The sequence below is a fragment of the Christiangramia forsetii KT0803 genome (assembly GCF_000060345.1).
GTDB classification, from domain to species: domain Bacteria; phylum Bacteroidota; class Bacteroidia; order Flavobacteriales; family Flavobacteriaceae; genus Christiangramia; species Christiangramia forsetii.
The window spans coordinates 1,095,756-1,153,426 of record NC_008571.1 but is presented as its reverse complement, the minus strand read 5'-3'; the positions used below and the strand labels follow the sequence as shown (position 1 = coordinate 1,153,426).

Genomic DNA, 57,671 nt, shown 5'->3' with positions numbered 1-57,671 from the left:
CTACTACGCACCTGGATCTTTATCACAAAGCTTATGTTTTAAAGTTACTTAAGCAACTAAGTAAGGAAACTAATAAGGCTATTTTATTTGCTTCCCACGAAATAAATCTGGCATTGCAACTGTGTGATAAACTATTGATACTGAAAGAAAATAAAGCTTTATTCGGAACTCCGGAAGAACTTATTAGATCTAATGCTTTGAATGATCTGTTTCCCGAACACCTAATTCGGTTCGACAAAGGATCTTCCAGCTTTAAAATAAAATAGAAAAGCCCCTGAATTTTTCTCTTACTCTCTTCTCTAAAATTCTTAAATAAGTATCTTTGAGAAAACCACGAATTTCATGAATGAATATCTTCTTATCTCTCTTATATTTTTAGTTGCTTTAGGAGTTGGAGTATATATAGGAAAGCTGATTTCAGGCTTAAGATCGAAATCTGAAACAGGAATACTGGAAGAAAAAAATAATCAACTTTCCTTTCAGATTGACGAACTTAAAAATCAATTAAACAGTAATTTAGAAAAAAATAAAGAAGATATTCGGCAGTTAAAAAATGAAGCTCATACTGATATTGAAAAGATTGAAAATGAGCGGGAAGAAATTAGACGGGAAAAGGAAAATATCAGTTTACAATTGACTCGGAAAATTTCTGAATTTGATAATCTTCAGGAGAGAAATGAAGAACAAAAAGCTGAAGTGGAAAAACTTCAGGAAAAATTTACCAAAGAATTTGAGAATCTCGCCAATAAGATTTTAGATCAGAAATCAGAAAAATTTACCAGTTTAAACAAACAGAATATTGAGAATATTCTAGATCCACTTCAAAAGAAAATCAAGGACTTTGAAGAAAAAGTAACCAGAAGTGATTCAGAATCTATAAAAAGACACGCTGAGTTAGGAGAAAAATTAAAATTCCTAAACGAGCAGAGTTTGAAAATTAGCGAGGATGCCACCAATCTTACCAAAGCCTTGAAAGGGGACACCAAAATGCAGGGTAACTGGGGTGAGATGGTTCTGGAAAGAGTTCTGGAACGAAGCGGACTCCAGAAAGACAGCGAGTATTTTGTTCAGCAAAGTTTTAATACCGAAGAAGGTAAAAGAGTAATGCCAGATGTGATCATTCATCTTCCTGGCGATAAAAAAATGGTGGTAGATTCAAAGGTTTCATTAAACGCCTACGAACGCTACATCAACGAACCTGAGGAAGATCAAAAGATAACACACCTTAAAAATCACTTGATTTCAGTTAGAAACAGGGTTAATGAGCTTGGAAATAAAAATTACCATTCGCTCTATCAAATGGAAAGTCCAGATTTTGTATTGCTTTTCATTCCTATTGAAGCTGCATTTGCCATAGCTTCGAATGAATATCCAAGTCTTTACAGTGACGCTTTTGAAAAGAATATTATCATAGTTACACCAACTACGTTACTCGCGGTTTTAAAAACTATAGACAGTATGTGGCAGAATGAAAAGCAAAAGCAGAATGCAATCCAGATCGCTACTCAGGCTGGTGCTTTATACGATTCTTTTACTAACCTCACAGATGAGTTACTTAAGATTGGCAGGCAGATAGGAACCGTTCAAAATTCTTATGAAGGTGCCATGAAAAAACTTACCGGTAAAGGAAACCTTATAAGGAGAGTTGAAAAATTGAAGAAATTAGGTGCAAAAGCCAGTAAACAATTGGATCAAAAACTAATAAATCGCGCAGAGAATGATGACGAAGACGAAATGGAAGAATCTGAAAACGAAACCCTAAACCTGAAATGAAAAAAACCAGACTATTAACCACATTTATCCTCCTATTTTTTTTCTTCCAGCTTAGCGCACAGGAATTTTATTTTCCCGAAGCAGGAGAATGGCAGGAAAAACCAGCTTCGGAATATAATTTAAATTTTTCCGCAGCTGTCGAATTTGCAAAATCCAATGAATATTCAGAATCACGTGATCTTAGACAGGCGATCTTAAAGGGTTTTCAAAACGAGCCATATCACGAAATTTCAGGTCCCACTAAAAGACGTGGAGGTCCAGCCGGAATCATCTTGAAAAATGGATATTTGGTGGCTAAATGGGGAGATACAAAACGTGTAGATATGACCTTTAGCGTTACCAAAAGTTTTTTATCTACTACTGCGCTCGTCGCCAGAGATAAAAATTTGATTACCGATTTTGAAGAAGCCGTCAGCGACTATGTGTGGGACGATACTTTTGAGGGAGATCACAATTCCAAAATAACCTGGAAACATCTACTTCAGCAAAATTCAGATTGGAGCGGGCAGCTTTGGGGTGGTTTCGATTGGGCTGACAGGCCATCACAAGAACAAACTATCGACGAGTGGAGATCAAGAGAGCTAAACGAGCCAGGCACACATTTTAAATATAATGATGTTCGGGTAAACGTATTGGCTTATTCCTTGTTAAATGTTTTCAGAAAACCATTACCAAAAGTTCTAAAAGAGAATGTTATGGATCCTATTAGCGCTTCTCAATCCTGGCGTTGGTTTGGGTATGAAAATTCATGGACTACTATAGACGGGCTTAAAATGCAATCTGTTAGTGGTGGTGGTCACTCTGGCGGCGGAATGTTCATTAATACAGAGGACATGGCCAGATTCGGACTTCTGTTTATGAATAACGGAAAATGGAATGACAAAGAATTAATTTCAGAAGAATTGATCGCTGAAGCCATGGAAGCTTCCAAACCAAACCCAAATTATGGATATATGTGGTGGCTAAATTCAGAAGGTAGTCGTAATATTGAAAATATCGATAAAGATATTTTTTATGCCGCAGGTTTTGGTGGAAATTTTATCGTCGTAGATCAAAAAAATAATATGGTAATTGTGACCCGATGGCTGGAGCCTTCAAAACTTGAAGAGTTTCTAAATCTTATTTATAAAAATATTTAGAATGAAAAAGACCTTATTATACATCATTGGCGGCATATTTATTCTGTGGCTACTTTACTATGCTTTCATCTATTTTGTCCCTTATAGTGAGGGAACCCGAACTGGTGAATTGATCAAATTCAGCCACAAAGGGGTGGTTATTAAAACATGGGAAGGTGAAATTAGCCAGGGAATTAGTGGTGCACAAATCTTTCAGTTTTCGGTTTTAGACAGGGATGCCGAAGTCATTACACAGTTAAAGGAAAATGAAGGTAACTACGTCAAACTTACCTATATTGAACGTTTTTCGACTTTCTTTTTTTGGGGAGACACGCAATATTTTATTACCGAAGTAGAGAAATCTGAAAGTCCGCATTTTAGAAAATAAGTATGCAGAAAGAATTTAAGAATATAGAAGAAAGTCAGGTGGTAATTTCAGAATTAATGCTTCCCTCCCATTCCAATTTTAATGGAAAGATTCACGGAGGCTATATTCTATCCCTGTTAGACCAGATCGCTTTTGCCTGTGCTTCCAAACATTCCCGGGCTTATTGCGTTACCGCGAGTGTAGATACGGTAGACTTTCTAAAACCAATTGAAATTGGAGAACTGGTAACCATGAAAGCTTCGGTTAACTATGTAGGACGCAGTTCCATGGTCATCGGGATTCGTGTAGAAGCTGAAAATATCCAGACTGGGATCACCAAACACTGCAACTCTTCTTACTTCACCATGGTGGCAAAGAATGACAAAGGGGATTCTGTAGCTGTGCCCGGGCTTATTCTAAAAAGCGACGATCAGATAAGACGCTTTGCCAAGAGCATAAAAAGAAAAAGTATGAAGAAAAACAGAATTCAGGAATTTCATGAAACCGATTTTTCTTCTGAAAAATATCTTCATATTCTTGAAGATCATAAAGCTAAAATTGAGCTGAATCCTTGAAGTCCTTCGGATTTATATTTGCCATTTTTATTGCCATAGGAATTGCCTATCTGTTTCCTCAGGGAATAGAATTACTTCCTTTGAAAACAATTACTGATATTGGTATCGGGCTTATATTCTTTTTTTACGGACTTAAACTATCACCTGTCGAATTTAAAGCCGGTTTGCTCAACTACAAGGTGCATATAGTTATTCACCTAACTACTTTTATAATATTCCCTCTTTTATGTCTGCTCTGCCTGCCGCTTTTTGAAGAAGGCTTAAAATCTGACCTTTGGATTGCTTTATTTTTTCTGGGAACGCTACCCTCTACCGTATCCTCGTCTGTAGTTATGGTAGCTCTGGCTAAAGGAAATTTGCCAACTGCGATCTTCAATGCAAGCCTCTCGGGACTTATAGGGATTTTTGCCACCCCTTTATGGATAGGTTTTATTCTCGAAAAAACGACAGATTTTGATTTTTTAATAGTGCTTCAAAAATTATGTTTACAGATAATTGTTCCATTGGCCATAGGTCTTTTTCTGCAAAGATATTTTGGTCATCTTGCGAGAAAATACGGGAGTCAACTAAGTCTTTTTGATAAGACTACCATCGTTCTCATCATTTATTCCAGTTTTAGCAACTCATTTAGTTCGAACCTTATCAAATCCATAGCAACCGATGAATTATTAAAAATGGCGGGGATTGTAATGATACTTTTCTTCACTGTTTTCTTCGGACTGGCTTATTTTTCTAAACTTTTAGGTTTTAATACTGAAGATAAAATCGCTGCCCAGTTCTGCGGAACAAAAAAATCACTGGTTCATGGTTCAGTAATGGTACGTGTGATCTTCGGAAGTTCTGCCAATTCAGGACTTTTATTATTACCCATAATGCTTTACCACTCTACTCAACTCATTCTTGTTGCCTGGTTTGCTGAAAAATACCGTAAAAGAGAAATAAAGTAGTATTTTACTCTAATTTTAGATTCAAAATTATGAAAATCAAATTTCAAGGGCTTGTTTTAATCAGCATACTAACTATTTCATGTAATAATGGAAATAAACAAAAAGTAGATACGGCTAAAACAGCTGAGACCATTGAAACTGAAAAAATTTCTAAAAGTACCAGATGCTACGGTTATTCAAAAAATAATGATACAATTTACTTGAAAGTAACCAATCTCGCTGATTCTTTAGTTGAAGGAAACCTGACATATAATTTATTTGAAAAAGACCGAAATCAGGGGAGTTTTAAAGGGAGATGGAAAGGTGATAGTCTATTCGCCGATTATGAATTCAGCTCTGAAGGCTCTATTTCAACAAGAGAAATATTTTTTTTTAAAACTGATTCTGGATTTATTGAAGGCTACGGCCCGGTAAAGGATACTTTGAATAAAGTTAAATTTCAGGAACACAGTACATTGGTTCTTAACGAGAATATACTTTTAAAACCTTTAGATTGCTACTAAGGTTGGAGATACAGGGCAATTTCAGCAAGATTTATGGTGAACAGGATCCAGCCAACAACTAGCAGTAATCCTCCAATCGGAGTAATTGGCCCCAGAATTTTTATCTTTTTTCCGTTAGCCGAGCTCCAGGTGAGCCCATAGATACTAAAAGAAAAAAGAAATATTCCAATAATAAAGCACCAGGCCATCACATTTTGAAGTCCGGAAAGAAAAGGAAAAGTGATCCCCGTAATAATCAAAACCAGGGCATGATACATTTGATATTTCACCCCGGTTTCAAAGCTTTTCAATTGATCTTCTGTAAACTTCTTTTTTAAGGCGTGTGCACCAAATGCTCCAAGAATTACGGAAAGCGTACCGAATATTCCACCAAATATTAAAACAAGTTCTTTCATATTAATTATTAAAAGTAAAAAGCCATTTCAATTGAATTGAGAACCAGGTAATTTACAGATTTCTCCTTTCAGCCGAAATGACTTTTATAAAATATTCAGTTATTCTACTTACTCAAATACATTTTTCGTCTGGAATATAGATCATAGAAATCATCATCTTTTAAACTATCGATAAATAGAATACTTTCGCCGGTACTCTTCATTTCAGGCCCAAGTTGTTTATTAACATTATAAAATTTATCAAATGAGAAGACGGGCTTTTTGATCGCATAACCATCCAACTTAGGATTGAATTTGAAATCTTTTACCTTTTTCTCTCCAAGCATCACCTTAGTTGCGTAATTCACATAAGGCTCTTTATAAGCCTTTGCAATGAATGGCACTGTTCTGGAAGCTCTCGGATTTGCTTCAATGATAAATACTTTATCATCTTTGATCGCAAACTGAATGTTGATTAATCCAACTGTATTTAATGCTAAGGCAATTTTTTTAGTGTGATCCCTAATCTGCTCCATCACGAGATCTCCAAGATTAAATGGTGGAAGCAATGCATGTGAATCCCCTGAATGTATTCCGCAGGGTTCAATATGCTCCATAATTCCAATAATATAAACATCTTCTCCGTCACAGATAGCATCTGCTTCGGCTTCTATCGCTCCATCAAGATAATGGTCCAGCAGCAATTTATTATTAGGGATCTTCCTTAAAAGATCTACTACATGCTCCTCAAGTTCATCCTTATTTATCACAATCTTCATCCCTTGTCCGCCAAGAACATAAGATGGTCTTACAAGAATAGGAAAATCAAGCTCATCAGCTAGTGCAAGTGCTTCGTCTGCATTCTCTGCTACACCAAAATCTGGATAAGGAATATCATTCTCCTGAAGTAATTTTGAAAAACTACCACGGTCTTCAGCAAGATCCAGTGATTCATAACTGGTTCCCATGATCTTGATACCATATCTATCAAGCTTTTCGGCTAATTTAAGAGCGGTTTGACCACCAAGTTGCACAATTACACCTTCAGGCTTTTCGTGTCTAATTATATCATATATATGCTCCCAGAATACCGGTTCAAAATACAGCTTATCTGCAATATCAAAATCTGTAGAAACCGTTTCAGGGTTACAGTTAATCATGATTGTTTCATAATCACATTCTGAAGCTGCAAGAACTCCATGAACACAACTATAATCAAATTCTATCCCCTGACCTATTCTATTTGGCCCGGAGCCAAGAACAATAATCTTTTTTCGATCGGAAACTTTACTTTCATTTGAAGTATAGAATTCTCCGTCCTTTGAAAGTATTCCTTCTTCAAAAGTGGAATAATAATAAGGGGTTTCTGCTTTAAATTCGGCAGCACAGGTATCAACTAGTTTATAAACCCGATTTACACCAAGCTCGTCTCGCTTATTATATACATCACTTTCAAAACAATCCAGCATATGTGCAATTTGCCTGTCTGCAAAGCCTTTTTGCTTAGCTTCTAAAAGAAGATCTTTTGGAAGTGTATCGATTTCAAATTTAGAAATCTCAGTATCCAATGCGAGTAGCTCTTCATATTGCTTTAAAAACCACATATCTATTTTAGTGATCTCATGAATTCTACTCAAAGGAATTCCCATCTGGATCGCATCATAGATCACAAATACCCTATCCCAGCTCGGATTGGTTAATTTATCGATGATTTGATCATAATCTTTATATCCTTTCCCGTCAGCTCCAAGTCCATTTCGTTTAATCTCTAAAGACTGCGTTGCTTTATGAAGCGCCTCCTGAAAAGATCTACCAATTCCCATTACTTCCCCTACAGATTTCATCTGAAGACCAAGAGTCCGGTCTGATCCTTCAAATTTGTCAAAATTCCATCGAGGTATTTTCACGATCACATAATCCAGTGATGGCTCAAATAAAGCTGAAGTAGATTGCGTAATTTGATTATCCAGTTCATCCAGGTTATAACCAAGTGCTAATTTTGTCGCAATTTTAGCGATAGGATATCCAGTCGCTTTTGACGCTAATGCAGAAGACCTGGATACTCTTGGATTGATCTCAATAGCCACGATATCTTCCTTTTCATCTGGACTTACCGCAAACTGAACATTACATCCACCGGCAAAATCTCCAATACTACGCATCATCTTGATAGCAAGATCACGCATTCTTTGGTAGGTCTTATCACTAAGTGTCATGGCTGGAGCCACGGTAATAGAGTCACCGGTATGGATTCCCATAGGATCCATATTTTCGATAGCACAAATAATCACCACGTTATCGTTACGATCACGTAATAATTCCAATTCATACTCTTTCCAGCCCAATAAGGCTTTATCTATAAGTACTTCGTGAATTGGAGAAGCCTCCAGACCACGAGTTAGCATTTCATCAAAATCTTCGGCACGGTGAACAAAACCGGCACCGCCGCCCCCTAAGGTAAAAGATGCGCGAATCACCAGAGGAAAACCAAATTCCTGAGCCACCTCTTTCCCTTGAAGGTAAGAAGTTACTGTTTTAGCCGGAGCAACAGGCACATTGATGCGGCCCATCAATTGCTTAAATTTCTCCCTGTCTTCACAAATATTGATCGCGTCAATATCTACTCCAATAAGTTTTACATTGAAATCATTCCAGATACCTTTTTCATCTGCTTCAATACACAGATTTAAGGCAGTTTGACCTCCCATTGTAGGCAAAACAGCATCAATTTCTGGATGCTCCTTTAAAATTCCTACAATAGATTTAGTAGTTAAGGGTTTCAAATACACATGATCAGCCATCGAAGGGTCTGTCATGATAGTTGCTGGATTAGAATTAATAAGGATCGTTTTTATCCCGTCTTCCCTCAGTGAACGAAGAGACTGAGTTCCGGAATAATCGAATTCACAGGCCTGCCCAATAATAATTGGACCTGAACCTATAATTAAAACGCACTTGATGTCTTTGTTTTTAGGCATGATGATGTGTTGTATTCGCTTAAAATTGTGTTCGCAGTAAAATTAAGAAGCGTTTGGGTATAAAAAAAGGCGTTACTCAAAAAGTAACACCTTTAATATTTTAATTAATGAAAATCATTAATGTTTATGTCTGTTTTCAGAAGATACAGATAATTTCTTTCTGCCCTTTGCTCTTCTTCGAGCAAGGACTTTTCTTCCGTTTGCACTTGCCATACGCTCCCTAAAGCCGTGCTTATTTTTTCTTTTCCTCTTAGATGGTTGAAACGTTCTTTTCATTGTGAATATCTTTTATCTTCTGTAAATTCGTTTTGTCTGTCTTTAAAACTGCGTGCAAATATACAAAGCTTTTTAAGTACTGCAAACACTAAATTAAAATAATTTCTAATTGTTTTTATTACCTTTGCCGCCTGGAAAAATGAAGATAAAAAATGTTCAATAAAAATATCAAATTAGTTTTAGCCGGTTTAATCATTGCTGCAGCAATCTGGCAGTTTATAGAAGGTAATATTGGAAATGGAATATCTCTTATTCTACTTTCCGGAATTTTTATATTTCTCTATTTTAAAAATGAAATGATCCTTCTGGCTTTTCTAAGACTTAGAAAACAGGATTTTCCCGGAGCAAAAAAATGGTTAGACAAAATTAAAAATCCTGAAGAAGCACTAATTCAGAAACAACAAGGCTATTACTGGTATCTTCATGGACTCATGGTTTCTCAAACCAATATTACAAAAGCTGAAAAATTCTTTAAGCGTGCCCTTAAATTAGGTCTTTCTATGGATCATGATCTGGCGATGGCAAAATTAAACCTTGCCGGGATCGCTATGACCAAAAGAAGAAAACGGGAGGCTACTACTCTGCTTAATGAGGCTAAGAAACTTGATAAGCATGGAATGATGAATGACCAAATTCGTATGATGAAAGAGCAAATGAAGAAAATATAGTCTTTGAGTCATTAACACTTTAAGAACAATATTTCTTTTAACTAATTTTCGGGTACTTTAACGATAATTTTTCTCCGTAAGCCTCTCCTGGTATACTTTTGTGGCAAACAAGCCCAAAATTTGCATGAAAAAACTATTACTGGTTTTTCTATTTATCGGACCCCTCGTATTTTCCCAGCAAAAAGGAATGCAGGAAAAAAGCTTTTTCTCTGAAAAACTCTACATGCATCTTTCAGATTATAACCGAAAGGCAGACCTAGCATACAGATTTAATGACTACGAAAAAGGAAAAGAACTTTTTGAGAACTTTATAGGTGATCATCTGGAGGGCTCTTATATGGATGATTTTAAATTTCGAAGTCTTAAAAATAAAGAGGTAAACCTTTATGATTATACGAAACCTGTTTTTTTAATCACCTACGCCTCCTGGTGTATACCGAGTAAAGGAGAAATTCCTGCTATTAATAAGTTAGCTTCAGAATATAAGGGCAAAATTGATTTTGTCATTCTTTTCTGGGATAAAAAAGATAAAGTTAAAGAACTTAGTAAAAAATTCTCTTCAGATATTTCTGTCGTTTATGTAGATGAATCTAAAAATCAGGGAGCCTATGTTGTAAAGCAACTAAAACACTCTTTAGGTTTGCCTACCTGTTTCCTTCTGAACGAGAATAAGCAGATTATGGATATTAGAAGAAGTGTGTTTCCAGCTTTCCAAACTGAGGATGAAAAAGCATACCGAGAAAATTATATTGCTCTTGAAGCTTCTATATCAAAAAACCTCATCAAAGAATATGACGAGGTTTATGCTGAAAATTTTCAAGTAGAATAAATTACTTCACTTCCGGATAATGTCCTTCTTCCGGTATATCAATATAATATTGCTTTCTTGAAGCATTTTTAAGGTGATCGTCCCTTAACCAGGGATTATGCACTTTCAAAATTTTATAGTTGATCCCAAATTTTTCAGCAAAATCAGGGAAATCTTTTACTACGGTGTCTACTGCAACTTTTTTCACCGGGATGTGCTTATAAAGATCTTTCTCTGTAAAACTGAAACCATATTTTTCAGGCTCTTTCATGATTTCTTTCAAAGCCAAAATTCTAAAAACGTATCTACCTGTCTCTTCTCCAAGCAAAAGATCATAATAATCTGCTACCTTTTGTCTATCCAATTGCTTATCTACACCATATTGACCTGCATTATAAGAAGCTGCGGCTAAAGTCCATGATCCAAAACGTGCGTGCGCTTTCTTTAAATAATCTGCTGCTACACGGGTTGACTTTTCAATATGATAGCGTTCATCTACATTATCATTAATTTCCAGACCATATTCCTTACCTGTACTTTCTAAAATCTGCCAGAAACCAACTGCTTTGGCAGGAGACACAGCCTGAGTCAGTCCGCTTTCTATTACCGCCAAATATTTAAAGTCATCAGGAATCCCTTCTTCTTTCAGGATAGGCTCAATAACCGGGAAATACTTATTAGCCCGCTTCATAAGCAATAATGCGTTAGACTGCCAATACGTGTTTACCAATAACTCCCTATCCATCCTTTCATAAACATCAGGATCATTCAAGGGAACTTCTTCACCAGCAAATTCCAGGTTTTCTGGCATTGGCAGTGCTTCAATACTATAAGAATCTGCAACACTTTTGTTTAAATTTCTATTCTCTATTTTATTATTATTTTCTGCAGGATCGGGTTGCTCTTGCTGTACAGCATTTATACTTACTGCACAAACAGTAAATAATCCTACAATCAACAATGCATTCTTTAATATCTTCATAGCTCTTTAATTAACTTTTTCGTTTTTCGTTTTATTCTCCATCTTTCCAGAAGTGATTAATTCAGGTAAATTCTCATTAAACCAACGAAACCTATTAATGATCATTATATGGGTTCCTCCTTCAACAACAATAGCATTTTGAATATTTTTAATAGGGAAAACTTCATCCTTATCTCCGTGAACATGTATCACCTTTTCGTCAGGTTTATCACATTTCCAATTCACCATATTCTTTATAGCCCAATCCAGATAAACTTTATCTGTAATAGAAATATACTGTTTATACAACTTTGCTCTTTTCTTCAAAAAGTCACCAAAGGCAAACTTTTCAAAATGATCTACATATGTAGCAAGCCCCGTTGGGATCATTTTAAACAATCCTGTCTTTGAAGCAAATTTCATTCTTGGAGGTAATTCTTCCGTGCATTTTACACTGGAAATGATAATTAACCTTTTTAGATCAAGAAACTTAGCCATTTCCTGCACAATTACCCCGCCAAAAGAAACCCCAATCAAAGCAATTTCTTCATGACGAACATGCTTTACCATTCTTTTTGCGTAGTTCTTCAAGCTTTCATCTGGTTCCGGGATCTCCCATTCCAACAAATGAACTTCAAATTTTTTTTCAGAAAGAAGAACATTCTCAAAAATAGCTGAATCTGCCGCCATTCCGGGCATCAAATATACGTGAGTAAGACTTTCTTCCTGCTTCATTTTAACAAGGGTATAACAAAGAATCCTAGCTTTAAGTTGTAAATTTAACAATCAAAATTACTGCATAATACTTGACTTTCAAATTTACGAACCCACAAAAAATGGAGAAAGTAATACATCCCGCAAATTCGAGGGGTACGGCAAATTACGGATGGCTTAACGCCAATTATTCTTTCAGTTTTGCAAATTTTTTCAATCCGGATAAAGTCCAATTTGGACTTTTGAGGGTATTGAATGATGACTATGTGAAAGCCGGTATGGGCTTTGGCACGCATCCGCACGAGAATATGGAGATAATATCTATTCCTCTAAAAGGTGAGATAAAACATAAAGATTCCATGGACCATACTGCAATTATTGAAGCGGGGGAAGTTCAGGTAATGAGCGCCGGAACAGGGGTTGAACATAGTGAATTCAACTCTTCAAAGGAAGAATTGAATATGCTCCAAATATGGATATTACCTGAGAAAAACGGTCTTGAACCCAGATATGATCAAAAAGATTTTAGTGCGCTGATGCAATCTAATGAGTTGATCAATGTAGTGGCGCCCAAAGCTGATCAGTCGGAAAATTCGTTATATATAAATCAACAAGCCTATTTGTATCTTGGTGATTTTCAGGCTGGCAAGAAAATTGATCATACCCTGAAGAGCGAGAATAATGGAGTCTATGTTTTTTTGATTGAAGGAAATGCAGATGTTGAAGGAACTACACTTAAAAAACGAGACGCTGCAGGGATTTGGAATACTTCCAAAATATCTCTGGAGTTTAAAATCCCATCAAAGGTACTACTTATTGAAGTGCCTATGAACTAAATCAACTAGACATGAGCGATGAAGAAATGATTATTACAGACAATGAGTTTCTAAGACAATTTGAAACCCGGATAAATAATGAGCTGGCAGTTATTGAATATTCTCAACAGGAAAGAAAGATATTTTTAACCAAATTAAGAATGCCGGAAAATAGTGAAGACAAACAAGAAGATTTTATTATGGCAGTTCTTTCAGAGATTAAAGAACGAAATACGCGAGTAGTACCTACCAGTCCTGAAATTGCAGGTTATATGAGAAAAAACCGTCGCAAGTATAAAGATTTACTACCAGTAGGTATTAATATTTAAACCGCCACTGGTTCTGGTATTTCCTCAAACCGTACCAGACCATCTTCATCAATCTCAGTCAATTTAATTTTCTGAAGGGTATTTACTTTATTCGGATTCCAGGGAGCTTTTACTTTTACGTAATTCTCAGTAAACCCATGAATATATCCTTCTTTATTTTCGCCTTCAAACAGTACCGTTCCTGTATTCCCTAACTGACTTTCATAAAAAGCGCGCCTTTTCTTTGCAGACAAGCCTCTTAACATTTTACTTCTTTTTTTACGAACTTTTACTGGCACAACTTCTTCCATTGTTGCAGCCGGTGTATTATCCCTTTCAGAATAGGTAAATACATGCAAATAAGAAATATCCAATTCATTCAGAAAATTATAAGTCTCAAGAAAATGTTCTTCTGTTTCACCGGGAAATCCAACAATTACATCTACTCCTATACATGCATCTGGCATTACCGCCCTAATTCTCCCAACTCTATTTACGTAAAGATCGCTCAAATACCTGCGACGCATCAGTTTTAAAATTTCATCGCTCCCACTCTGCAGCGGAATATGAAAGTGAGGTACAAAAGTGCGACTATCAGCCACAAAATCGATCGTTTCATTTTTAAGCAAATTAGGTTCTATAGATGAAATTCGAAGTCTTTCAATTCCTTCAACTTTATCCAGTGCCTTTACCAAATCAAGAAATGTGTGTTCGTGTTTCTTGTTTCCAAATTCACCTTTGCCATAATCACCAATATTAACACCGGTTAATACTATCTCTTTAATTCCCTGCTCTGAAATTTCAGCAGCATTATTAAGTACATTTTGTAATTCATCACTTCGCGAAATACCTCTTGCCAAAGGAATAGTACAATAAGTACACTTATAATCACAACCATCCTGAACTTTTAAAAATGCTCTGGTGCGATCTCCAATAGAATAAGAACCAACGTAAAAATCGGCTTCATTGATTTCACAGGAATGCACTTCACCAATCCCTCGACTGCGCTCGGGATGACTTAGAAGGTCATTTAAATAATCTGTAATCTTAAATTTTTCGGTAGCTCCTAAAACCAAATCCACACCGTTAACTTCTGCAAGTTCTTCAGGTTTTAACTGAGCGTAGCACCCAACTGCAATCATAAATGCATTCTCATTGGACTTCTGTGCTTGTTTCACGATAGTTTTAAAACGTTTATCAGCATTCTCAGTAACCGAACAGGTATTAATTACATAGATATCTGCCTTTTCTGAAAAATCTACCCGATCAAAACCTTCATTTTCAAAAGAGCGAGCAATAGTTGAAGTCTCTGAAAAATTCAGTTTACAACCTAGTGTATAAAATGCTACTTTCTTTGCTTCCATAAACCATCATTTAAATCCGAATCTTTAAATCGGGCTGCAAAGATACCAACTAAAAATGTTTCTATAAAATGATCTGGACATTGTAATTACCAGAGGCAGTGAAAGTTGTTTTAACCTTGCTGATTTTTTTGTATATTTCTGAACTTATACTAACATGATAATCATGAGTTTTCGTGATGTTGATAGTGCCACAATCAACCGTGATAATGATCGGCAGATAAGCACATCCCTTAATATTGAAAATCAGGATTCAGAGAATGGCTTTCGAAAAATTCTGCAAAAAGGAAGATTAACTGAAGATGATCTTGAAAACTTCAGGCAAAATATTTTAAAAGCCCATAAAAAAAAGCACTACAGAACTCTTTTGATCACTGCAGTACTTTTAATTTTTATTGGAATATTATTATACTTTCTAACTATCTAGTCCCTTCTCCATTTTGAAGAGTAATCAAAGACATACTGAAGAATCTTCCTGTCCTCGCCTGTTAACTCGACACCTTTTCTTTGCATCACTAATTGAGCCGTCTCAAGTACTTTTTCAAGTTTATAAGTAGAGGTTCCTCCACTTCCACCCCAGCTGAATCCAGGAATAAAATTTCGTGGAAATCCGCTGCCAAAAATATTTGCGCTTACCCCTACAACTGTTCCGGTGTTGAACATCGTATTAATACCACATTTACTATGATCTCCCATAATTAAGCCACAAAACTGCAATCCCGTTTTAGCGAAATTTTCAGTATTATAATTCCATAAACGAACATCGGCATAATTATTTTTCAAATTCGAGTTATTTGAATCTGCACCAATATTACACCACTCCCCCAGCACAGAATTGCCAAGGAAACCATCATGGCCTTTGTTAGAATTTTGAAAAAGAACCGAATTATTAATCTCTCCGCCCGCTTTACAATTAGGTCCAATTGTAGTGGGACCATATATTTTTGCTCCCAGTTTCACCATAGCACCTTCACATAAAGCAAAAGGACCACGAATTAAAGAACCTTCCATAATAGTTGCACCCTTACCTATATAGATAGGACCTTCAGAGGCATTTAACGAAGCATTTTCTACGAAAGCTCCTTCTTCTATAAATATATTTTCTTCAGATTTTATAAAATTTGAAGAATCTATTGGTTGAGAATCTCTGCCAGCGGTAAGCAACTCGAAATCTAACTCGATTGCTTTTCCATTTTTTGAAAATATATCCCAGGTATTTGCAACCCTCAAAGGTTCCTCGTTCAAATGAATCTCCTTTAATTCGGATAAATCTACATCAGAAGTTCCTTTCTGAAAATAGGCAACAACATTATCTCCATAAACAAGCTTCTCGTTTGTCTTTATAGTCTTAAGCTTTTCAGCAATTCCTTTGGTTGCAACTATGGATGAATTTATAAATATATTCTCATTTTCAAGGATTAGTGGCCACTTACCGCTTAAATATTCCTCGGTCTTTGTAGATGTTTTAGTTTTGAGCAGTTTCTCCCACTTTTCACGCAATGTCAAAATACCAATTCTTATATCTGCAACGGGACGAGTAAATGTAAATGGTAAAAGATTATCTCTGGAAGGACCGTCAAAAAGAATATAGTTCATCGTATTGATTTTTTTTTCAAAATTAATAGTTCCTGAAGAAAACAAAAGGCTTTCTTTAAAAATCATCAAAATAAAAAAGCCGCTAAATAGCGGCTTCTATATATTCTGAAAAACAGAAAAAAATTACTTTTTCTTGAATTTCGAGTATTTGTTCTTGAATTTATCAATTCTACCAGCACTATCCACAAGCTTAGTTTGCCCTGTGTAGTATGGGTGAGAAGTTCTGGATATCTCCAGTTTTACCAACGGGTATTCAGTTCCGTCAACTTCAATGCTTTCTTTTGTTTTTGCAGTAGACTTTGTAAGAAATACGTCTTCATTAGACATATCTTTAAATGCTACTAATCTATAATTTTCCGGATGGATTCCCTGCTTCATCGCTTTGATCTTTTTATTTTCGAGGTGCAAATTTAACTAATAAGTCCTGAATTACAAACAAAAATGAAAAAAGTTTTTATTGATTTCAGATTGTAACGTTTTGCTATATTTGTTAACTAACTGCTAAATTAATCAAACTTCAACTAACTAATGGAACAAACTACTAAAAAACTAGCTACAAGTTATGGTCTTTATTTAGGCTTAGCCCTTATTTTAATCGCTGTATTGGTCTATGCTTTTGACATTTCGCTAATGATAGAATGGTATTATACTCCTATCATTTATTTAATCATTCTCGCAATTAGCATTATGGCTGTGAGCAAGACTAAAAAATATTACACAGGTATTTTTAGTTTTAAAGAAGCATTTTCAGCTTATTTTTTAACGGTATTAATAGGTCTGGTTTTATCCACCATTTTTAGCCTGATACTTTTTAACGTCATAGACCCAGAAGCTGCAGGTACCATACAGGAGCTAACCATGGAGAAGCAAGCTGAAATGTTTGAGAAATTTGGCATGACCGAGGCTCAGATTAATGAAACTATGCTTAAGATGCAAGAAGAGAATTTCTTTTCTTTGAAAAATGTCTTGATTAGCGTAGCCGTGCAATTAGTAATATTTTCTATAATTGGATTAATAGTTGCCTTAATTTTCAGAGAAAAAGACACTACAAACGTATAGTTAATGCAGATATCGGTTGTAATACCACTTCTAAACGAAGAACAATCTTTAATAGAATTATATAATTGGATCGTAAAAACTTTACGATCCAATTCCTTTTCTTATGAGATCATATTTATTGATGATGGCAGTACCGATGGTTCCTGGCGAACAATCGAATCCCTCTCGGAAAATGATGATCGGGTTAAGGGGATTCGGTTTAATCGTAACTACGGAAAATCGCAAGCATTGCACGCTGGCTTTATAGAAGCTCAGGGGGACGTGGTGATTACAATGGACGCTGACCTGCAGGATAATCCGGAAGAAATTCCTGAATTATATGATATGATCGTTAAAGAAAACAACGATCTGGTTTCAGGCTGGAAGAAGAAGCGATATGACAATGTGATCACAAAGAATCTCCCTTCTAAGGTTTTCAATGCTGCTGCACGAAAAACCTCCGGGGTAAAACTGCACGATTTTAATTGTGGATTAAAAGCTTATCGCAACGAAGTGATTAAGAATATTGATGTTTACGGAGAAATGCATCGTTATATCCCTGTTTTGGCAAAAAACGCAGGTTTTTACAAGATCACCGAGAAAGAAGTACAACATCAGGCAAGAAAATACGGAAAAACAAAATTCGGGATGAGCCGTTTTATCTATGGCTTCCTTGATTTGATAAGTATTTGGTTCTTATCAAAATTTGGCCGCAGACCCATGCACCTTTTCGGGGCTTTAGGAGTATTAATGTTTATTATTGGGTTTATCTCTGCCGGCTGGATAGGACTTTCTAAACTTTATAAATTATATCATGGAATGCCCAATATCCTGGTGGTCCAAAATCCGTGGTTTTATATTTCACTTGCAGTAATGATCATAGGTACTCAGTTTTTTCTTGCAGGATTCTTAGGCGAATTAATTCTTAGATCCAAGAGGGATAAAGATCGATATCTTATAAAAAAAACCACTTCCAATATTTAATTCCTTTCAAGGATTAATCCTTATTTTTGCTAAGTAAAACAATCTAAATATGGCTACTAATAAACCTGAAATTCTTCAGAAAGCCGAAGCATGGCTAACCGATATTTTTGATAATGACACCAGGTCTGAAGTAAACAGGCTTATTGACGAGAATCCTAAGGAACTTGAAGAGAGCTTCTATAAGAATGCCGAATTTGGTACTGGCGGGATGCGTGGAATGATGGGTGTAGGCACCAACCGCATCAATAAATATACGCTGGGAAAAAATACACAAGGCCTTTCAGATTATCTTAAAAAATCATTTCCGGATAAGGAAATTAAAGTAGCTATAGCATACGATTGTAGAAATAACAGTCAGAAACTAGCAAAGGTTGTTGCAAATGTTTTTTCAGCAAATGGGATCAAAGTCTTTTTATTTTCAGAGTTAAGACCTACTCCAGAACTTTCCTACGCAGTAAAAAAATTAGATTGCCAATGCGGAATTGTTCTTACAGCAAGTCATAATCCGCCGGAGTATAATGGCTATAAAGTATATTGGAAAGATGGCGGCCAGTTAGTGCCACCACACGATTCTGAAGTAGTTAATATGATTAATGCTTTGGAATATTCAGCTATAAATTTCAAAGCCAATGAAGAACTAATCCAGGAAATAGATACAGAGGTTGATCAAGATTTTGCTGATGCTTCAGTTAAAAATGGAAGTTTTGATAATTCGGCTTCGGCAAGAGAAAATTTAAATGTCGTTTTCACCTCTCTACACGGAACCTCCATCACTATAGTTCCAGAAGTATTAGAAAAAGCAGGTTTTACAAATGTTCATATTGTAGAAGAACAAAGAGAACCAAATGGGAACTTTCCAACCGTGAAATCCCCAAATCCTGAAGAACCAGAAGCTCTTAAAATGGCTTTGAATCTTGCAGAGAGAAAAAACGCTGATATTGTAATTGGAACAGATCCCGATTGTGACCGCCTTGGAGTTGCTGTAAGAGATTTGAAAGGCGAAATGATTCTATTAAACGGAAACCAGACCATGCTTGTAATGACCTGGTTCCTTTTAGAAGAATGGAAAAGACAAGGCAGAATTAAAGGGAACGAATTCGTTGCCTCCACCATTGTTTCTACCCCTATGCTGAAAAACCTTACAGAAGCTTACGGAGTAAAATATATGGAAGTTCTTACCGGTTTTAAATGGATCGCCAAGTTAATCAAAGATCATCCTGAAATGGATTTTATTGGCGGTGGAGAAGAAAGTTTTGGATATATGGTGGGTGATTTTGTACGGGATAAAGATGCGGTAACCGCTACCCTACTCGCTTGTGAAATCGCTGCCAAAATGAAAGATGAAGGGAAATCTTTTTATGAAAAATTGCTTGAGCTCTATACAGAACACGGGCTATACAGGGAAGAACTTATTTCTTTAGTTAAAAAAGGAATTGAAGGCGAACAGGAAATAAAACAAATGCTCATTGATCTTAGAGAAAATCCATGGGAAGAAATTGATGGGGAAAAAGTTGTTTTAGTAGAAGATTATAAAACATCTATAGCGAAAAACACCCAAAATCATACTGAAGAAAGCATTGATATTCCAAAATCTAATGTCCTCATTTATTATACTGAAAACGGAACTAAGATCGCGGCAAGACCCAGCGGTACCGAGCCTAAGATAAAATTCTACATCAGTGTAAATAAAGATTTAGATACTGTTGAAAATTACGCTGCTGAAGATCAAAAGCTGAGTGATAAAATTGCCCGAATTAAAGAAGAATTAAAACTGGGCTAACTTATTTTAAATGACCTATTTCAGGAAAATACTCCAATTCGCAAAACCCTACAAAAAGTTTGCAATACTCAATATTATTTGCAATATTTTTTATGCAATCTTTAGCACACTCTCTTTTATTGCATTAATTCCGGTAATTCAAGTCCTTTTCGATAAGACTAAAAGAGTGTCTAAAGAACCGGTTTGGGACGGGTTCACAGGAATCAAAGATTATGTAACAGATTATTTTAATTATGAAGTTACTCAAAGAGTTAATGAAGATGAAGTAGCTGCGCTTGTATTTATTTGCGGAATTGTAGTTGTGCTCTTCTTTCTGAAAAATCTGGCAGGTTATTTAAGTTCCTTCTTTCTTACATTTTTAAGAAATGGTGTACTTAGAGATGTTCGGGATGCTATGTACAAGAAAATTCTTGAGCTGCCTGTTTCTTATTTTTCGGAAAAGAAAAAAGGAGACACCATTTCAAGAATAACCGCAGATGTAAATGAAGTGCAAACCTCCTTCCTTTCGATTTTAGAATTGATTGTTAGGGAACCGCTTACCATCCTTTTTACCATTATTGCAATGCTTGTGATGAGTGCAGAACTCACTCTTTTTGTATTTATATTCCTCCCTATTGCAGGCTTTGTAATTTCTGTTATCGGGAAACAACTTAAAAGACAATCTAATCTGGCACAAGAGGAGAATGGCCATTTTCTAAGTATTGTAGAAGAAACACTTTCCAGTCTTAAAATCGTTAAAGGATTTAATGCTGAACAAAAATTTTACGCACGTTTTCAGGAATCTACAAACCGACTGCATAACATCTTAAACCAACTTATAAATAGACAGAATCTTGCGTCACCCACAAGCGAATTTCTGGGAATCTTTGTAATTGTAATTATTCTGTGGTTTGGTGGAAATATGGTATTGGTCGAAGGCAGTCTGGATGCCGCAACATTTATTGCGTTTCTGGGTCTGGCTTATAATATTCTTACACCGGCAAAGCAAATCTCGAAGGCATCCTACAGCGTTAAAAAAGGAAATGCAGCTGCAGAGCGTATTCTAACAGTACTTGAAACTCCATCGAGTATTACCGATGCTCCAGATGCGATTGATAAGAAGGATTTCAATAACGAAATAAGTATAGAAAACATCAATTTTAGTTACGAGGAAGAAAAAGTACTGAAGAATTTTAGCGTGACTGTTCCTAAAGGGCAAACCGTTGCGCTTGTGGGTCAATCTGGTTCGGGAAAATCTACCATTGCCAACCTAATTACCCGCTTTTATGATGTAAACGATGGAAGCGTTAAAGTAGATGGAACAGACATACGAAATATAAAAAAGAAATCTCTTCGTAATTTAATGGGATTGGTAACGCAAGACTCCATTTTATTTAATGACACGATAAGAAACAATGTGGCTCTCGGAAAAGAAGATGCGACAGATGAAGAGATTATTGATGCATTGAAAATTGCCAATGCCTGGGAGTTCGTAAAAGAACTCCCTGCCGTGCTTGATACAAATATTGGCGACAGCGGAAATAAATTGAGTGGTGGGCAAAAGCAACGTTTATCTATTGCCAGAGCTGTATTAAAAAATCCTCCGGTAATGATCCTGGATGAAGCTACTTCGGCTTTAGATACTGAAAGTGAAAAACTTGTTCAGAAAGCACTGGAAAATATGATGAAGAACAGAACCTCTGTGGTGATCGCTCATCGTCTCTCAACTATTCAAAATGCCGATAAAATTATTGTAATGCAAAGAGGAGAGATTGTAGAGCAAGGAAAACATCAGGAACTAATTGCAGCAAATGGGACTTACAGGAAGCTCGTAGAAATGCAATCTTTTGAGTAATAAGAATTGGAATTTCACTACTCTAACCTAATTATTTTAGAAAATAATCAAATTATAGAGGCCCTGAATATGGCTTCCCTCCCTTAATTTAAAAAAACTTTTTTATATTATCTGGACAATTCACCAGAGGCTAAAGCCTTCTTGTAGCTTGCACGTATTGACGGAAAACTACCAAAGAATTTTTTACCGTCTTTTCTTTTTAACAGGACAATAGTTTTACTATTCTTTGTTTTTATTTTGGTGATCTCCACACGAGTGCCAGGTAGTTTTTTATAATTAACTATTTCTCCACTTTTAATAATAAAATTTGCCTTTGGAAGGTTTAAATGACTGTACTGGTAATTCTTAGGAGTTTCAATTGTGAGTATGTCCCCTACTTTTAAAGTATCTGCATCCTGGGCTTTCATTGAGTTGCAAAAAAAGAAAGCTATAATAAATAGAGGAAGTATTTTAAAATATTTCATAGAAGTATATTTAGAATTCAATAAACTTCAAAAAAAATACAAAATAAAAAATGGATGATATAAAAAATATCATCCATTTTTATCAAAATTATTTCCACTTTGGGGCAAATGAAAATAATGCGATCTAATTCAATTGTTAAGGGGCAAAAAAAGGATTAAATCCTATTGTTGGGATAAATATATATCAAACTATTCAACAAAACAAAAAATTAACGTCTTTTGTCAATATTTTTTACCTTTAGTCGATCTGATGATTGATATTTGACTTTATTTTCCTACAAAATTAAAGCTAAATTTTAATTTTAAATGCTTTAAGCTTTCAATATCTTTACGCGGCATAAATTGTACAGTTTTGCAAAATTCCGAAGATCAATTAGTAACCCGATTGCAGGATAGCTCTTCTTCTCAAGAGGCTTTCAGGGAACTTATATCTACTTACAAGGAAAGACTCTACTGGCATATTAGAAACATCGTTAAGAATCACGATGATACCGATGACATCCTACAAAATACTTTTCTAAAAATTTATCGAAATATTGGTCAGTTTAAGGGGGATAGTAAACTTTATAGCTGGATGTATCGTATCGCTACCAATGAATCTATCACCTTCTTGAATAAAAAGGCACGAAGAATGCAGATCACTTCAGAAGAGTTACAGAATCAAATTATAGATAACCTGGAAAGTGATGTATATTTTGAAGGAGGTGAAATTCAGCTAAAATTACAAAAAGCGATCGCTACCCTGCCTAATAAACAACAACAGGTATTTAATATGAAATATTTCGAGGATTTGAAATACAGGGAAATGTCGGAATTGCTGGATACCAGTGAGGGTGCGTTAAAGGCATCTTACCATATCGCGGCAAAAAAAATTGAAGAATTTTTAAAGTCCAATTAAACCATTAAGAAAAACCCGAGTCATATAACTGATGAAAACCAATCAATCCAAATATCCGCAGAATTCTGGCTTTAAGATCCCTAAAGACTATTTTGGGAATCTTGAGGAAAAGATGATGCTTAGATTGGAAGATCAGAAATCTATTGAGATTCCACCAAAAGGAAAAGAGTTCTCTGTTCCTGATGGTTATTTCAGTTCTTTGGAAGATAAGATTATTGCTAAAACATACGATGAGAATACTCGTGTAAGAAGATTATTTAAAAAAGAATATTTCTTCTATGCTGCAGCAGTAGCCGCCATTTTCGTTCTAATGCTAGGTAACTTTTTCAAAACTGGAACTAATCAGCCATTAGGTTGGGATGATATTGAAATTTCAGCAATGGAAAATTATATCGATGAAGGTTATGATATGGGATATTTTGAACTGAGCTCTGCTGAATATTCAGATTACGTTTTTGAAAATGGTAAGCTTATTGATGATTCAGATTTCAACACGGTAAATTCTGATGCTGTTTTTGACTATATTGATAAAAACATTGAAGATCCAGCCTATATTTTGGAATAAACTATGAAGAAATTTATTTTAATATTATGTGTTCTTTTTTCCACCTCTCAAATGATTGGGCAGGAAAATGACAAAGATGCTCAAAGGGAAAAAATAAAAGCGCTTAAAGTTGCTTTTCTTACGCAGGAATTAAATCTAAACGATAAGCTTGCTGAAAAATTCTGGCCAATTTATAATGAATATGAGTCAAAGAAGAGAGAGCTGCACAAAAGAGAACATATAGAGCTTGAAAATGTAGAGTGTATAGATGAGAATAAGGCTAATGATCTTCTTGATGAGTTTCTATCTGTAGAAAATGAAGAATATAAGATTAAGAAGCAATTGTTCAAGGATCTTAAACAGATCATTTCAGCAAAAGATATCATTAAATTACATAAGCTGGAAGATGAATTTCATAAAAAGCTTATTAAAGAATATCGTTCAAAACAAGGGCGAAAAGAGAATAATGGCAGTGAATAGCAGAACTATTCATATTTAGTTTTTTGGTTAGTTAGTAGTTATAATCCGGCAGGTTTCTAATCTGTCGGATTATTTCTTTCTAACGAAATATTAATTTTGCTATTCTTCCTTTACCAGCAGCATACGCCAAAGTATCGTTTACAAACCTTAATGTATAGAAGCCTTGCTCTGATAGTTTCTTCCAGCTTTTACCACTGTCTTTGCTATAATGAATTCCAGAGAAACCAGTTGCCAGAATTTGCTTCCCATTAGAATCTGGCACGAACCTAATACTACTCTTATAACCGGGATCTTTTCCTTCAGCAATTAATTCCCAGGTTTTTCCTCCATCAGCAGTCACTGCTTTATTACCTCTATTCCCTTCTGCATTGGTATAATCCCCTCCAATTATAATTCCGTTTTTATCATCATAAAAATCCAGGCTATAACCTCCCGTAGTTGGCTCTCCCTGCAATAGAGGCGTCTCAAATAATTGCCAGGAAGCTCCTTTATCTGGAGAAAAAAGAATTCTTGATTTTGTCCCTCCGGTTAAGATCCAGGTATTATTTCCCTGAATGGCAATATTAGAATTACTTGCAGCGAATGCGGCCTCTCCCTCTGCAGCTTCAGGTAAATTTTCACAGTCTACTTTGCTCCAGCTTTTACCACCATCTCTGGTAATAATTATTGAAATACATCCATCAGTGGGATCTCCCATCGCAATCCCCTCATTATCATTCCAAAAGGTCATCGCATCATAAAAGGCCTTATCATGTGTTTCCTTATAAACCAACTCCATTTTACCAGAATTTCCAGTTTTATATAAAAGTGCGGGACTTCCAACACTCAACATAAAAAAATCATTTGAGGTGCTAGCAATCGCTCTATACTCTGGAACTAGAGTATCAAATTTTTGAATATTGGTTTTCCACGTGTTATTGGCTGAATCATATAAACCATATGTTCCATTGTTACCAGCAAAAGCAAGATTTTTTCCTATGATCTCAATGGCCCTCACACTTAAAGAATCATCCTCAAGTATCACTTCTGCTTCAACAGATTCAAAATATTCAGGTTTGTTATTTTCAAGGTTTTCCGGAGAATTCTCTTTTGAAGATTCTTTACAGGCAAAGGCCAATAAAATCAATAAAAAACTTAATTTTTTCATATCAGGAATTTGATTCAAATATAAATTAATCCGAATCAAAAAAACGTAACTTTGCGGCTTTAAAGAATATTTATGCGCCTACACAGGAATCTTGTTTTTGCTACCGTTGATGCTTTAGCTGAAATTTTTAATGAAGGAAATTATGCCGATAAGGTTATAGCAAAGACTCTGAAAAGAGATAAACGATGGGGATCTAGAGATCGTAGTTTTATTGCAGAAACCACTTATGATATTGTGAGATGGAAAAGACTTTATGCTGAAATAGCTGAAGTAAAAGAGCCTTTTAAAAGAGAAGATATCTTTAGAATGCTCGCCGTTTGGTGCGTGCTTAGAGGCGTAACTATTCCTGACTGGCCTCAATTTGAGAAAACACCAGAAAGACGTATCAAAGGTAGATTTGATGAATTAAGCAGGATAAGAAAATTTAGAGAATCTGTACCAGATTGGATGGATGAACTTGGAGAGAAAGAGTTAGGCGAAAAAGTTTGGACCAAAGAAATCCATGCGCTAAATGAACAGGCTCCTGTTATTTTAAGAACCAATAATTTAAAGACCAATCCTAAAGAATTAGCTGCAAAACTTAGCGAAGAAGGTATTGAAACTTCTGGCGTTCGTAATTATCCCGAAGCACTGGAACTAAAAGAGAGAGCTAATGTGTTTAAAACAAAAGCTTTTCAGGATGGCCTTTTTGAAGTTCAGGATGCAAATTCTCAAAGAGTCGCCGAATTGCTGGATGTAAAACCGGGAATGCGTGTAGTAGATACCTGTGCAGGTGCCGGCGGAAAAACTCTTCACCTTGCTGCTTTAATGGAAAACAAGGGACAGATCATTGCTCTGGATATTTATGGAAATAAATTGAAAGAACTTAAACGTAGAGCCAAGCGTGCCGGAGCTCATAATGTAGAAACCAGGAGTATAGATTCTACTAAAGTGATCAAGAAGCTTTATAATTCGGCAGATAGAGTTCTTATTGATGCTCCATGTAGCGGATTGGGTGTTCTAAGCCGTAATCCCGATGCGAAATGGAAACTTCAACCGGATTTTCTGGAAAAAATCAAAAATACACAGCTTGAAATACTGGAAAAATATTCCAGAATATTGAAAGAAGGTGGAAAAATGGTGTATGCGACCTGTTCTATTTTACCTTCAGAAAATGAAAAACAAGTTCAGAAGTTCTTAAAAACAGAAAGTGGAAAAGATTTTAAATTATTAAGAGAGAAAAAGCTCTTGTCCAGTGAAAGCGGTTATGACGGATTTTATATGGCTTTATTGCAGAAAGACTAATTGTCTATGTCAAAAAAGGCTATATCTGTCAAGCTGAAATTGTTTCAACTTTAAAATTATTGCGGTATAAAAATATAAGTTCCTGAAAAAAGTTCAGGATGAATTTGCGAATTTTTCAAAACCCTTATTTTTACTGGAGCGTTATAAGTCTTATTTCTCCATTAGAAACATGAGAAAATGTACCGGTTAATTCATCTTCATTCTCCAGTCCCTGCGCAAGATTTTCGCATAATTCATTGCAATCTATAAGTAATTCATCCATAAGTGTGTATTGATCGCCCGTACTGCTTACAAAGCTATTACCTCCCCACTTTAATTTGATCTCAAAGGTTTCGGTATTATCAATCTTTTCTTTAGAAATTACATCCAATAAAATATACTTTATTGAGGAAGCGTCCTGCGGTGGGTTTTCTACCGGTTCTTTTTTCACTGAAATATCATACACATAGCCATATTCATACTCGAAATCTTTAATTCCATCATAAAAATAATTCCACTCCTCCCCTCCTATTTCTTCAGCTTCCTGAACTAATAATACTAATTGAGGAGCAACTCCAAAGGCAGTTTGCTTAAAATGATTTACACGCATACGTACTACCTCTCCTTCATTATTTTCATTTCCTTCCAGGTTACAGGAATTCATTCCAAAAAAAGTGAAAAAACCTATTAGAATGAGACTATTGAATTTGATATGCATTTAATGATTTTTATATATCCGTAAAATTCCTAAATTAATAAATGACGTCATTCTGATCTTATTTCAGAATCTCATTTCAATGTAAATCAATGCCGTATAAAAACCCTGAAATAAATTCAGGATGACGAAACTACTTTTACGACAGAAAACATATATACATCAATATTTTAATTATTCTTATGAAGATACGGAATCTTGCAAAAATTTAGAATTTAACTTTCTTAAATTATTTAATCTACCCGATAAAAAATCATAAATTTGTGGCTTTAAAAACAACACAAACACAACATAAATGATCCTTTTCTTCGGAAACCAAACTACCAAGGTTTTTGCTGTGGAAACACACTCAGAACTTTCAGCCCAGGAAATTTCAAAACTAAACTGGCTTTTCGGAAATACTCAACAAATACATAAATCTGCGCTGGCAGATTTTTTTGTTGGTCCTCGTGCCGCCATGATCACTCCCTGGAGTACGAATGCTGTGGAGATCACTCAAAATATGGGTATTCATGGCTTGATAAGAATTGAAGAATTTTTGAGAGTTGACAAAAATTTCCATGATTTTGATCCCATGATTTCCCAGAAATATGAAAATCTGGATCAGGATATTTTCGATATTCATGTAAATCCCGCTCCAATTATTGAAGTGGATGATATAGAATCGTTTAATAAGCAGGAAGGTTTAGCTTTAAATGCTGAGGAAGTAGATTACCTGGAAAAACTGTCAGATAGATTAGGTAGAAAACTTACAGATTCTGAAGTTTTTGGATTTTCCCAGGTGAATTCTGAACATTGTAGACATAAAATATTTAACGGGACTTTTGTAATTGATGGAGAAGAGAAATCTTCTTCTCTTTTCAAAATGATCAGAAAGACTTCTGAAGAAAATCCTAATAATATTGTTTCAGCATACAAAGATAATGTTGCTTTTGTAAAAGGCCCAAGAGTAGAACAGTTTGCTCCTAAAGCTCCAGATGTTCCGGAATATTATCAGATAAAAGACTTTGATTCTGTAATCTCAATTAAAGCTGAAACACATAATTTCCCCACTACGGTAGAACCTTTTAATGGAGCAGCTACGGGAAGCGGTGGAGAAATTCGCGACAGACTTGCCGGAGGAAAAGGTTCACTTCCATTGGCAGGAACTGCAGTTTATATGACTTCTTACTCTCGTCTTGATAAGGACAGAAAATGGGAAAACGGAATGAAAGAAAGAGACTGGCTATACCAGACTCCTATGGATATTCTGATAAAAGCTTCTAATGGAGCTTCCGATTTTGGAAACAAGTTTGGTCAGCCTTTAATCTCAGGTTCAGTCTTAACTTTTGAACATTCTGAACATGATAGAGCATTGGGTTATGATAAAGTAATCATGCTTGCCGGAGGAATCGGTTACGGAAAACAGGATCAGGCGATAAAAGATATTCCGAATAAAGGAGATAAAATCGTTGTTTTAGGCGGTGAAAACTATAGAATTGGTATGGGCGGTGCTGCCGTTTCTTCAGCAGATACCGGTGAATTCAGTAGCGGAATAGAACTGAATGCCATTCAGCGTTCCAACCCTGAAATGCAAAAACGTGCTGCCAACGCTGTTCGTGGAATGGTAGAAAGTGACAAAAACCCAATCGTTTCTATCCATGATCATGGGGCCGGCGGACATTTAAACTGTCTAAGCGAACTTGTGGAAGAAAAAGGTGGAAAGATAGATCTGGATGCGCTTCCTGTTGGAGATCCCACACTTTCAGCAAAAGAAATTATTGGAAACGAATCCCAGGAAAGAATGGGACTGGTCATTGGAGAAGCTGAAATAGCTCAGTTAAGAAGAGTAGCAGACAGAGAACGCTCCCCAATGTATGAAGTAGGAAATGTAACCGGGGATCATCGTTTTACTTTTAAAGGAGAGAAATCAGGTCAAAAACCTATGGATCTGGAACTTTCTGATATGTTCGGGAGTTCTCCTAAAACAATCATGAACGATAAAACCATTAAAAGAAATTATGAAGATGTAAGCTACGAAACATCTAAAATTCATCAATATCTCGATCAGGTTTTACAATTAGAAGCCGTTGCCTGTAAAGACTGGTTAACTAACAAAGTAGATCGCTGCGTGACTGGTAGAGTCGCTAAACAACAAACTGCCGGCCCGTTGCAATTACCCCTGAACAATTGTGGAGTGATGGCGCTAGATTATAAAGGAAAAGAAGGTGTGGCTACTTCTATTGGCCATTCCCCTGTTTCTGCCCTGGTAGATCCCGTTGCCGGATCTAAAAATTCTATTGCGGAGTCTCTTTCTAACATTGTTTGGGCTCCCCTGGAGAAAGGATTAAGATCTATCTCCCTTTCGGCGAATTGGATGTGGCCGTGTAATAATGAAGGCGAAGATGCCAGATTATATGAAGCTGTTGAAGCAGTTTCAAAATTCGCTATTTCGTTAGGTATTAATGTGCCTACAGGAAAGGATTCTCTTTCGATGAAACAGAAATATAAAGACTCCCAGGTAATCTCTCCCGGCACCGTAATTATTTCAGCGGCGGGACATTGTAATGATATCACTAAAGTGGTTGAACCTGTACTTAAAAAGAACGGTGGCGATATTTATTATATCAATCTTTCTCAGGACGATTTCAAATTGGGAGGCTCTTCTTTCGCCCAGATTCTGAATAAGGTAGGAAGTGAAGTTCCAACTATAAAAAACGATAAGAAATTTGCTGAAACATTTAATGCTATTCAGGAGTTGATCAAAACAGATCTTATTCTGGCCGGGCATGATGTGGCTTCAGGCGGACTTATCACAAGTCTGTTGGAAATGTGTTTTGCCGATGTGAACCTTGGAGCAGACCTTAATCTTTCGGCTTTAAAAGAAAATGACATCATTAAATTACTTTTTAATGAAAACTGCGGAATTGTATTTCAGGCTAAAGACAATTCAATTGAAGAAATACTGAAAGAAAAGAATATTGAATTTTTCAATATTGGTAAAGTTACCGAAGGAAATGATTTAAAGATTAAAAATATTGGGACAGATCTTAGTTTCAATATTTCTGAATTAAGAGACACCTGGTACAAGACGTCTTTCCTGCTTGATGAAAAGCAAAGCGGAATTGATAAAGCCACAGAGCGATACCATAATTACAAGGAACAACCACTGGAATTCAAGTTCCCGGAGCATTTTACTGGTAAACTTCCCGTCAATTCGAATGCTAATGAGAAATCTCAACCAAAGATAAAAGCTGCCATCATTCGTGAAAAAGGCTCAAATTCTGAACGTGAAATGGCCAGGGCTATGTACCTCGCTGGTTTTGATGTGAAAGATGTGCATATGACAGATCTTATTTCGGGGCGTGAAACTCTTGAAGATATTCAGTTTATTGCCGCGGTGGGCGGATTCTCAAATTCAGATGTATTGGGAAGTGCAAAAGGTTGGGCCGGTGCTTTCTTATATAACGAAAAGGCTAAGAACGCATTGGACAGTTTCTTCGCAAGGAAAGACACTTTATCATTGGGTGTTTGTAATGGTTGTCAATTATTCATTGAGCTAGGACTTATAAATTCTGAACATGAGCAAAAACCAAAAATGCTTCATAACGAATCCCATAAATTTGAATGTAATTTTACTTCCGTAGAAATTCAGGAGAATAATTCTGTGATGCTTTCCAGTCTTGCTGGCAGTAAGTTAGGAATTTGGGCAGCACATGGAGAAGGTAAATTCAGCTTCCCATATGAAGAAGAAAAATATAATATCGTTGGTAAATACGGATATGAAGGTTATCCTGCAAATCCTAATGGCTCACATTTCAATACCGCTATTTTAACCGATGATACGGGTAGACATTTGGTAATGATGCCGCATTTGGAACGTTCTACCTTTCAGTGGAACTGGGCTAATTATCCCAACGGAAGAAAGGACGAAGTTTCCCCATGGCTGGAAGGTTTTGTGAATGCCAGAAAATGGCTGGAAAAGAAGCAGTAAGCAGATAATTTTATGAATTATTTTGAAGGGATGTTAAGAACATCCCTTTTTTTTTGAATTATCAATTTGAAGTAGCCCTCTTTTTTGCTATTTTGCAAGGCATATCTAAAACTGTCCAATTTCATGAATGAAATAAAACGACTTTTCGACTTTCCATATTATCAGCTTGAGAACAATCCATTGGATGAAGCATTGGCGACCAAATATGATGGTAAATGGAAAACAATTTCCACTCAACAATATATAGATCAGGCAAATACAATAAGCCGTGGTCTATTAAGATTAGGGGTAAAACCCAATGATAAGATTGCTGTAATTTCCACTTCCAACCGAACCGAGTGGAACGTAATGGATATTGGTATACTTCAAATTGGAGCACAGAACGTTCCTGTTTATCCTACTATATCAGAAGATGACTATGAATATATCTTAAATCACAGTGGAGCAACTTACTGTTTCGTTTCAGATGAAGAAGTATTAGGAAAAGTTAATTCTATAAAAGGGACTACAGAACTTAAAGAAGTATATAGTTTTGACCAAATAGCAGGTTGTCAGAATTGGAAAGAGATACTTAAGAGTGGTGAAGATAAAGGAAACCAGGATGAAGTTGAAAAATTAAAAAAGGCTGTAAAACCTGATGATCTTGCTACTATAATATATACCTCAGGAACTACTGGCAGACCTAAAGGAGTTATGTTAACCCATAACAATATTGTAAGTGATGTTTTAGGAAGTGCTCCCAGAGTACCTTTTGAGACCGGAACTTACGTAGCCTTGAGCTTTCTACCAGTTTGCCATATTTTTGAAAGAATGATTCTTTATTTATATCAGTATTATTCGGTATCGATCTATTTCGCTGAATCTATTGATAAAATTAGTGACAATCTTAAAGAGGTTAAACCTCATGTGATAACTGCGGTGCCTCGACTTCTAGAAAAGGTGTACGATAAAATCATCGCTAAGGGAACCGCACTTGGAGGAGTTAAACAAAAGTTATTTTACTGGGCAGTAGAATTAGGTCTGGAATATGAACCTTATGAGGCAAACGGTTGGTGGTATGAAACCAAACTAAAACTTGCGAGGAAACTTATTTTTTCAAAATGGAAAGAAGGGCTTGGTGGAAACATAGAGCTTATTGTTTCGGGTAGTGCCGCACTTCAACCAAGACTTACACGTGTTTTCGCAGCTGCTGAAATTCCCGTGATGGAAGGTTATGGTTTAACAGAAACCTCGCCGGTTATTTCGGTAAACGATGAGCGTAACCATGGTTTCAGAATTGGAACCGTTGGAAAAGTGTTGCAAAATGTGAAAGTTAAAATTGCCGAGGACGGGGAGATTCTTACCAAGGGACCTAATGTAATGAAAGGTTATTATAAGGATGAAGAGAAAACAAAAGAGGTAATTAATGAAGAAGGCTATTTTCATACCGGGGATATTGGAGAAATTGATAAGGATGGATTCCTTAAGATCACAGACAGGAAGAAAGAAATGTTCAAAACTTCCGGGGGAAAATATGTCGCTCCACAGCTGATAGAGAATACTATGAAACAATCCCGTTTTATAGAACAAATCATGGTTGTTGGCGATGGTGAGAAAATGCCTTCGGCTTTAATCCAGCCAAATTTTGAATTCATTGAAGACTGGGCTAGTAAAAAAAATATAGATCTTGGGGAGGGAACTCCTGCAGATATTGCCAGAAATAGTATGGTAAGAGATAGAATTCAGGAAGAAGTAGATTTCTATAATCAAAAATTCGGGAAATGGGAAAGGATCAAAACTTTTGAAATAACCCCGGAGGCCTGGACTGTAGAAGATGAACACCTTACTCCTACCATGAAATTAAAACGACGAATAATTAGAGAAAAGTATAAAGATCTATACGAAAAACTTTATAATCGTTATTAAAATAATAACTAAGAATTCCACAAAAAAAGCTCCTCCCTACCCGAGGAGTTTTTTTATTTTAAGAATATTAAGACCATAAATTCAGTATATTAATATTTTTAAACCAATTTTATTATGCATGCATAATATTTTTTCCTAACTTTGGGTTCATTCAAAATCCAGATGAAAGAAAAAACGATAGATTATGTATTGCGTGCCACCTGGATGGCTGTCTCAAAAATGTATAATGAGGAAGCTGGAAAAGCGGGCAGCACTATGGCTACGGGGTTTGCTCTTTTAAGCATTGATCCTGAAGATGGCACCCCATCTACTTCGCTGGGTCCCAAAATGGGTATGGAAGCGACAAGTCTTTCCAGGATTCTCAAAACCATGGAAGAAAAAGGTCTTATTATTAGAAAGAGAAATCCGAGTGATGGCCGTAGTGTGCTAATACACTTAACCGAATTTGGTAAAGAGATGAGAGATTATTCCAAGCGCGTGGTACTGCGATTTGATGAAGCTGTAAAGGAAAATGTTTCAGATAAAGATTTAAAGACCTTTAATGAAGTGGCAAATACCATAACAGAGCTTATAAGCGAAAAAAAAATATATACTGAAGAAATAAGTATCAGATAAAACGATAAAAACCAAGAAATGAAAAGAAGGATAAATAAAATTGCAGTTATCGGATCCGGAATTATGGGTAGCGGTATCGCTTGCCATTTTGCCAATATTGGTGTGGAAGTGTTACTTCTGGACATCGTTCCGCGAGAACTGAATGAAAAGGAAAAGAAAAAAGGACTTAGCCTGGACGATAAAGTGGTTCGTAATAGAATTGTAAACAACTCGCTTCAGGAATCTGTAAAGTCTAAACCCTCCCCTATTTACCATAAAGACTTTGTAAATAGAATTGAAACGGGAAATCTTGAAGATGATATTTCAAAGGTATCTGAGGCAGACTGGATTATTGAGGTCGTTGTAGAACGTCTAGATATTAAAAAGCAGGTTTTTGAAAACCTTGAAAAACATAGAAAGCCCGGTACTTTGATTACTTCAAATACTTCCGGTATTCCTATCAATTTTATGACTGAAGGCAGAAGCGATGATTTTAAAAAGCATTTCTGTGGAACACACTTCTTCAATCCTCCAAGATATCTAAGATTATTTGAAATTATTCCGGGAAAAGAAACTGCTACCGAGGTTCTTGAGTTTTTGGAGATGTACGGTGAGAAATTCCTTGGGAAAAAGACTGTACTTGCCAAAGATACCCCTGCTTTTATAGGTAATAGAATTGGTATTTTCTCCATTATGAGCCTTTTCCATATGGTGAAGGAAATGGGAATGACTATCGAAGAAGTAGATAAACTAACCGGTCCCGTCATAGGTCGTCAAAAGTCGGCTACATTTAGAACGGTGGATGTTGTTGGTTTAGACACCTTGGTTCACGTTGCAAATGGTTTGTATGAAAATGTACCTAACGATGAGCAGCATGATCTGTTTGCTTTGCCAAATTTCATCGATACCATGATGGAAAACAAGTGGTTAGGTAGCAAAACCGGACAAGGTTTCTATAAAAAGATAAAAAAAGACGATGGTTCCAGCGAGATTAAGTCCCTAGATCTTGATACCATGGAATATCGTGATAGAAAAAGCGCATCTTTCGCAACTCTGGAACAAACAAAAGCTATAGATAATGTATCAGATCGGTTTGAAGTTCTGGTAAAAGGAAAGGATAAAGCAGGAGAATTTTATAGAAAAACGTTTTCTGCATTATTTGCTTATGTATCCAATAGAATTCCTGAAATATCAGATGATCTTTATAAGATCGATGATGCGATGAAAGCTGGTTTTGGCTGGGAACACGGGCCATTCCAGATCTGGGATGCGATTGGAGTTCAGAAAGGAATAGATATGATGAAGGAAGAAGGTTACGAACCTAATTCCTGGGTAAAGGAAATGCTTGAAAGCGGAAGTGATAGCTTCTACACAGTAAAAGAAGGCAATACCTATTACTATAATATTGACGACAAGAAACAAACTAAAATTCCTGGGCAGGATGCGTTTATAATTCTGGATAACATTAGAAAATCTAATGAAGTATTCAAAAATAGCGGGGTCGTAGTTGAAGACCTGGGTGACGGAATACTGAATGTAGAATTTAGAAGTAAAATGAATTCTATTGGTGGCGATGTTCTTGACGGAATAAATAAAGCCATTGATATTGCCGAAAAAGATTACCAGGGACTGGTTGTTGCCAATGATGGTAAGAACTTCTCTGTAGGTGCCAATATTGGAATGATCTTTATGATGGCTGTGGAACAGGAATATGAAGAGCTGAACATGGCGATCAAATATTTTCAGGATACGATGATGAGAATGCGCTATTCCTCAATTCCAACTGTTTCTGCTCCGCACGCAATGACCCTGGGTGGTGGGTGTGAACTTTCACTTCATGCAGATAAAGTGGTTGCATCGGCTGAAACTTATATAGGTTTAGTTGAATTTGGTGTTGGTGTGATCCCCGGCGGTGGTGGAACAAAGGAAATGACAGTTAGAGCTTCTGATACCTATCAAAAAGATGATGTTGAGCTGAACCGACTTAGAGATAACTTCCTCACCATTGGGATGGCGAAAGTATCCACGTCAGCTTACGAAGCATACGATCTTGGTCTTCTTCAGAAGGGAAAAGATATCGTGGTGGTAAATCCAGAAAGACAACTGGCAATCGCTAAGCAACATGCGATGTTAATGGCTGAAAATGGATATACTCAACCAATTGCACGTAGAGATATAAAAGTTCTTGGTAAACAGGCATTGGGAGCATTCCTTGTGGGAACAGACCAGATGGCTGCCGGAAAATACATCAGCAAACATGATAAAAAGATCGCGAATAAACTGGCTTATGTAATGGCCGGTGGCGACCTTTCAGAAAACCAAATGGTTAGCGAACAGTATTTATTAGAACTGGAAAGAGAAGCTTTCTTATCGCTTACAGGGGAAAGAAAAACCCTGGAGCGTCTTCAGCATATGTTGAAGAAAGGGAAGCCATTAAGAAACTAGATAATAGATCTGAGATTTTAGACTAAAGGAATTCGAAATGCACAACTTTAAAGAACTCAAAATTTGGCAGAAAGCAATAAAGGTTGCTGAGCAGGTTTATATACTTTCTTCTCGATTTCCATCTGAAGAAAAATATGGATTAATAAGTCAGATTAGAAGAAGTGCGATCTCTATTCCTTCCAATATTGCAGAAGGTGCTGGAAGAAATACGAATGGCGAGTTCAAAAACTTTTTAGGAATTGCTAATGGTTCAACTAATGAATTGTGCACACAACTTATAATTTCTGAACATCTCAAATTAATTTCAGAAGAAAATATTAAACCGATAATTAATGATTTGATGGAGATTCAAAAAATGAATTTTACTCTTATTAAGAAGTTCACAAATTAAATCTCACTTCTCAAATCTAATATCTAAATACTAGAAAAAATGAAAACAGCATATATAGTAAAAGCATACAGAACCGCAGTAGGAAAAGCTCCTAAAGGCGTATTTCGTTTCAAAAGACCAGATGAGCTGGCTGCTGAAACCATCCAGTACATGATGGACAAATTGCCAGATTTCGATAAGAAACGTATTGATGACGTAATGGTGGGAAACGCGATGCCGGAAGCGGAACAGGGATTAAACGTTGGTAGATTGATCTCCCTTATGGGATTAAAGATCGAAGATGTTCCTGGGATGACGGTGAACAGGTATTGTGCTTCAGGACTGGAAACCATTTCTATTGCCACCGCTAAAATTCAGATGGGAATGGCAGATTGCGTAATTGCAGGTGGTGCCGAAAGTATGAGTTATATTCCGATGGGTGGTTATAAGCCAGTACCGGATTATGAAGTTGCGAAAGCAGGAAATGAAGATTACTACTGGGGAATGGGACTAACCGCTGAAGCTGTCGCTAAAAAATATAATGTTTCCCGTGAAGATCAGGATGAATTCGCTTACAATTCGCATCAAAAAGCGAATAAAGCGCAGGAAGAAGGTCGTTTTCAGGATCAGATTGTTCCAATTACGATAGATGAAACATACGTAGATGAAAATGGTAAAAAGCAAACAAGATCTTACACGGTAAATAAAGATGAAGGTCCTAGAAAAGATACTTCTATAGAAGTTCTGAATAAATTGAGGCCTGTATTTGCTGAAGGTGGTAGCGTTACGGCTGGAAATTCTTCTCAAATGAGTGATGGAGCTGCATTTGTGATGGTGATGAGCGAAGAGATGGTGAAAGAACTAAATCTGGAACCAATCGCCAGAATGGTAAGTTATGCTGCTGTTGGTGTAGAACCAAGAATTATGGGAATAGGACCTGTTCATGCAATCCCGAAAGCTTTAAAACAAGCTGGACTTAAGCAGGATGATATGGAGCTAATTGAATTAAATGAAGCCTTTGCTTCACAGTCATTAGCAGTTATCAGAGAATTAGGTCTGGATAAAGATAAATTAAATCCAAATGGCGGCGCTATTTCTATGGGGCATCCACTTGGATGTACAGGAGCTAAACTATCGGTGCAAATCTTTGATGAAATGCGTAAACGTGAATTAAAGAATAAGCACTGTATGGTAACCATGTGTGTGGGAACAGGGCAGGGAGCTGCAGGAGTTTTTGAATTTCTTAATTAGACCTAAGATCTTAGAAATTAGATTTTCCAGAATTAAATAATAACTATAATTGAGATGATTTAATCTAAAATCTCACGTCTCAATACTAATATCTAAATAAAAATGAGCACAGATACAGCTAAAAAAGATCTTCTAAGAGGAGGTCAGTTTCTGGTAAAGGAGACTAAAAGTGAAGATGTTTTTACCCCAGAAGATTTTAATGAAGAACAAAAAATGATGCGTGATTCTGTAAAGGAATTTGTAGAACGTGAAATTTGGCCGAATAAAGAGGAGTTTGAAAAGAAAAATTACGCCTTGACTGAGGAGATCATGCGTAAAGCTGGAGAACTTGGTTTCTTAGGTGTGTCTGTTCCTGAAGAGTATGATGGTCTTGGAATGGGATTCGTGTCTACCATGCTGGTTTGTGATTATATTTCGGGAGCTACAGGATCTATTGCTACTGCTTTTGGTGCACATACTGGAATTGGAACGATGCCAATTACGCTTTATGGAACTGAAGAGCAAAAGAAAAAATATGTCCCTAAACTGGCTACCGGAGAGTGGTTTGGAGCTTATTGTTTAACTGAACCAGGCGCAGGAAGTGATGCTAATTCTGGAAAAACGAAGGCAGTTCTTTCTGACGATGGAAAACATTACAGCATTAGCGGACAGAAAATGTGGATTTCCAATGCTGGTTTTGCTAATGTATTTATTGTATTTGCCAGAATAGAAGATGATAAAAATATTACCGGATTCATCGTTGAAAATGATAAAGAAAACGGGATTACCTTTGGTGAGGAAGAAAAGAAATTAGGTATCCACTCCTCCTCTACCCGTCAGGTATTCTTTAATGAAACTAAAGTTCCTGTTGAAAATATGCTTTCTGAGCGTGGAAATGGGTTTAAGATCGCGATGAACGCCCTTAATGTGGGTCGTATCAAATTAGCCGCTGCTTCTTTAGATGCTCAAAGAAGAGTTACAGATCTTTCTGTAAAATATGCTAATGATCGTGTTCAGTTTGATACTCCTATCTCTAAGTTTGGAGCTATAAAATCTAAGCTGGCTGAAATGGCTACTTCAGCCTATGTGGGTGAAGCTGCTTCCTACCGTGCTGCTAAAAATATTGAAGACAGAATCAATCTTCGCCTTGAAGAAGGAGCTTCACATTCAGAAGCTGAATTGAAAGGTGTGGAAGAATATGCCATTGAGTGTTCTATTCTTAAAGTTGCTTGTTCTGAAGATGTTCAGAATTGTGCAGATGAAGGTATTCAGGTCTATGGAGGTATGGGCTTCTCTGCCGATACACCAATGGAATCTGCATGGAGAGATGCTAGAATTGCCAGAATTTATGAAGGTACCAACGAGATCAACAGAATGTTATCTGTAGGAATGTTGGTGAAGAAAGCTATGAAAGGGCATGTAGATCTTTTAGGTCCAGCTACAAAAGTTGCTGATGAATTAACCGGAATTCCATCTATGGATAAACCGGATTATTCTGAGCTTTTTGCTGAAGAAAAAGAGATGGTTGCCAAGCTTAAGAAAGTATTTCTTATGGTTGCTGGGAGCGCCGTTCAGAAGTTCGGACCTCAGCTGGAAGAACATCAACAACTTTTACTTGCAGCATCAGATATTCTTATTGAAATCTATATGGCAGAGTCTGGTATTCTTAGAGCAGAGAAAAATGCCAAAAAATTAGGGGCCGATGCTCAAAAAGAACAGATTGCAATGGCCAAATTGTATCTTTACCATGCAGTTGATACTATAAATACTAAGGCTAAAGAGGGAATTGGTTCTTTTGCCGAAGGTGATGAACAACGAATGATGTTAATGGGGCTTAAGAGATTTACAAAGTATACTAATATGCCAAATGTTGTTGCCCTTAGAAATACTATTGCTGAAAAACTGACTTCAGAAAATAAATATTGTTTCTAAAGAAACATTCTTTTAAACTGGAAAAAAGCCATCCCTACCGGGGTGGTTTTTTCATTTAGGATAGTTTTGGTCATTCCAATTTTGGTGCTTAAAATGCACTGTTTGTCTGTGAAAATAACTTTTTAACTATAAAATTTTAAAATTTATATCTTATCTGTTAATTAAATATTAATAATATTTATATATTCGACCAAACTCAAACAAAAACTAAATACATGAAAAAAGTTATTCTTGGAATGGCAGCGATGGCCTTCCTCTTTGCTTCTTGTGAGCAAGACCCTACAGAAAACATTTCTGAAACTCAAGAAACCCAGGTGGACATGAGCGATTTTTACCTGTACACAGACGGTACAGATAAAAGATCGGAAAACGGTGCTGAAAAGTGCTATAGCATGAAAAACCTTAATCGTTTATTAAACGAAAACAAAGGTCTTCATGAAAAAATGTATGGTATTGAAAAGAACACCCGTTCAATATTAGCAAAATCCAACAACGCTAAAGGTGGTAAACCTGGAAGCGGCGGTGGAGGAACTGAGCCACCAGTTACCGATAACCTTGGAGTGGTGAATATTCCTGTAGTTGTACATGTGGTATATAGCAATTCTCAGGAAAATATTTCTGATCAACAGATCAATTCACAAATAGCTGTATTAAACGCCGATTTTAGAGCTTCTAACAATGATGCAAATAACACACCTTCGGAATTTGCTAATCTAGTCGCAGATTCTGAAATCTCTTTTAATCTTGCAGCAGTAAATAGATACAGTAGTTCAACTCAGCAATGGGGAACAAACGATGCTGTAAAAGCTCAGTATCCCCCAGTGAGCCCATCTACGACGCTTAATATCTGGGTTGCTAATATTGGTGGTGGAATTCTTGGATATGCACAATTTCCGGGAGGACCTGCCTCTACAGATGGTGTAGTGATCTCTCCACAATATTTTGGAACTACAGGATTTGTATCTGCTCCATTTGATGAGGGAAGAACTGCAACTCACGAGGTTGGTCATTACTTAAACCTTCGTCACATCTGGGGTGATGGTAGATGTAAGCAAGATGATTTCGTAGCAGATACTCCCGATTCTGATGGTCCTAACTACGGATGCCCATCATATCCTACAGTTAACTGTAGGTCTACAGATATGACTATGAATTATATGGATTATACGAATGATGCATGTATGTACATGTTCTCTGAAGGCCAGAAATCTCGTATGCGAACTATCTTTATGGATGGCGGGCCAAGAACTGGTTTCGTTAACTAACGATAATTTAATAACAATAACCACAAAAAGTCACCTTTCCGGGTGACTTTTTTAATTTATACATGTTTTGACATTAGTCTATTTAAGTAGTCCAGAATATCATATTATCTAAAAACCAGATATTATATGAAGAAATTTTCAAGATTTATTAAAAGCATTGTCATCAATTAAGCAAGTTAAGTGAGAATAATCTTCACGTCTTAAAAATAATTAATCCTGAAATACCATCCCTTCAGTAGCAATACCTTTGCTAAAATTAGCTGCAGTTTCTATTAAAGCTAAGTGAGAATAGGCTTGTGGAAAATTACCCAGAAGACGTTTTGTTTTAAAATCTATATCTTCACTAAACAAGCCTAAATGATTACTGTATGAAAGAAGCTGATCGAACATTTCCTTGGCTTTTTTCTTTTCTCCAATCTTATACAAACTATCAATCAACCAGAAAGTACAAATAGTAAAAGAAGAAGTGGGTTTCCCAAAATCATCATTGTTTTTATACCGGTACATAAGTCCGTCTTCACATAAGTCTTTTTCGGTAGCTCTAACTGTACTTACAAATCTAGGATCATCTGCTTCAATAAATCCGTAGGACTGCATTAGTAAAGTGGAAGCATCAAGATCTGAAGAACCATAATATTGGGTGTAAGCCTGTTTCTCTTCATTCCAGCCATTGTTGTATATATCCTGGTAAATCTCTTCTCGTAGAGCTTTCCATTTTGTATCGTTAATTCCCATTCTTAGCACCTCTCCTATTTTAATAGCTCTATCAACAGCTACCCAGCATAGAAGTTTTGAAAATACAAAATGACGATCTTCGGTTCTTAATTCCCAAATACCTTTATCTGGCTTTTTCCAGTTTTCTTCAACGATCATCACTATCCCCCGAACTACGGTCCAAAGCGCTTCAGAATTTTCAAGAGAAGTTTCAAACATTAGGAATTGCTGATAGATCACCTCCATCAATATTCCGTAAATATCGTTCTGTTTCTGGATATAAGCAGCATTCCCTGTCCTTACGGGGCTCGAGTCCTTATAACCGCTAAGATGACTTAAAATATGCTCAGTAAGTTCTTTCTCCCCATTAATTCCGTACATGATCTGGATTTTCTCATCTTTATTCGGAATAATATCTAAAATAAATTGAAGAAAATCCTTGGCTGATTTTATATGACCTAATCCAGCCATAACTTTTATTACCATAGAAGCATCTCTAATCCAGCAGAACCTATAATCCCAGTTACGTTCCTCTCCAATGGTTTCGGGTAGTGAGGTAGTAGCGGCAGCAAGTACAGCCCCAGATTTTTTATAGCTTAAAGCCTTTAAAACCAATGCACTTCGCATGATTTCATTCCCGTAATGCGTATACCTGGTGGTTTTATCACTCCAGTTCATCCAATACACTTTGGTTCTCTGAAATTTTAAATAGGACCTATTCAGAGTTTGCTCCACAAGCTTTTCATGATAACCTAAAAGACAGTAAGAATTTTCAGTAAGTGTAATTTCTTTTCTCTCCAGTATGTCATTTAAAGTAAAACTGGAATATAAAAACGTCGTATCATATTTACCTTCTTTAGTATAACTCTTAATGTATTCGCCTTTATCCTCACTATATGTCTTCTCTCTGGCAAAATCCAGTTTCGGGTCATATTTAATTTTAAATTTTGGCTTTCCACTAATAAGTCTGAAAAATCGAATAATATCTGGCGGAGCATAATACGATCCATCTTCCCGGGGATACCTCGGCATAAAATCTATCAGCTGAAAGGAGTCCTCTCCATTATCAAAAACAGTACTTAAAATATTTGTTTCCCATAAATACTCCTGTTTTATATCATAATCTCGACTAATTTCTATTTCAAAACTGCCACCTTTTTTGTCATCCAGTATTTTTGCAAATACGGCCGATGAATCAAAATTAGGCATACAGGACCAGTCAATAGAACCTGTCTTTGAGATGAGCGCTGCACTTTTACAATTACTTATTATACCGTAGTCGAGATTATCCATATATTAAAAATCTTATAAAACAATGGCTGTATGAAATGAATTTCGGAAATTTAAGAAAAAACAATTTCGTCGCAACGGCATTTACATTTAATTATGAGTAAAACGATCATTATTTCCAACAGATTACCTTTACAAATTTCCATAGAAAATGATCATCTGGAGGTGACTCCAAGTGTTGGAGGTCTTGCAACCGGATTAAAATCTTTTCACAAGGATGGAGACAGCATCTGGATAGGCTGGCCAGGACTTACGGAAGAAGAGATCCCTTCAGGTCTAAAAGATGAAGTTCAGAAAAAAGCAAAAGAGGAAAATTGCGTGGCTCTTCATCTAACTTCTGATGAGATTGATGGATTTTATTACGGATTCAGTAATAGAACGATTTGGCCATTATTTCACTATTTTATGGAGTATACCGAATCTGATGATGACTACTGGCGATACTACAAACAGGTCAATCAAAAATATGCCGATGAAATTCTAAATCATTATGAAGAGGGAGATGTGATTTGGGTGCACGATTACCAATTACTTTTAGTCCCAAATATGATTCGTGAAAAAGCTCCAGATGCCATAATTGGATTTTTCAATCATATTCCGTTTCCTTCATATGAGGTATTTAGGACTTTACCATGGAGGGATGAAGTTCTAAAAGGAGTTCTTGGGGCAGACCTTATTGGCTTTCATACTTATGATTATGAACGTCACTTTTTAAGTTCGGTTAGTCGTATTCTTAGACATCAGGTAGACTTTAATGAAATCACATTACCAGATAGAATTGTAAAAGTAGATTCATTCCCGATGGGAATTGATTATAAGAAATTTGAACAGGCTGCATTAGATCATTTTGAAAGCACCTCTGCAGACCAGTCTGAATTACAAAAGAGACTAGATCACCATCTCAAGGATACCCCCGATGCCAAATTGATATTAAGCATAGACAGGCTGGATTACACAAAGGGTATTGCTCATCGTATTAGAGCTTATGAGTATTTTCTGGATAAAAACCCGGAATATATTGAGAAGGTAAGACTGGTAATGCTCGCAGTACCATCACGCTCTAATGTTCCTCAATATAGAAGGCTTAAACGAGAGGTTGATGAACTTGTAGGTAGAATAAATGGTAAATTCTCTACGGTAAGCTGGACGCCTATTTGGTATTTCTATAGATCTATGCCTTTTGAAAACCTAATCGATCTATATACTACTTGCGATATAGCCTTACTCACTCCAATTAGGGATGGGATGAACCTGGTTGCTAAAGAATATATTGCTACCAGAACTGATAAAACAGGAGTGCTTATCTTAAGTGAAATGGCCGGTGCTGCGCACGAAATGAATGAGGCGTTAATCATTAATCCGAATAATTTTGAACAGATAGCAGCAGCGATGAAAACAGCTTTTGAAATGCCCAGGGAAGAGCAAATTGAAAGAAATACCATGCTTCAGAAAAGGTTGAGAAGATATAGTGTAGAGAAATGGGCTGAAGATTTTATGAAATCACTAAGAGGAACTAAAGAAAACAGGGATGCTTTTAAGTCCATTAGAATAACGCCAAATATTTCTAAGGAAATTATGAGTCAGTTCAAAAATGCAAAAAGAAAGGTTCTTTTTATAGATTATGACGGAACCCTTGTAAATTTTGTAGATAAACCTGAAAATGCAAAACCAGATGCCGAATTAAAGGAACTTATAAAAACACTAAATTCTCAGGAAAACACCGATGTTATCTTAATTAGCGGTCGTGATAAAAACACCCTTGGAGACTGGTGGAAAGATGTGCCTGTAGAATTAATTTCTGAACATGGTGTATGGATGAGACAAATAGACGGTGAATGGGAACTTTCAGAAAATGTGAAAAGTGAATGGATGGATGCGGTAAGACCAGTTATTGAAAATTTTGTTGATCGAACCCCCGGTACCTTTATCGAAGAAAAAAACTACTCCCTTGCATGGCATTATAGAAAAGCCGATCCAGAACTTGGAGAGATAAGAGCAAATGAGTTAAGTAATGTATTGAAAGAACTAATTTCTAACCGTGGTCTAAGTGTTTTAGAGGGGAATAAAGTTCTGGAAATTAAAAGTAGCGGAGTAAATAAAGGAAAGGCTTCTTCAAAAAAATTAGTAGGTAAAGATTATGATTTTATTTTTGCCATTGGTGATGACTGGACAGACGAATATATGTTTCAGGATTTGCCCGAAACCGCTTTTACTGTGAAAGTTGGAATTAAAAAAACCAGCGCCAGGTACTATGTTGAAGGTACTCCAAAGGTGCGTACGCTACTGGAACAATTTAAAGAAAATATGGAATAATATTTCATTGTTAAATAATTTGGGAATTCTTATAAAAGTTTAAAAATACATTAACTAGAACAAGATGGCTTAGGTGCAATTTCTGCTTAATTTTACGCATGAATTTAAATCGAACCAATTTAAAACCAAATACTATGAAATCAGGAAAATTGTTATTAGGATTAGTTTCCGGAGCTGTAGCGGGAGCTGTAGTAGGACTTTTATATGCACCTAAGAAAGGAAAGGATACTCGTAAGGCTATCACCGATAAGGGAGATGATTATATCAAAGGAGCTAATAAAAGCATTAATGACTTTACAGATTCTGTAAACCATAAGGTAGAAGCTTTAAAAGCTAAAACCAAAGCTAATTTAGCCAGTTCTAAATCTGAAGAAAAAATTAATAAAGCCAAAGCAGAGATGCACAATGTGGCAAGTTAATTTATAGAAAATTGATTATTATTAAAGCCTCGGGATTTCCCGGGGCTTTATTTTTTAATATCTCTGGAACTTCTGTATTTTAGGGACCAAAAATAGAAATACTATGAAAATAATAAGACCTATTGAATTTCTTTCATTATTGAGTTTCGTCTTAATATCACAAATTTCAAATGCTCAGGATACCGATCAGCGACTCTATGAAATAATAGAAAGTGTTTCGGCCGACAGTATTGAACATGATATTAGAAAACTGGCTGGTTTTGGGACTAGAAATACATTTAGTGACACCGTTTCTGAAACTAGAGGTATAGGCGCTGCGAGAAGATGGATAAAATCTGAATTTGAATCTATATCTGCAAATTGTGATAACTGTCTGGATGTCTTTTATCAAAAAGACTATGTTACTCCTGAAGATGGCGAACGTATCCCAAAGGAAGCCTGGGTGGTTAATGTACTTGCCATTCAAAAAGGAACTAAATATCCAAACAGGTATGTTATAATGAGTGGTGATATAGACTCCCGTGCAAGCAATACGATGGACTTTACTACAGACGCTCCCGGTGCTAATGATAACGCAAGCGGAATGGCCGGAACTATGGAAGCTGCACGTGTTCTTTCTAAGTACGATTTTGAAAGTAGCATCATTTATGTCGGACTTTCTGGTGAGGAACAAGGCTTGTTCGGTGGTAAAGGCCTTGCGGAATATGCGAAAAAGAACAACTGGGAGGTCATTGGAATTTTAAACAATGATATGATCGGGAATATTGAAGGGGTAGATGGAGTGATAGATAATAGAAGTTTCAGAATATTTTCAGAACCAGTCCCTCCTACCGAAACTGAACAGGAAAGAAGAATGAGACGTTTTTATGGTGGCGAAGTTGACGGAATTTCAAGACAACTTGCAAGATATATTCATGGGAATGTAGAAACTTATATGCCTGAAATGAACCCAATGATGATCTACCGTTTAGACAGGTTTGGACGTGGCGGGCACCATAGACCATTTAATGATATGGGATTTGCAGGAGTAAGAATTATGGAAGCTCATGAAAATTACAATCGTCAGCACCAGGATATTCGAACTGAAGATGGAATTGAGTATGGAGATGTAGTTGAAGGTGTTAACTTTAAATATGCCAAAAAACTTACTGCAGTGAATGCAATTAACCTGGCAAGTCTTGCCTGGGCTCCACCGGCTCCGAATAAAGTTGAAATTGGCGGAATTGTAGAACCAAACACAAAACTAAGATGGGAAGCTGTTGAAGGGAACATTGTTGGTTATAAAATATACTGGAGAGATACCACAGCTCCACAATGGCAGTATTCAAGATTTGTAGGTGACGTTACAGAATTTACTTTAGACGGAATAGTTATAGACAACTATTTATTCGGAGTGGTTGCGGTTGGAAAAAATGGGCACGAAAGTATGGTGGTTTTTCCATCAGGAACATTTAGATAAAAAATTCTATTCTTAATTAGAAAAGCCGAATATTAAGTTATTCGGCTTTTTTTATGCTTTATTCCTAATAGCTCAACAGCAACCTAATTAACAATACTTTACACAAACCTTAATCAAATTTAGCAAGCCAATATGTTAATTTAGATGAGACTAAAAAATCAATTATGGCAGAAATTAAGATCAGAAAAAAGAAACCGGTTTGGCCCTGGATATTAGTAATAATAATATTGGCAATTCTAGCTTTCCTTTATTTCTACGGAAGTTTAGAAAGTGACGATTCAGAAAATTTTGAAAATGATGATATGGAAGAAGTGACAAATATTTCAACACTTCCTTTCCATGATAACTTTGAAATGATTAGCTAACTAAAAATCAGAATGATGAAAGAAAAGAAAAAACATTTGTATTATTTGAGTGAATTAAAGGATTATAAAGTAGACAATCACGATCACGATATTAGAGGATGGAAACTTAAAGATCTGGATCATACCGTGGTGGGAACAGTAGACAATTTACTGATAAATAAAGATCTGAAAAAAGTGGTTTATGTAGATGTAGAAGTGGACCAGAGTATTATTGATGTTAACCATGATCCTTATTCTCCAGATTCTAAAACAGAATTCAAAGAATTCATAAATAAAGAGGGGGAAAATCATATTATAATACCCATTGGTTTAATAGATATTCATGCAGAAGATAAATTTGTTTATACTGACAGTATAAACTACCAGACTTTTGCCGAAACTAAAAGATACAGATCTGGTACAGATATTAACAGAAACTATGAAAATCACGTCCTGGGATCGTATAATAGAAACCGAAAAGACATTCGCAAAGATAATGAAGTTGAAAGAACAAGGGCTGCTTACGATGATGAAAATATACATGCTAAACAATCTGAAAGTGTTGTAGACAATCATTATCGAAACAAAGATATTGACAAAGACTCAGGCGATAATTTTAAAAGAAATGATGACTTAGTTAATAGAGATAACGAGAAATCCAGAAGAGACCAGGACTTTGTAAGAAATGATGAAGAGAAAATTAGGCAGGAAAAAGAGCAGCTTCGAGCAACCTCTAACGACAGAAAGAGACCAATAGACGACCATAATAGAGCATTAGATTATAATGATAAGCATCAGGGTCTACACCCTGAACGATCTATTGACGAGGATGATAGTTGGACACATCAGGACAGAAATCTTGAAAATTTAGATGACTCAGATCATGAACGACGGGAGAAAAGAGAGTCAGAGTTTTATAATCGAAGTGAATTTCAGGAACGTAATCGACGGTAGTTCTAAAACACTATCCCGCAAAGTGTGTAAACTTTAAATAACAGGGGTTGGATTTTTTTAAGTCTGACCCTTATTTATAGGTATAAATTAGATAATATTTTCTCTTTCTGAGTGATGAATGGCTTTTTCACTGTCTCGAAAATAACAGGTGCTCACATTCATACTCTCCAGATTAGCCATAAGCTTTTGTACTTTTTTATTTTGCTTACCTGTAGTTTGGCGTATATAAACTGCTTTGATATTCTTTGGAAAGGTCTTGCAAATTCTTTCATATAAATAAGGATCATGCTGTGAATCATCTCCCAAAAGCACATATTCAAGATTTGGATAAAACGAAATAATATCCTTAATCTTTATAAATTTATGGTCATGGTTTCCCCTACCCGATTTTACAAAATCCCGTAAGCCTGTTTTTATCTTCTTAAGTTTAATCACTGCTTTAGGGAGTTCATGAATTTCAGAGAACTCAGCGATAAAATCATATAAATTCCACTCACTGCTGGAAACATAAAAAAATGAATTAGATGCGTGTTCAGTATCCTGTCCAGCCCTGCTTAATCTCTTATAATGCTTAACAACATCATCGAAGATCTTTCTTTTATTAATGTTTTTGGAAAGCATTACATACAACTTCTTAAAGAAGCTATTACTATGGGAAATCAGAAAAGTATCATCTATATCTGAAATAATTCCGAGTTTCCCCGGAAATGGTTTTAGGAGCTCACCGAGTTCAACCATCCCAAAATCGTACATTTTACAGCTAATTTCATATTGATGCCAACCCGGTTCTAAATTTTCTTTGAAAGGTACGGTAAACCTAAAATACCCGTCCTCCTGAGTTTTTGTAGTAATATCAAGGTTTTTAAATTTTAAACGGACCTCAAAGTTCTCTAAAGGCTTTATTCGAAATTTATGCAGGATGGCATAAGCATGCTTAATTCCCCTCTTTTCAATACTATATTTATCTGGTGCCCAGGATTCAAATAAATGGCCAAAAACTATTAGTTCTTCGTCATTAACGTATCCCCGATATAACTTGAGGTCTAACTTCAAAATATTGGCCTTTTTTTAAAATTCCTTTATTCCAAAATAGTTATTTTTATGCGTATCATAAAGGCTACCCCATGAATTTTAAGGAAGTTTTATTGGTTGTAAATCCTGTATCGGGACAAACAAACAAAACAAAGATCATTTCCACCGTCCAGAAAAGACTTGAAGATGAAAACATCAATTTCCATCTTTTTACTACTTCAGGAAAAAATGACAAGGAGAAAATTTTATCTAAAATTAAAACTAAAAATATAGATCGTGTTATTGTTGCCGGTGGGGATGGCACGATAAACCTTGTTGCTGAAGTAATTAAAAAATTAGAACTAACTCTGGGGATTATAGCAGCAGGATCTGCAAACGGATTAGCTGAAAATTTAAACCTCCCGGAAATTCTTACAGAACAATTGGAAGTAGCACTGGGAGTTAATTATATTGATTTGGACATTCTATGTCTCAATGGTATTATTTGCCTTCATATTAGTGATCTTGGAATAAATGCTGAACTTATTAAAAATTACGAGAATTCTTCGATTAGAGGAAAGCTTGGATACCTTATCCAGTCTATTCCAACACTTATGCAGAGTGAATATCCATTTAATTTTCAAATTGAAATACAAGAAACAAGAATGGAAGCCAAGGCTGTACTTCTTGGTTTTGCCAATGCCAACAAATATGGAACCGGAGCAAATGTAAATCCTCAGGGTAAACCTAATGATGGGGTGTTTGAGATTCTGGTTTTTAAAAAATTAGACTTAATAGATATCTTAAAAACTTTACGTAATGAAACTGATCTAGATTCAGATTTTGTAGAAATAATCCCGACCAGTGAGGCGAAGATTACCTGTATAAAACCAGTATCTTTTCAGATTGACGGTGAATATATAGGTAAGGAAACTCACATCGAAATTAAAATGCTTCCAGAAAAGCTAAGAGTAGCAATTCCATGATTCCAATTCATTCCATCACCGGAAGATAAATTTCTGCCTTCCAGCTTTCAGAATTGGCTTCAACTTTAGGATTGTTATAAAAAATTTCCAGAGGTAATGAATTTGTATTCAATCCGCTCTCTGTGGCTTTATCCAAAAGATCATACCATGCGAGATGAGAAAGCCTATAATTCCCATTAAATATCGCCTTTAAAGCTGAAGATGATTTGAATTCTCTAAAACTAACTTCTAATGTTGGCTTGATATCTTGCGCCAGGTTAACAGGAAAACAAAAATCAAAGGCTATTACATTTTCAACTTTATTCCAACTTGTAATTTTAATAAAAGGTGGTCCCGTTAATTCAAGATCTCTTTCTAATACATAATTCTCCAAGTAACCAATAGTTCCCAGCATTTCACTAGCTTTAGAATCTATAGGGATATTGCTTGAAGAATGACAAATGCAGTTCATCTCTGGAGAACTGGTAATCTTGGAATCTAAAGAAACCTTGTATGTTTGTTGTACATCATTCAGCCTTTTCTTAAACTCTAACACTCTTTGCTTTAAAGAATCTATATAAACACTCGTTCTAAAGGGATTTACAATTGCCCATCTATTTGCCAATTCATTTATCGAAGTTCCAACACTAAGACTTATAGTTGTGACGGAATCATTTTTTCTATTAAACTCCCAATACATTTCCAAAACATCTGAATTATCAGACATTAGCTTTTGAGTTATGCTCTCAAATGGTGTGCTTTTGGTAATAATAATATCTTTATTTTTTGATTTTGGACTAAAGTTCCTCCAATCTGAAATTTCATAGAATGCAACTCCGGGTCCGTACCGAGATTCCATCTGGAATTCATAGTCATACTTCTTGATAAATAAATACCAGATTAATACTGAAACTAGAAACAGCAGGGAAAATAATAAAATTCTCTTCATAAATTATTTTGAAGCTAGGTCAGCCTTTGAATTTCTCATTTTTAGCTTATTCACGATAAAATCTCCAAGCTCCTGCCCTTGTTCCAACCCAACTTCTATAGCTACACGATAATGAATACCTCCATAAAGCCTACTATTAGCGGCTTCAATGGAGGCTGCCTTAAAGGAGGTGAAATTTCTTACCGGTAATCCGTAATCAACCTCAGTATCATCTTCAAAACTAAAATTATCCCCAAAAATATCTGTTAAGGCAATAGCAGCAGCACCAGAAATCACGGAATGTCCACTGGTATATTCAGGAAAAGGAGGTGTTTGTAAAACTGAACTCCAGCTTTCATCGATATATTTATTTATAAGAGTTTCCGGCCTTACCAGATTACTTCTATATTTTTCATCCCAACAACTAATAAAGGCATCTGCAATAGCTACTGAAGTTTTTGCGTAGGCATAAACAGATTTATCAAACCCTGCACCCGATTTTTGACAGGCAATTTTTGTTATTCCTATCCAATGCCCACCCGGAGTTATTTTCTTTGTAGCAAACATTAAATGTCCTCTTAAAATAGAAACATATGGATTGCAATCCCAGAACTTAGCAATGGCCATTTTCTCGCTATTTTCTTCATCTTCTGCAATCTCCTCGCGAATATTATAAACTTCCATCAATTCAGTATGAAACCTACTCCCCTCTTCCATAGAAAACTCAGGAGGTGGAGCCGGCTTAAATTGATTGGAAGAATCTATAACGAATGGTCTAATTTTCATCCAATGCGGCTCAATCCCATCCATATAAGACGGTGGAGTTGGCTGCCACCTGCTTTCATCATCAGTTCTAACCGTAAATTTAGGCATGGTACGAGTTTCAGCATAATTATCATTTTTCATCCAATTATTTATATGCTTGGCTACTTTCATACCATAAGCTTTCGAAACTATGAAGGTTTCTTCGTCCATTTCCATCCATGAATTAAATAGACTATCTCTTTTAGTAGTCATTCTTTCTTCCGAAAACACCAGGCTTTTTCCTATTTCATAGAAAGCGGTAAGAGCAGCTATTTCTGGATTAACTTTCTCTGATTGTGGCTTTGGAGTAGGGTGCAACTCGGTCAACTGTCCCGTTAAAGAATTAAATTCAGGATTAAATTGAGCTATCACCTCATATGCTGCAATATTGGAATAGGCATAAACCCTACTTGCAACTGGCGGTGAAAAAATGTCATGCACCATCGTTTTGCTCAAATTTTCATTCGCAGCATGGAAATCGTCTTCAGTAACCACAATTTTCTGTGCCTCTTTCTTACAGGAAATTGTGGTTATTATTAATGTTATGAACAAGATAATCCTTCTCATCTCAAAAGTTGATATTATAAAGTTCGGCTTTTCCATTATTAATAGTTACTAGTAAATAAGGATTCCCAGCAATATTAATTATGGAAAAATCCTTAACAGCCTTTTGTGTTAAATTTAAGCCTATTTCATAGGAATTTAGAATATTATCAGGGTTAATTATTACAGCTCCTCCCATTCCATCAAAAGTTCCATGATACGGAGTAACTCCAAAATAATTACCCCCTATCAAAATTTCATTTTTTCCATCTTTATTAAAATCATAACTCAACATGGCCCTTATAGGAGCTGTTTGTAATAGATTTTCAAAAGTTCTAAATTTATAAGACCCATTATTGTTTTCAAGATATCCAGAGGATAAAGTATGCACCTTAAGTACTTCGGCATTTTCCAATTCTTTATGTTCGAAAATTTCATTAACGGTTTTTCCCGCAAAATCTTTATAAGTAGTAAACCTCTTTCTAATTAACTGATTTAGCTGTGCTGAAAGCTCATCCAATCCATAAAGAAAATAATAATTTCCATTTTTTTCAGTAGCGATCAAAGTCTCCGTGAGACCATTATCATCAAAATCCTTATAATACATTAAGAGAGGAAAATTTACTGAAGCCTTTAATTTAGAGTTGAGTCCCCAATTTCCCAAAAGATAATCCATATCCCCATCACCATCAATATCACTTGGCAGGATTTTTTGCCATAAACCATTGAGTTCTTCACTCATCTTTTGATCTGAAATATCTGTAAATCTGCTGTTTTCATTCTCCAGAAATTTTGGTGACATCCATTCTCCAACTACTATGAGGTCTAAGTCATCATCATTATCAAAATCTATCCAAAGAGCATCATTCACCATTCCCAGGTTCTCAAATATCTTCTGTTGATCTGATATCAAAAATTTACCTTCCTCATTGATCAACAGAAAAGACTCTGGAATCGCACCATAATTGTAATTCACAGCATTTGCTCCTATAAAAATATCTTCATCACCATCATTATCAAAATCTGCTGAACGTATCACCGATGAGTTACTAAACATTTTCGGGAAAATAGAATCCCTTTTGAATTCCTTATTATTCTTTCCAAGATATAATCTATCCATAAGATTATGATCACTGCCAATAGATTCGCCACCACCTGAAGTAAAGAGCAGATCTACTGCTCCATCTAAATTCAAATCTTTTGCAAGTATATCTGTATCTTCCATTAAAGAATCCCGGAACGTTTTAACCATATTCTCAGCATTAAAACCATCCTTACCTTGAAAATAAACTTTTGCCGGACTGAATCTTGAACCTCCAAAAATAACATCCTGTAAATTATCCTTATTAAGGTCTGCGACTTCTATTGCTGGTCCCAAATCTGACATTTTATGCGGAATAAGTTTTTGAACATCAAAATCATTGAAAGGGTTTTCTTTATGTATAAAAGTTAAACCAAAATCATTTTTAGCCGGAGAAAACCAGGTTTTATCTCTGGAGTAAAATAAGTTCTTGACATCAAGAATTCTATCTGTGTTCTTAGGTTCCAAAACAATAGATGAATTTGGTTTAACAGATTTTAAAGTCTGAATCCTCTGATCTGGCCAAATAATACTTAGTGAGTCAATCTTAGCTTGTGTGGGAAACCCAAAATGAATAATTGACTCAGAAGACGATTGCCAGGATTTTGTAGTGTAGAGTTGCCTGAATTGTTTTCCTTCACTGGTGTATAAAATAGCCTTGGTTCCAATTCCGAAGTTGTTTCCCTTTTTATACTTAAAATTAAGTTTTAGAAAGTTCCCGGAATTGTGATGATTAACATAAATACTCACCGGGTTATTTATATTGTTGGTTACTATATCTAAATCTCCGTCATTATCCAAATCTCCATAAGCCACACCAGTTGAAATGATAGAATCATTCTCAATCCAAACACCAGACATATCCTTAAACATGCCTTCGCTTTCACCTTTGAATACATAATTGGTAACTGCTCCAGAAGGCATTTTATCCAGAGCCTGATTATCTACTAACGTGCTTTGATCTAGCTTTTTCCTTATTTGTTCATTGGAAGTAAATTTTATGTAGTCCAGATCATTAGGACGTTTTGGAATTCCATTGCTTATAAAAAGATCCTGTTGACCATCCTGATCCAAATCAGCAAAAAGAGCACCCCAACTCCAGTCTGTAGCTGCAATTCCACTCATAAGAGCCGTTTCCGAGAAAAACTCACCTGCTATATTCATCTGCAGCATATTGCGTGTGTATTGGGGATGATATCCTAATTTCTGGGTTCTAAGGTTGTGTAAATTTACATTATCGTCGCCGGCAGAAGATTTTAAGACCTGCTCATTTTCTGGCAACATATCCAGCGTAATAAGATCTACAAAACCATCATTATTAATATCTGCGGCATCATTTCCCATAGAGAATCGAGAAACATGTCCAAAATTAGATTTTAATGCTTCGGTAAAAGTTCCATCACCATTGTTTAAATAATAATAATCATCTTCATGAAAATCATTTCCAATATAAATATCTGTAAAACCATCATTATTGAAATCGGCAGTACTTAAACCAAGTCCATAACTGTTAGCACCTCCATAAATACCGGCTTCTTCACTTATATCCCGAAACTTTCCATTTTCATTCAGAAATAATTTATCACCACTTTCATATACTCTTTTATTCCGAATTTCAGCAGGACCGTAAGATTCATTCGTATGCACCGCATGATTCAATATATAAGCATCAAGATCTCCATCATTTTCAATGTCGAAAAAAGCAGCTTGTGAAGAATAATTTTCTAGATCGAGTCCAAATTTCTCTGCACTCTCGGTAAATGTAAGATCTCCGTTGTTAATATAAAGTTCATTATGACCAACAAAACCATTTATTCCCACAACGGCAGAAACATATATATCCAATAAGCCATCTCCATTAACGTCTGCCATCGTTGTACCAGTATTCCAGGTACTATTTCCTTCTACTCCGGCTTTATCTGTGATATCTTTAAACTTCAGATTTCCTTTATTTAGATAAAGTTTATTTTTTACCTGATTTCCGGTGAAATAGATATCCGGAAGACCATCATTATTAATATCTCCAATACTAACTCCGCCTCCATTGTAGAAGTACAAATAATCCAGAATATTCTGGTCTCTATTGGGAGTGAGTTGATTATTGAAATCTATTCCGGAGAGTTGCGCCTTTGGGTTTGAAAAGAATTTCTCTTCTTTTTTAACGCATCCGTAAAGACAAGTAACCAACAATTGAATTAAGAATAATTTATAGATTACTAACTTCAAAAATCTTTGGTTTTTCATCGTTGATAGCAGCTATAATATAGGTTTTACCATTTTTATCTTTAAACCTTTTAAGGTATTTCACTTCACTTTTAATATTAAATCCGCTAATTCCATAGTCCTGCCATTCAAAATTAAGCTTGCCATCACCCAGAAGTACATTACCGAAACTCGCATCCAGGCGGGAAAATTGTGGTTTGAATTCGAAATTATTCCCGGCCATGATAAGATCTAGATTTCCGTCTTTATTAACATCTATACAAGAAATTCCACATACACAAGAAAATTGAACGTGATCAGGTAGTTCTTTTATTTGAAACTGGCCATTTCCCTCATTCACCGCTATAATAGTTTCAGAGATCACCGCTTCTTTTACTAATGCGTTATCAATTTTCTCTTCCGAAAATAATTCTGTCATTGATTTCCGGGCATATTCTGAAGCCTTTAAGTTTTTTTTCTTTAAGGAAACCAATTGAGAGGTAAGTTCTTTTTTCATGTGAATTGGATAATCTTTCCCTTCTTCCTGTAGAGTAACTACCTGTTCTATTGTGCCATTATCATCAAAATCGTTCACCCACATTTTCATTGGGTTTTCAAATGATGTCTTATACGGAATATTGGATCCTATATTTCCCAAAATTAAATCCTGATCTCCATCATTATCAAGATCTGCCAACTCCAGCGTATTCCACCATCCGGTATATTTATTTAAATTTGTTTTATAATTAGAGAGTCTTCTTCCTGAATTCTTAAATATTTTTGGTGCACCCCAATCTGAAACAGTTATTAGATCCATAATCTCATCACCATCTATATCCTGCCATTTCGCATCGGTAATCATTCCTGCATATTTCACATCATATGCAATACGCTCCGTTGCGTTTACAAATTCTCCATTCCCTTTGTTTTCGAGAAAAAGGTGCTCTGGATCGAGTCCATAATTTACTGCTATACTTCTGGATCCTATAAATACATCGATGTCCCCATCTGAATCATAGTCATTTGGAGCAATCACCGAAATATTTTGATTTATAGAAGGTATCTTACCATTTGAAAGTGAAAACTTCCCTTTTCCATCGTTTATATAAAGTCTTGGCTTATAGTTCTCTTCATTACCAATTTCGTTTCCGCCAGATCCAACCATTAAATCCTGATCTCCATCTCCGTCAGCATCGAAAAAAGCTGCTGAAATATCTTCAAAATCAAGATCATTATTTAAAGCTGGCTGATCACTTAACATTAGATTTCCATTCCCTCTGTTAAAATATATGAGACCAGATTGCTGTTTTGCTCCACCTATAAATACATCTTCACTTCCATCTCCATTTATGTCTGCCACAGCTAAGGCCGGTCCTTCCTGAGAAAGTTTTTGATAAATCATCCCTTCATAATCAAAATCAGTATAATTATTTTCCTGATGGGATTTAAGTTTGTTATTTGAACGCTCAGTTAAAAGTTGTTTTTGTTGAACCGGTTTCTTCGAAGTAAAGGTTTTCCTGGCTTCCTTTTGTTCAAGAATTAAAGTTTGATTGGATGTAACATCGGTAAGAAGTTGTGTTTTACTATCAGGCCAGATAATTCGTAATGAATCTATTTTCTCCAATTCTCCAAGGCCAATAT

At 35.9% G+C, this 57,671-nt stretch carries 51 protein-coding genes (2 of these 51 cut by a window edge); 34 read left to right on the top strand and 17 right to left on the bottom strand.

Going from position 1 to position 57,671, the window contains the following annotated elements:
- The 7 genes from GFO_RS05085 to GFO_RS05055 form a co-directional block, all read left to right on the top strand.
- On the top strand, positions 1–266 hold the end of the coding sequence (locus GFO_RS05085) for an ABC transporter ATP-binding protein (RefSeq protein ID WP_011708975.1). It extends 526 nt beyond the left edge of the window; the window shows 266 of its 792 coding nt (coding positions 527–792); its start codon lies beyond the left edge, outside the window; the stop codon is at positions 264–266.
- Between the two features lie 76 nt (positions 267–342).
- Positions 343–1,773 carry a DNA recombination protein RmuC gene (locus GFO_RS05080; protein WP_011708974.1) on the top strand — a complete coding sequence of 477 codons (1,431 nt, stop codon included), beginning with the start codon at positions 343–345 and terminating at the stop codon, positions 1,771–1,773.
- Positions 1,770–2,912 carry a serine hydrolase domain-containing protein gene (locus GFO_RS05075; RefSeq protein ID WP_011708973.1) on the top strand — a complete coding sequence of 381 codons (1,143 nt, stop codon included), beginning with the start codon at positions 1,770–1,772 and terminating at the stop codon, positions 2,910–2,912. The genes GFO_RS05080 and GFO_RS05075 overlap by 4 nt, the downstream gene beginning before the upstream one ends.
- A gap of 1 nt (position 2,913) precedes the next feature.
- On the top strand, positions 2,914–3,279 hold the full coding sequence (locus GFO_RS05070) for a hypothetical protein (RefSeq protein WP_011708972.1): 366 nt from the start codon (positions 2,914–2,916) through the stop codon (positions 3,277–3,279).
- Positions 3,280–3,281: 2 nt separating this feature from the next.
- The gene (locus GFO_RS05065; RefSeq protein WP_011708971.1) at positions 3,282–3,833 is read left to right on the top strand and encodes an acyl-CoA thioesterase; all 552 of its coding nucleotides are present in this window, start codon (positions 3,282–3,284) and stop codon (positions 3,831–3,833) included.
- On the top strand, positions 3,830–4,780 hold the full coding sequence (locus GFO_RS05060) for a bile acid:sodium symporter (protein WP_011708970.1): 951 nt from the start codon (positions 3,830–3,832) through the stop codon (positions 4,778–4,780). The genes GFO_RS05065 and GFO_RS05060 overlap by 4 nt, the downstream gene beginning before the upstream one ends.
- Positions 4,781–4,809: 29 nt before the next feature.
- On the top strand, positions 4,810–5,283 hold the full coding sequence (locus GFO_RS05055; protein ID WP_011708969.1) for a hypothetical protein: 474 nt from the start codon (positions 4,810–4,812) through the stop codon (positions 5,281–5,283).
- On the opposite strand, the gene GFO_RS05050 is transcribed toward GFO_RS05055, so the two are convergent.
- From GFO_RS05050 to rpmH, 3 genes are all read right to left on the bottom strand, one after another.
- Complete coding sequence (locus GFO_RS05050) at positions 5,280–5,678, bottom strand: DUF423 domain-containing protein (RefSeq protein ID WP_011708968.1); 399 nt, start codon at positions 5,676–5,678, stop codon at positions 5,280–5,282. The two genes, GFO_RS05055 and GFO_RS05050, sit on opposite strands and share 4 nt — an antisense overlap.
- A 104-nt stretch (positions 5,679–5,782) precedes the next feature.
- Positions 5,783–8,635, bottom strand: a complete 2,853-nt coding sequence (carB, locus tag GFO_RS05045; RefSeq protein ID WP_011708967.1) for a carbamoyl-phosphate synthase large subunit — start codon at positions 8,633–8,635, stop codon at positions 5,783–5,785.
- Positions 8,636–8,752: 117 nt separating this feature from the next.
- A complete protein-coding gene (gene rpmH / locus GFO_RS05040) occupies positions 8,753–8,911 on the bottom strand; it encodes a 50S ribosomal protein L34 (protein WP_011708966.1) in 159 nt (52 codons plus the stop codon).
- Positions 8,912–9,063: 152 nt separating this feature from the next.
- Between rpmH and GFO_RS05035 the strand changes: the two genes are divergently transcribed.
- Together GFO_RS05035 and GFO_RS05030 are read left to right on the top strand one after the other, a co-directional pair.
- Entirely contained in the window at positions 9,064–9,579 is a 516-nt protein-coding gene (locus GFO_RS05035; protein ID WP_011708965.1) for a tetratricopeptide repeat protein, read from the top strand.
- Positions 9,580–9,703: 124 nt separating this feature from the next.
- Positions 9,704–10,408, top strand: coding sequence for a TlpA family protein disulfide reductase (locus GFO_RS05030; protein WP_011708964.1), 705 nt, complete (start codon positions 9,704–9,706; stop codon positions 10,406–10,408).
- Between the two features lies 1 nt (position 10,409).
- On the opposite strand, the gene GFO_RS05025 is transcribed toward GFO_RS05030, so the two are convergent.
- Positions 10,410–11,369, bottom strand: a complete 960-nt coding sequence (locus GFO_RS05025) for a lytic transglycosylase domain-containing protein (protein ID WP_011708963.1) — start codon at positions 11,367–11,369, stop codon at positions 10,410–10,412.
- 6 nt (positions 11,370–11,375) lie between these two features.
- Positions 11,376–12,083, bottom strand: a complete 708-nt coding sequence (locus GFO_RS05020; RefSeq protein ID WP_041250014.1) for an alpha/beta hydrolase family protein — start codon at positions 12,081–12,083, stop codon at positions 11,376–11,378.
- Positions 12,084–12,184: 101 nt separating this feature from the next.
- On the opposite strand from GFO_RS05020, the gene GFO_RS05015 reads away from it, so the two are divergent.
- Both GFO_RS05015 and GFO_RS05010 read left to right on the top strand, forming a co-directional pair.
- Positions 12,185–12,898, top strand: coding sequence for a pirin family protein (locus tag GFO_RS05015; RefSeq protein WP_011708961.1), 714 nt, complete (start codon positions 12,185–12,187; stop codon positions 12,896–12,898).
- 11 nt (positions 12,899–12,909) lie between these two features.
- Positions 12,910–13,206, top strand: coding sequence for an N-acetyltransferase (locus GFO_RS05010; RefSeq protein ID WP_011708960.1), 297 nt, complete (start codon positions 12,910–12,912; stop codon positions 13,204–13,206).
- Here GFO_RS05010 and mtaB read toward each other — a convergent pair.
- Entirely contained in the window at positions 13,203–14,549 is a 1,347-nt protein-coding gene (mtaB, locus tag GFO_RS05005; RefSeq protein WP_011708959.1) for a tRNA (N(6)-L-threonylcarbamoyladenosine(37)-C(2))-methylthiotransferase MtaB, read from the bottom strand. The two genes, GFO_RS05010 and mtaB, sit on opposite strands and share 4 nt — an antisense overlap.
- Before the next feature lie 163 nt (positions 14,550–14,712).
- On the opposite strand from mtaB, the gene GFO_RS05000 reads away from it, so the two are divergent.
- Positions 14,713–14,973 (top strand): hypothetical protein, encoded by a 261-nt coding sequence (locus tag GFO_RS05000; protein ID WP_148264595.1) that lies wholly within the window; start codon positions 14,713–14,715, stop codon positions 14,971–14,973.
- Here the strand turns inward: GFO_RS05000 and GFO_RS04995 are convergent.
- Both GFO_RS04995 and GFO_RS04990 read right to left on the bottom strand, forming a co-directional pair.
- Positions 14,970–16,142, bottom strand: coding sequence for a GlmU family protein (locus tag GFO_RS04995; RefSeq protein ID WP_041250250.1), 1,173 nt, complete (start codon positions 16,140–16,142; stop codon positions 14,970–14,972). The genes GFO_RS05000 and GFO_RS04995 overlap by 4 nt on opposite strands.
- Positions 16,143–16,265: 123 nt before the next feature.
- On the bottom strand, positions 16,266–16,520 hold the full coding sequence (locus GFO_RS04990) for a type B 50S ribosomal protein L31 (RefSeq protein ID WP_011708956.1): 255 nt from the start codon (positions 16,518–16,520) through the stop codon (positions 16,266–16,268).
- Between the two features lie 150 nt (positions 16,521–16,670).
- Between GFO_RS04990 and GFO_RS04985 the strand changes: the two genes are divergently transcribed.
- From GFO_RS04985 to GFO_RS04970, 4 genes are read left to right on the top strand one after another with little or no spacing between them, the layout of a single operon-like run.
- Positions 16,671–17,201: a DUF4199 domain-containing protein gene (locus GFO_RS04985; RefSeq protein WP_011708955.1), complete on the top strand. Its 531-nt coding sequence runs from the start codon at positions 16,671–16,673 to the stop codon at positions 17,199–17,201.
- Between the two features lie 3 nt (positions 17,202–17,204).
- Positions 17,205–18,164, top strand: a complete 960-nt coding sequence (locus GFO_RS04980; protein WP_011708954.1) for a glycosyltransferase family 2 protein — start codon at positions 17,205–17,207, stop codon at positions 18,162–18,164.
- A 49-nt stretch (positions 18,165–18,213) separates the two neighbouring features.
- Positions 18,214–19,944 carry a phospho-sugar mutase gene (locus GFO_RS04975; protein WP_011708953.1) on the top strand — a complete coding sequence of 577 codons (1,731 nt, stop codon included), beginning with the start codon at positions 18,214–18,216 and terminating at the stop codon, positions 19,942–19,944.
- A 10-nt stretch (positions 19,945–19,954) separates the two neighbouring features.
- On the top strand, positions 19,955–21,778 hold the full coding sequence (locus tag GFO_RS04970) for an ABC transporter ATP-binding protein (protein ID WP_011708952.1): 1,824 nt from the start codon (positions 19,955–19,957) through the stop codon (positions 21,776–21,778).
- Between the two features lie 107 nt (positions 21,779–21,885).
- On the opposite strand, the gene GFO_RS04965 is transcribed toward GFO_RS04970, so the two are convergent.
- Complete coding sequence (locus tag GFO_RS04965; protein ID WP_041250013.1) at positions 21,886–22,242, bottom strand: hypothetical protein; 357 nt, start codon at positions 22,240–22,242, stop codon at positions 21,886–21,888.
- Between the two features lie 352 nt (positions 22,243–22,594).
- Between GFO_RS04965 and GFO_RS04960 the strand changes: the two genes are divergently transcribed.
- Genes GFO_RS04960 through GFO_RS04950 form a run of 3 tightly spaced genes read left to right on the top strand, consistent with a single transcriptional unit; the run spans position 22,595 to position 24,164 of the window.
- Positions 22,595–23,140: an RNA polymerase sigma factor gene (locus GFO_RS04960; RefSeq protein ID WP_011708949.1), complete on the top strand. Its 546-nt coding sequence runs from the start codon at positions 22,595–22,597 to the stop codon at positions 23,138–23,140.
- Positions 23,141–23,171: 31 nt separating this feature from the next.
- Positions 23,172–23,705: a hypothetical protein gene (locus GFO_RS04955; protein WP_011708948.1), complete on the top strand. Its 534-nt coding sequence runs from the start codon at positions 23,172–23,174 to the stop codon at positions 23,703–23,705.
- Positions 23,706–23,708: 3 nt separating this feature from the next.
- A complete protein-coding gene (locus GFO_RS04950; RefSeq protein WP_011708947.1) occupies positions 23,709–24,164 on the top strand; it encodes a hypothetical protein in 456 nt (151 codons plus the stop codon).
- Between the two features lie 79 nt (positions 24,165–24,243).
- Here the strand turns inward: GFO_RS04950 and GFO_RS04945 are convergent, their stop codons facing one another.
- Positions 24,244–25,311, bottom strand: coding sequence for a WD40/YVTN/BNR-like repeat-containing protein (locus GFO_RS04945; protein WP_011708946.1), 1,068 nt, complete (start codon positions 25,309–25,311; stop codon positions 24,244–24,246).
- Between the two features lie 72 nt (positions 25,312–25,383).
- Here GFO_RS04945 and GFO_RS04940 point away from each other — a divergent pair, with 72 nt between their 5' ends.
- Positions 25,384–26,595: an RsmB/NOP family class I SAM-dependent RNA methyltransferase gene (locus GFO_RS04940; RefSeq protein ID WP_011708945.1), complete on the top strand. Its 1,212-nt coding sequence runs from the start codon at positions 25,384–25,386 to the stop codon at positions 26,593–26,595.
- A gap of 130 nt (positions 26,596–26,725) precedes the next feature.
- On the opposite strand, the gene GFO_RS04935 is transcribed toward GFO_RS04940, so the two are convergent.
- Complete coding sequence (locus GFO_RS04935) at positions 26,726–27,292, bottom strand: DUF4377 domain-containing protein (protein ID WP_011708944.1); 567 nt, start codon at positions 27,290–27,292, stop codon at positions 26,726–26,728.
- A 292-nt stretch (positions 27,293–27,584) separates the two neighbouring features.
- Here GFO_RS04935 and purL point away from each other — a divergent pair, with 292 nt between their 5' ends.
- The 8 genes from purL to GFO_RS04895 all read left to right on the top strand — a co-directional run bounded on the left by purL (position 27,585) and on the right by GFO_RS04895 (position 41,003).
- Entirely contained in the window at positions 27,585–31,262 is a 3,678-nt protein-coding gene (gene purL / locus GFO_RS04930) for a phosphoribosylformylglycinamidine synthase (protein WP_011708943.1), read from the top strand.
- A 123-nt stretch (positions 31,263–31,385) separates the two neighbouring features.
- Positions 31,386–33,167 (top strand): AMP-dependent synthetase/ligase, encoded by a 1,782-nt coding sequence (locus tag GFO_RS04925; RefSeq protein ID WP_011708942.1) that lies wholly within the window; start codon positions 31,386–31,388, stop codon positions 33,165–33,167.
- Between the two features lie 162 nt (positions 33,168–33,329).
- On the top strand, positions 33,330–33,782 hold the full coding sequence (locus tag GFO_RS04920; protein ID WP_011708941.1) for a MarR family winged helix-turn-helix transcriptional regulator: 453 nt from the start codon (positions 33,330–33,332) through the stop codon (positions 33,780–33,782).
- A gap of 18 nt (positions 33,783–33,800) precedes the next feature.
- Positions 33,801–36,206 (top strand): 3-hydroxyacyl-CoA dehydrogenase/enoyl-CoA hydratase family protein, encoded by a 2,406-nt coding sequence (locus GFO_RS04915; RefSeq protein ID WP_011708940.1) that lies wholly within the window; start codon positions 33,801–33,803, stop codon positions 36,204–36,206.
- A gap of 37 nt (positions 36,207–36,243) precedes the next feature.
- Positions 36,244–36,597, top strand: a complete 354-nt coding sequence (locus tag GFO_RS04910; RefSeq protein ID WP_011708939.1) for a four helix bundle protein — start codon at positions 36,244–36,246, stop codon at positions 36,595–36,597.
- Positions 36,598–36,636: 39 nt separating this feature from the next.
- Positions 36,637–37,827 carry an acetyl-CoA C-acyltransferase gene (locus GFO_RS04905; protein ID WP_011708938.1) on the top strand — a complete coding sequence of 397 codons (1,191 nt, stop codon included), beginning with the start codon at positions 36,637–36,639 and terminating at the stop codon, positions 37,825–37,827.
- A gap of 102 nt (positions 37,828–37,929) precedes the next feature.
- On the top strand, positions 37,930–39,738 hold the full coding sequence (locus tag GFO_RS04900; protein ID WP_011708937.1) for an acyl-CoA dehydrogenase family protein: 1,809 nt from the start codon (positions 37,930–37,932) through the stop codon (positions 39,736–39,738).
- A 215-nt stretch (positions 39,739–39,953) separates the two neighbouring features.
- On the top strand, positions 39,954–41,003 hold the full coding sequence (locus GFO_RS04895) for a zinc metalloprotease (RefSeq protein WP_011708936.1): 1,050 nt from the start codon (positions 39,954–39,956) through the stop codon (positions 41,001–41,003).
- Positions 41,004–41,213: 210 nt separating this feature from the next.
- On the opposite strand, the gene GFO_RS04890 is transcribed toward GFO_RS04895, so the two are convergent.
- The gene (locus GFO_RS04890) at positions 41,214–43,010 is read right to left on the bottom strand and encodes a glycoside hydrolase family 15 protein (protein ID WP_011708935.1); all 1,797 of its coding nucleotides are present in this window, start codon (positions 43,008–43,010) and stop codon (positions 41,214–41,216) included.
- A gap of 93 nt (positions 43,011–43,103) precedes the next feature.
- Between GFO_RS04890 and GFO_RS04885 the strand changes: the two genes are divergently transcribed.
- The 5 genes from GFO_RS04885 to GFO_RS17845 all read left to right on the top strand — a co-directional run bounded on the left by GFO_RS04885 (position 43,104) and on the right by GFO_RS17845 (position 48,496).
- Entirely contained in the window at positions 43,104–45,320 is a 2,217-nt protein-coding gene (locus GFO_RS04885) for a bifunctional alpha,alpha-trehalose-phosphate synthase (UDP-forming)/trehalose-phosphatase (protein ID WP_011708934.1), read from the top strand.
- A gap of 134 nt (positions 45,321–45,454) precedes the next feature.
- Positions 45,455–45,739: a YtxH domain-containing protein gene (locus tag GFO_RS04880; protein ID WP_041250012.1), complete on the top strand. Its 285-nt coding sequence runs from the start codon at positions 45,455–45,457 to the stop codon at positions 45,737–45,739.
- A 103-nt stretch (positions 45,740–45,842) separates the two neighbouring features.
- The gene (locus tag GFO_RS04875) at positions 45,843–47,198 is read left to right on the top strand and encodes a M28 family metallopeptidase (protein WP_011708932.1); all 1,356 of its coding nucleotides are present in this window, start codon (positions 45,843–45,845) and stop codon (positions 47,196–47,198) included.
- Between the two features lie 164 nt (positions 47,199–47,362).
- Entirely contained in the window at positions 47,363–47,563 is a 201-nt protein-coding gene (locus GFO_RS04870; protein WP_011708931.1) for a hypothetical protein, read from the top strand.
- Positions 47,564–47,575: 12 nt separating this feature from the next.
- Positions 47,576–48,496 carry a hypothetical protein gene (locus tag GFO_RS17845; protein ID WP_011708930.1) on the top strand — a complete coding sequence of 307 codons (921 nt, stop codon included), beginning with the start codon at positions 47,576–47,578 and terminating at the stop codon, positions 48,494–48,496.
- A gap of 87 nt (positions 48,497–48,583) precedes the next feature.
- Here GFO_RS17845 and GFO_RS04860 read toward each other — a convergent pair whose 3' ends face one another.
- Positions 48,584–49,549 (bottom strand): App1 family protein, encoded by a 966-nt coding sequence (locus GFO_RS04860; protein ID WP_011708929.1) that lies wholly within the window; start codon positions 49,547–49,549, stop codon positions 48,584–48,586.
- 71 nt (positions 49,550–49,620) lie between these two features.
- On the opposite strand from GFO_RS04860, the gene GFO_RS04855 reads away from it, so the two are divergent.
- The gene (locus GFO_RS04855; protein WP_011708928.1) at positions 49,621–50,493 is read left to right on the top strand and encodes a diacylglycerol/lipid kinase family protein; all 873 of its coding nucleotides are present in this window, start codon (positions 49,621–49,623) and stop codon (positions 50,491–50,493) included.
- A 7-nt stretch (positions 50,494–50,500) separates the two neighbouring features.
- On the opposite strand, the gene GFO_RS04850 is transcribed toward GFO_RS04855, so the two are convergent.
- The 4 genes in view from GFO_RS04850 to GFO_RS04835 are tightly spaced (at most 3 nt apart) and all read right to left on the bottom strand, a layout consistent with a single transcriptional unit that may run on beyond the window.
- A complete protein-coding gene (locus GFO_RS04850) occupies positions 50,501–51,421 on the bottom strand; it encodes a GyrI-like domain-containing protein (protein WP_011708927.1) in 921 nt (306 codons plus the stop codon).
- 3 nt (positions 51,422–51,424) lie between these two features.
- Positions 51,425–52,771: a vanadium-dependent haloperoxidase gene (locus GFO_RS04845; protein WP_041250011.1), complete on the bottom strand. Its 1,347-nt coding sequence runs from the start codon at positions 52,769–52,771 to the stop codon at positions 51,425–51,427.
- 1 nt (position 52,772) lies between these two features.
- Positions 52,773–56,072, bottom strand: a complete 3,300-nt coding sequence (locus tag GFO_RS04840; protein WP_011708925.1) for a VCBS repeat-containing protein — start codon at positions 56,070–56,072, stop codon at positions 52,773–52,775.
- Positions 56,035–57,671, bottom strand: the 3' end of a protein-coding gene (locus tag GFO_RS04835) for a VCBS repeat-containing protein (RefSeq protein ID WP_011708924.1). Its footprint extends 1,738 nt past the window's final position; only the last 1,637 of its 3,375 coding nucleotides appear in the window; its start codon lies off the right edge, out of view — the gene reads right to left on this strand; its stop codon occupies positions 56,035–56,037. Before GFO_RS04835 ends, GFO_RS04840 begins: the two co-directional genes overlap by 38 nt.

Excerpts from the sequence above, each read along its gene's own strand:
- GFO_RS05080 (WP_011708974.1), top strand. The coding sequence starts at position 343 with ATGAATGAATATCTTCTTATCTCTCTTATATTTTTAGTTGCTTTAGGA.
- GFO_RS05075 (WP_011708973.1), top strand. The coding sequence starts at position 1,770 with ATGAAAAAAACCAGACTATTAACCACATTTATCCTCCTATTTTTTTTC.
- GFO_RS05070 (WP_011708972.1), top strand. The coding sequence starts at position 2,914 with ATGAAAAAGACCTTATTATACATCATTGGCGGCATATTTATTCTGTGG.
- GFO_RS05065 (WP_011708971.1), top strand. The coding sequence starts at position 3,282 with ATGCAGAAAGAATTTAAGAATATAGAAGAAAGTCAGGTGGTAATTTCA.
- GFO_RS05055 (WP_011708969.1), top strand. The coding sequence starts at position 4,810 with ATGAAAATCAAATTTCAAGGGCTTGTTTTAATCAGCATACTAACTATT.
- GFO_RS05050 (WP_011708968.1), bottom strand. The coding sequence starts at position 5,678 with ATGAAAGAACTTGTTTTAATATTTGGTGGAATATTCGGTACGCTTTCC.
- carB (WP_011708967.1), bottom strand. The coding sequence starts at position 8,635 with ATGCCTAAAAACAAAGACATCAAGTGCGTTTTAATTATAGGTTCAGGT.
- rpmH (WP_011708966.1), bottom strand. The coding sequence starts at position 8,911 with ATGAAAAGAACGTTTCAACCATCTAAGAGGAAAAGAAAAAATAAGCAC.
- GFO_RS05035 (WP_011708965.1), top strand. The coding sequence starts at position 9,064 with ATGTTCAATAAAAATATCAAATTAGTTTTAGCCGGTTTAATCATTGCT.
- GFO_RS05030 (WP_011708964.1), top strand. The coding sequence starts at position 9,704 with ATGAAAAAACTATTACTGGTTTTTCTATTTATCGGACCCCTCGTATTT.
- GFO_RS05025 (WP_011708963.1), bottom strand. The coding sequence starts at position 11,369 with ATGAAGATATTAAAGAATGCATTGTTGATTGTAGGATTATTTACTGTT.
- GFO_RS05020 (WP_041250014.1), bottom strand. The coding sequence starts at position 12,083 with ATGAAGCAGGAAGAAAGTCTTACTCACGTATATTTGATGCCCGGAATG.
- GFO_RS05015 (WP_011708961.1), top strand. The coding sequence starts at position 12,185 with ATGGAGAAAGTAATACATCCCGCAAATTCGAGGGGTACGGCAAATTAC.
- GFO_RS05010 (WP_011708960.1), top strand. The coding sequence starts at position 12,910 with ATGAGCGATGAAGAAATGATTATTACAGACAATGAGTTTCTAAGACAA.
- mtaB (WP_011708959.1), bottom strand. The coding sequence starts at position 14,549 with ATGGAAGCAAAGAAAGTAGCATTTTATACACTAGGTTGTAAACTGAAT.
- GFO_RS05000 (WP_148264595.1), top strand. The coding sequence starts at position 14,713 with ATGAGTTTTCGTGATGTTGATAGTGCCACAATCAACCGTGATAATGAT.
- GFO_RS04995 (WP_041250250.1), bottom strand. The coding sequence starts at position 16,142 with ATGAACTATATTCTTTTTGACGGTCCTTCCAGAGATAATCTTTTACCA.
- GFO_RS04990 (WP_011708956.1), bottom strand. The coding sequence starts at position 16,520 with ATGAAGCAGGGAATCCATCCGGAAAATTATAGATTAGTAGCATTTAAA.
- GFO_RS04985 (WP_011708955.1), top strand. The coding sequence starts at position 16,671 with ATGGAACAAACTACTAAAAAACTAGCTACAAGTTATGGTCTTTATTTA.
- GFO_RS04980 (WP_011708954.1), top strand. The coding sequence starts at position 17,205 with ATGCAGATATCGGTTGTAATACCACTTCTAAACGAAGAACAATCTTTA.
- GFO_RS04975 (WP_011708953.1), top strand. The coding sequence starts at position 18,214 with ATGGCTACTAATAAACCTGAAATTCTTCAGAAAGCCGAAGCATGGCTA.
- GFO_RS04970 (WP_011708952.1), top strand. The coding sequence starts at position 19,955 with ATGACCTATTTCAGGAAAATACTCCAATTCGCAAAACCCTACAAAAAG.
- GFO_RS04965 (WP_041250013.1), bottom strand. The coding sequence starts at position 22,242 with ATGAAATATTTTAAAATACTTCCTCTATTTATTATAGCTTTCTTTTTT.
- GFO_RS04955 (WP_011708948.1), top strand. The coding sequence starts at position 23,172 with ATGAAAACCAATCAATCCAAATATCCGCAGAATTCTGGCTTTAAGATC.
- GFO_RS04950 (WP_011708947.1), top strand. The coding sequence starts at position 23,709 with ATGAAGAAATTTATTTTAATATTATGTGTTCTTTTTTCCACCTCTCAA.
- GFO_RS04945 (WP_011708946.1), bottom strand. The coding sequence starts at position 25,311 with ATGAAAAAATTAAGTTTTTTATTGATTTTATTGGCCTTTGCCTGTAAA.
- GFO_RS04940 (WP_011708945.1), top strand. The coding sequence starts at position 25,384 with ATGCGCCTACACAGGAATCTTGTTTTTGCTACCGTTGATGCTTTAGCT.
- GFO_RS04935 (WP_011708944.1), bottom strand. The coding sequence starts at position 27,292 with ATGCATATCAAATTCAATAGTCTCATTCTAATAGGTTTTTTCACTTTT.
- purL (WP_011708943.1), top strand. The coding sequence starts at position 27,585 with ATGATCCTTTTCTTCGGAAACCAAACTACCAAGGTTTTTGCTGTGGAA.
- GFO_RS04925 (WP_011708942.1), top strand. The coding sequence starts at position 31,386 with ATGAATGAAATAAAACGACTTTTCGACTTTCCATATTATCAGCTTGAG.
- GFO_RS04920 (WP_011708941.1), top strand. The coding sequence starts at position 33,330 with ATGAAAGAAAAAACGATAGATTATGTATTGCGTGCCACCTGGATGGCT.
- GFO_RS04915 (WP_011708940.1), top strand. The coding sequence starts at position 33,801 with ATGAAAAGAAGGATAAATAAAATTGCAGTTATCGGATCCGGAATTATG.
- GFO_RS04910 (WP_011708939.1), top strand. The coding sequence starts at position 36,244 with ATGCACAACTTTAAAGAACTCAAAATTTGGCAGAAAGCAATAAAGGTT.
- GFO_RS04905 (WP_011708938.1), top strand. The coding sequence starts at position 36,637 with ATGAAAACAGCATATATAGTAAAAGCATACAGAACCGCAGTAGGAAAA.
- GFO_RS04900 (WP_011708937.1), top strand. The coding sequence starts at position 37,930 with ATGAGCACAGATACAGCTAAAAAAGATCTTCTAAGAGGAGGTCAGTTT.
- GFO_RS04895 (WP_011708936.1), top strand. The coding sequence starts at position 39,954 with ATGAAAAAAGTTATTCTTGGAATGGCAGCGATGGCCTTCCTCTTTGCT.
- GFO_RS04890 (WP_011708935.1), bottom strand. The coding sequence starts at position 43,010 with ATGGATAATCTCGACTACGGTATAATAAGTAATTGTAAAAGTGCAGCG.
- GFO_RS04885 (WP_011708934.1), top strand. The coding sequence starts at position 43,104 with ATGAGTAAAACGATCATTATTTCCAACAGATTACCTTTACAAATTTCC.
- GFO_RS04880 (WP_041250012.1), top strand. The coding sequence starts at position 45,455 with ATGAAATCAGGAAAATTGTTATTAGGATTAGTTTCCGGAGCTGTAGCG.
- GFO_RS04875 (WP_011708932.1), top strand. The coding sequence starts at position 45,843 with ATGAAAATAATAAGACCTATTGAATTTCTTTCATTATTGAGTTTCGTC.
- GFO_RS04870 (WP_011708931.1), top strand. The coding sequence starts at position 47,363 with ATGGCAGAAATTAAGATCAGAAAAAAGAAACCGGTTTGGCCCTGGATA.
- GFO_RS17845 (WP_011708930.1), top strand. The coding sequence starts at position 47,576 with ATGATGAAAGAAAAGAAAAAACATTTGTATTATTTGAGTGAATTAAAG.
- GFO_RS04855 (WP_011708928.1), top strand. The coding sequence starts at position 49,621 with ATGAATTTTAAGGAAGTTTTATTGGTTGTAAATCCTGTATCGGGACAA.
- GFO_RS04850 (WP_011708927.1), bottom strand. The coding sequence starts at position 51,421 with ATGAAGAGAATTTTATTATTTTCCCTGCTGTTTCTAGTTTCAGTATTA.
- GFO_RS04845 (WP_041250011.1), bottom strand. The coding sequence starts at position 52,771 with ATGAGAAGGATTATCTTGTTCATAACATTAATAATAACCACAATTTCC.
- GFO_RS04840 (WP_011708925.1), bottom strand. The coding sequence starts at position 56,072 with ATGAAAAACCAAAGATTTTTGAAGTTAGTAATCTATAAATTATTCTTA.